This window comes from Volucribacter amazonae (genome assembly GCF_029783845.1).
Taxonomy (GTDB): Bacteria; Pseudomonadota; Gammaproteobacteria; order Enterobacterales; family Pasteurellaceae; genus Volucribacter; species Volucribacter amazonae.
The window spans coordinates 1,992,501-2,050,171 of the sequence record NZ_LWID01000001.1 but is presented as its reverse complement, the minus strand read 5'-3'; the positions used below and the strand labels follow the sequence as shown (position 1 = coordinate 2,050,171).

The window sequence follows — 57,671 nt, the reverse complement described above, 5'->3', positions numbered from 1 at the left end:
AGCTACTTCTCTCGTATCGCCATAAGTAATTAATTTAGCAATCATAGAATCATAATGAGGAGGGACGGTATAGCCTGCATAAATATGCGAATCCCAACGTACACCTAAACCACCGGGCGAATGCAAATGGGTTACTTTGCCTGGTGATGGTAAGAAATTTTTCGGATCTTCCGCATTAATACGACATTCTAACGCATGCCCTTTTACCTTAATATCCTCTTGTTTAAAGGAAAGCGGTAAACCCGAAGCGATCAATAATTGTTCTTTGACTAAATCAACACCAGTAATCATTTCGGTAACAGGGTGTTCCACCTGAATACGGGTATTCATTTCAATAAAATAAAATTGCCCATTTTCGTATAAAAACTCAAAAGTACCTGCACCACGATAACCGATTTCTCGACAAGCATTGGCACAACGTTCACCAATATCACGCCGTACTTCTTCACTAATTCCTGGAGCTGGTGCTTCTTCTACCACTTTTTGATGACGGCGTTGCATTGAGCAATCACGTTCAGCTAAATACACTGCATTGCCATGAGTATCAGCTAATACTTGGATTTCAATATGGCGTGGATTTTCTAAATATTTTTCCATATAGACCATATCATTATTAAACGCGGCTTTTGCCTCGGCTTTAGTCATGGCAATAGATTCCTCTAATGCTTCTTCATTGCGTACCACACGCATACCACGACCGCCACCGCCGCCAGAGGCTTTAATAATAATCGGATAACCAATTTGTTTTGCAATAGCTTTATTTTTCTTAATATCATTACTCAATGGACCATCTGATCCGGGTACACAAGGTACTCCCGCTTTTTTCATTGCCTCAATAGCAGAGACTTTATCACCCATAAGACGAATAACATCTGCGGTAGGTCCAATAAAAATAAAACCTGAGCGTTCAACTTGCTCAGCAAAATCTGCATTTTCAGAAAGAAAACCATAACCAGGGTGAATTGCATCAGCTCCCGTTACTTCCGCAGCGGCAATAAGTGCAGGCACATTTAAATAACTTTTAGTTGAAGGTGCAGGACCGATACAAATTGTTTCATCGGCTAATAAAACATGTTTTAATTCACGGTCGGCGGTGGAATGCACTGCAACCGTTTTAATGCCAAGCTCTTTGCAAGCGCGTAAGATACGCAAAGCGATTTCGCCACGATTGGCAATAACGACTTTTTCTAACATAATAATTCCACTGTACTGAACATAATCAATGAAATAGCAGGCTTGATTGCCTGCTATTAAATAATAAGATTATTCAATGATAATTAATGGCTCATCAAACTCTACTGGTGTGCCATCGTTAATTAAAATTGCTTTTACTACCCCAGCTTTATCAGCCTCAATGCGGTTCATCATTTTCATTGCCTCAACGATACATAAGGCATCACCGACTTTAACACTTTGTCCAACCTCAACAAAAGGAGCCGCTTCTGGACTTGGGCTACGATAGAATGTTCCTACCATTGGCGAACGGATAATATGTCCAAATAATTCATCACTGGCTGTAGGCGTATTTTCAACAACTGGAGCAGGAGCGGCTGGCGCAACTGCTGGTGCAGGGGCAGGCGTTGCTGGTAACTGATATTGAATATTATTTGCTACGGGAGCGGGTGAACCACGACTAATACGAACAGACTCTTCCCCTTCGGAAATTTCAATTTCCATAATGCCCGATTCTTCTACTAATTCGATAAGTTTTTTGATTTTACGAATATCCATACATAGTCCGTTTAAAATGTTGTTTTACTCAAATGGCAACATCATTTAACAATGCTTGCTCATCTAATATATTGCTAACTAAAATTAAACAAGGCATTTAGCAAGCTAATCTTTGCATTATTTGCCTTAAATAATCTCATACATAATAAGCTAATAGAAAATCCAGCCTAGAAGATTACCTGAAAATCCTAATTTTGGCGATAAAATTCTTTAAAATTTTGTGATTTTTTCGTTATTTTAGGCTAGTTAGCTTGATTTTCGAGGAAATTAACCGCAAATTGTACAGCAAATTCATACCCTTTTGCCCCTAAACCACAAATGACCCCCTGCGCCACATCACTAAAATAAGAATGATGACGAAAAGGCTCACGTTGATGAATATTTGACAAATGTACCTCAACAAAAGGAATATCTACCGCCAATAACGCATCACGCAATGCCACTGAAGTATGGGTAAATCCCGCTGGATTAATAATAATAAAATCCACAATACCAAAACTTTGGTGAATTTTATCAATTAATTTTTCCTCACTATTGCTTTGAAAAAAATCAAATTGTCCCCCTTGTTGAGCCACTAATTGTCGTAAATTTTGCTCAATATCGCTCAAGGATAAATGCCCATAATGGTTAGGCTCACGTTTACCTAACATATTGAGATTAGGGCCATTTAATACTAAAATTTTATGTTGCATGTTATTTCCTTTTATTGGGATTAACTGATCAATCTTTTATGTAATCCAAAATAATCCGAGCATTATAACCCGTTCTTTATTAAGGCTGGTCTTATCTGTTGGTTTCATCTGTCAACGGAATTTCTTGAATAAAATCAGAATCTAAACCTAACACAGGCAAGGGGCTATCAGGCCAACAGCGTATTAATTGATAATCCATCAAATCTAATGTATCTAATCCCGGCATCGTATTCGGAGTATATTGTTGAGCAATGCGTGCTAATTGAGTTAGTCCAAAACTTGATTCAATGGACGAACTAATTACCGCTTGCATACCTTGATGATGCGCCTGTTGAATTAGCTCCACGCATTTTTGCAAAGACCCTACTAAGGTTGGTTTAATAATAATTGCTGCCAAGTGCGGTTCTTTTTTTACCAAAAAATCGCTTTCTCTCACCGACTCGTCCCAAGCAATCGCAATGCCTGTCTGTTGAGCAAATTGGCGGCTTAACTCAGGGGTTTTGCAAGGTTCTTCAATAAACTGAATACGTTGACGATGTTCAGGTTTAACATATTTGGCAAACATTTCTGCTTTCGCCATTGTCCATTGACGATTGGCATCAAGGCGTAATTTTAAATCAGGGATTGCCTCTAATAACATATCCGCAATTAAACCATCGCGATTTGCCTCATACATTCCCACCTTAACCTTGGCAATTTTTTCCCCAGGCATTTGATCTAATTGTTCATACAATTCATCAGGATCACCATAACAAAGAGGAACCGTTTGATAATAGCCCTCTTTACCCAGTTGCTGGGTTAATTCCGCCAAAGCACAACTTAAACCAAATTGCACAGAGGGATACAATCCCGTTAATGCTAATTTATCTTCACAATCCTGATGCCATTGTGTTAGCCAAGCAATCGTTTGTTGCTTAGCTTGCTCAAGGCTTTCTTGACTAAACTCAGGCAAAGGGGCAATTTCTCCCCAACCTTCATTATCGCCACAACATAAACGCACCAATAATCCCTCACGTTTTTTCAAAAAACGCTGACGCAACACTAATTGAGCGTCCACAGGAATGCTATATTGATAAAGATTGATTTGTTTTGTCATAAAAGAACCTTTTTATCTCATTAAAATTCTTGTTTCGCACCCTATTTTATCCTTTTTTCAATTTGTAATAAGACAATGTAGCAAAGGGTGTCAATGCAATATTATTTCAATGTATAATCGTCTCACTTTAGAATAATATCCTATTGGCATACTTCGTGTACCATTTATACTGTCTCCCCTTGTCTCATTTTAAAGTGGAACGACTATTTTTAGAAAAACTAGAGTTTATTATATATAGCAGTAATTAATCAAATAAAAAAAGTGCGGTAAAATTCACTGCACTTTTTTCTCATAACCAAATAAATTCTACTTCCATTTCAACTTATTCCACACTTTATCTTCCTGCCCTCGCCATAAACGCTGGATATTATCATGGTGGCGGTAAATGAGTAGGCAACAAACAAGCGCCACGGGGAAAGTAAATTCGGGTTTTACCCACCAAACAACAAAAGGAATAATTAAGGCGGTAATCACTGCACTTAGTGAAGAATAACCACTGACTAAGAAAACAAGTAACCAACAAGCCACCATAGCCCCAGCCACAGACCAATCTATGGGGGCGATTGCGCCAAAAGCAGTTGCCACCCCTTTTCCGCCTTTAAATTTAAAGAAAATAGGAAAAATATGACCTAAACAAGCCGCCAATGCCACCATACCTAATTCAAATTGGGTTAAACCTAAATAATAACCTAACCAAACAGGTAGCATACCTTTTAATATATCGCACAATAATACCGCTAAAGCCAACCACTTTCCGCCTATGCGCAATACATTGGTTGCCCCGGGGTTTTGTGAACCTTGTGTGCGGGGATCGGGCAATCTGGCAAGGTGGCAAAATAAAATGGCACTGGAAATTGAGCCTAATAAATAGGCACATAACATATAAAAGATCGCAAATAGGTTCATTCCTTTTTCTCCCGCCAAAATTTTGTTCGTCTATTGTAGCGAAAATTGATAGCATACGCCTAACGGAATTTTAAAATATCATTATTTTTATGAGGTATATCAATGCAAGATCGTATTTTTATTGAAGGCTTAACCGTCTTTGCCCAAATTGGGATTTATGATTGGGAACAACAAATTAAACAAACATTAATTTTTGATCTTGAAATGGCATGGGATAGCCGTAAAGCAGGGGAAAGCGATGATGTGAATCATTGTTTAAATTATGCGGAAGTAAGCCAATTTATTATTGATTATGTTGAAAGCAAACCTTTTTTATTGCTTGAACGGGTTGCCAATGAAGTAGCACAGCAATTACAACAACAATTTCAAATCCCTTGGTTACGTTTGAAATTAAGCAAACCTAAAGCCGTAGCACAAGCCCGCAATGTGGGGATTATTATTGAACGAGGGAATTGCGCCTAATTCTCTGCTGAATTTAATCTAGCAATGCCAATAATTGGCTAAGTTGGCTAATTTCTAAGGTTGGCAATAACCTCGCTTGAGGTTGTTGTATTAATGGGGTATTTTCATTATTTAGCCATACGGCTTGGCAACCTGCTTGAATTGCCCCTTGTATATCCGTTAAGAGATTATCACCAATATGCAAGAGTTGTTGTGGGGCAATATGAAAATTATCGCAGGCTTGCTGAAATAAATCTTGATGAGGTTTGGCTCGCCCATGCTCGCCACCACGCAATACTAAATCAAATTGGTTTAAACCAATCTTGCTCGGCTCAACATTGCCATTGGTTAAGGCTACAAGTGGGTATTTTTGTGCTAATTGATTAAGTACCTCAATGCTTTGCTTGGGAAGTTGAATTTGATGTCGCCACTGCACGAATTCCTGCAAACAATCGGCAATAATTTTTTCAATATCCACCGCACTTCGTTGATGTGCAAGCAATAATTGGCGTAAGATTTCACGCCGCCATTGCACCACATTTTCACATAATAAGGGATTTTGTTGTGCTATTTGTTGTTTCCAATATTGCCAATAGCTTAAATTCACTTGAGCAATACCGCTACGTTGAGCAAGATAATCCACAAAAGCCTGTTCTGCCTGAATGATGACAGGGCGGTTATCATATAAGGTATCATCAAGATCAAAGCTGATTAATTTAAACTCACTTAATCTCCGATAAAAACGCATTGCTTTCTCCTTATTTCTTTTTCGCCCTTGGGTGTGCTGAATCATACACCGCCGCCAAATGCTGAAAGTTTAAATGGGTATAAATTTGGGTGGTAGATAAATTGGCGTGTCCTAATAATTCTTGTACTGCACGCAAATCGGCACTTGCCTCAAGCATATGCGTAGCAAAAGAATGGCGTAATTTATGGGGATTTAAATGGCTATTTAATCCTTGTTTCATTCCCCATTTTTCCAAGCGTTTTTGAATACTCCGATGAGAAATCCGCTTGCCCACTTGGCTCACAAATAAGGCATTATCCTGCGGATTAAATAAGGGACGTACCTTTAGCCATTGTTGGATCGCATAGCTGGCGTATCGCCCAAAGGGCAAAATGCGTTCTTTATTACCTTTTCCAATTACTCGCACTTCACGCACTCTGGTATTAATACTTTGCAGATCCAAGCCTTGCAATTCCGATAAACGTAACCCCGCACTATACATTAATTCCATTATTGCACGATCACGTAAATCAATGGGTTCGTTGCTTTGATCATCAAGTAACTGTTGTATCTGCTCCGCCTCAAGATTTTTGGGTAAATGTTTTGCAGGCTTGGGCGGGGAAATGCCTGTGGCTGGATTAACGGATAATTCCCCTTGCCATACTAAATAACTTAAAAATTGGCGTAATGCCGATAAACGCAATGCCAAACTCTTTGGCTTTAACCCCGCTTGGTGGCTTTGTGTTAAAATAAAACGCACCACACTCGGCGTCACTTGTTGCCATTGCTCAATGCCTTGCTGTTGCAATAAAGCCACGATCCAAGTAAGCTGACGCTGATAGTTTGCCAAAGTATGAGGGCTAACTTGGCGTTCAATCCGCAGGTAATCCCAATATTTTTGTAACCACTGTTGCATAAATTTCACATTGATTATTGCTGATAATCCGCTAGCCAACGCTGTAAATGTGTTTCTAACATTTCACATAATTTCTGTAAAAAGAAGGTATCCTGTTTAAGATGAAAATGTTTTTCATCATGGGAACTAAACAATAATACCGCATTCGCTTGATTTATTCCTTGTCCTAATAAACAACAAGCCACCGATCCTACGGGCAACTCTTCTGGCAGGAAAATTAAGGTTTTTTCTTTGTGGCTAAGCTGTCCTAAATAAAAACGGCGTAATCCTAAGCGTTCAAGTCTAATCACTTCAAAGGCTTTACGATCTAACCAATATTGTTCAGGTAAATCTGTAATAGGCAACCAACTATCACGCAATAACAAGATTTTAGCCTGTTGTAGCCCTAATGTATCCGCCCAATTATTCAATACTCTTACCCCTTGCTCTAGCGTCTGGCTTTGGCTTAACGTCTGTTGCAACGGCATTAAGCTGAAAAAAATATTGGCATTATATTCTGCCAACTGCGTTAATTCAGCTAATTTTGCCTCTAACAAGGCAATCTGATCTCGTTGCCGTTGTAATTGCATTTCTACCAATGACAAAGTGCCTTTTTTATGATGAACAACGGATAATTCATCTAATAAATCTTGATGTCGCTGAAAAAAATCAGGATTGGCACGCAAATATTGTACAGTGGCTAATTCAGGGTCTTGTTGTGTCATCATACTATCCTTATTGCAACTAGAGTTTTATCACACCATCATAAATATGGGTGGCAGAACCAGTCATATATAAATGATGTCCTTCCCCTTGCCATTCAATGTGTAATCGTCCACCGAGTAAATCCACTTGGACTTTATTATCTAGCAAGCCTTGCATTATCCCAACTGCCGCCGCCGCACAAGCACCGCTACCACAGGCTTGGGTTTCGCCTGCCCCTCGTTCATAGACCCTAAGTTTAATCTGTTGCCGATTTATCACTTGCATAAAGCCCACATTCACACGCTCAGGAAAACGCTCGTGCTGTTCCAATAAAGGCCCTAATTGCTCAACATTCGCTTGATTAATATCATCAACTTGTACAACGCAATGAGGATTACCCATAGATACCGCACCACATAACACCGTCTGAATATCGGTGCGAATAATATAATTTTTTTCAAAGCGATTAGCGATAAACGGAATTTTATTGGGTTCCCAAATTGGCTCGCCCATATCAACCCGCACAGTGTCATCATCATTTAAGATCAACCGCATTTTGCCACTTTGCGTACTCACCGCAATATTTTTCTTATTGGTTAATCCTTTCAAATAAACAAAACGAGCAAAACACCTTGCCCCATTGCCACATTGTGCCACTTCACTGCCGTCCGCATTAAAAATACGATAATGAAAATCTAATTCAGGATCATAAGGCGGCTCAACCAGCAACAGTTGATCAAAACCAATACCACGATGACGATCAGCTAAACGCCGAATAGTTTCTTCCGCAAAATACACATTTTGCGTTACCCCATCAACCACCACAAAATCATTGCCTAAACCATGCATTTTGGAAAATTGCATTTCCTATCCTTCTCACTATACAATAATCATCTTGTGGTTATTATAATAAGATAATGGGCGAGAGTTAAAGCATTTTCATCAACGTCAATAAAAGGAAAAAACTTTCGCCAAACTGACCGCACTTTTTTAACGTTAAAGAAACAAAATCAGTAAATCATTATGGCAAAACTTTATTTTTATTATTCAACAATGAACGCAGGGAAATCCACCACCCTACTTCAATCAGATTATAACTATCGTGAACGTGGTATGAATACCTTACTTTATACCGCCGCAATTGATGACCGTTTTGGGGTAGGACAAATTACCTCAAGAATAGGTATCAGTCAGCAAGCAAGATTATTCCAAGCAGATACCAATTTATTTGACGAAATAAGCCAACATTTAAAACAAGAAAACCTACATTGTATTTTAATTGACGAGGCTCAATTTCTTACCAAACAACAAGTTTATCAACTCAGCAATGTGGTGGATAAATTACATATTCCTGTACTTTGTTATGGCTTACGCACTGACTTCCAAGCGGAATTATTTGAAGGCAGCCGCTACTTACTCGCTTGGGCAGATCAATTAGAGGAACTAAAAACCATTTGTTATTGCGGACGCAAAGCCAATTTTGTGCTACGCCTTAATGCAGAGGGAGAAATTGTCAAAGACGGCGAGCAAATCCAAATTGGTGGAAATGATCGTTATTTGTCGGTTTGTCGTCGGCATTATAAAGAAAAGATAGAATGATATTTACTTTAAAATACAATTTATATGGATTTATTACATAAAGGGTATATAATACAAAAGGAATGAAAATCATATCATAAGGATCAAATTATGAAAATAAATCAGTGTACTAAATTTATCTTAACATTAACAACTTTAGTAATTCTAACAGCTTGTAGTAGTGGCGGTAATAACAGTGATGACAATAATACCCCACAAACTATAACAATTGACAAACCTGTTACAGGCTACTTGATTAGCGAAACAAATGGAACTTTACAAACTCAAAATATCTCTTCTCAAGATCTTACTTCAATTACTATTAATGATATTAATATTCCATTAACACTAGAGAATGGAGCTTGTTGTGAAGAATTTGAGAATGTAAAAATAGGTATTTATGAGCCATTAAATTATGTATATCAAGTCGGTATTCCTACCACAAATGAAATACCAAGTACTGGAGAAGTAGAATATCAAGGTAAATCTATTTACCGAGAAGAATCTAACAATAACACCCCTATTATTATTGCAGGAGAAGTATACCTCGTAGCAGACTTTGGAAATAAAAATATAAGAGGGGAAATCTATCATTTCAAAAATGGAGAAGAAATCCCATATAACATAATTAATTTTAAGGATGTTAAAATAGAACAAAGTGGTTTCAAAGGTGAAATTATTTCTATAAATATGGGGGAGAATCAGGAACCTATTGAAACAACAGGTAATACAGAAGGTAAATTCTACGGACCTAATGCGGGAGAATTAGGTGGTATTGCGAGATTTAATGATAAATCATCAGTAGTTTATGCTGCAAAAGAAGTACCAGAAAATAACTAATTTTTAATCCTATATATGAGGCAGAAGCTATCCCTACAGGGGTAGCTTTATTTTATGATGAAGTACGCTTTTCAAAAAATTTTTCTATTTTGCACCGCACTTTATACAGCCAATTCTTTGGCTCAAGAGTATGCTATTAAACAACAAGATCCAAATGAACAATTTTCTACTTCGGTGCCTAAGATCCTTGATAAACCTGTTTATCAAAACCCTTCCCTTGAACAAAAAACACCACAAAACATTGAACTTACCGAACAACAACTTGCTCAACAGCCTGAATTAATCAAACGTGGTTTTATTCCAGCGTTATTAGAAAACAATGTGCCTGCGGTAAAAATTTTATATCCCTTATATCGTGAAGTTGCTGCCCCTGATCCTTATTTACTTGATTGGGGACAAGCTATACTTGATAAAGAAAAAGGAAATTATCCTCAAGCCATTAAACTATATCGTAAATTATTTGCCATTAACCCTGATATTCTTCCTTTACGTTATCAATTAGCCCAAACCTTATGGCTAAATAACGATAATATTGCCGCCAAAGATCAATTTGAAAAATTGCGTGCTGAAAATATTTCTCCACAATTTAACCAATTAATGGATCAATATATTGATAGCTTGAATAAACGTGATCAATGGGAAGTCAGCTTTGGGCTTAATTATATTAGTGAGTCTAATATTAATAATGCCCCAAAAACACCTTATATTGGACAATGGAAAGCATGGCAAAAAGAAAGTGCAAAGGGGGTGGGTTATCATTTGAACCTTAATAAAAAATGGTCATTGCCTTTTCAATTCTTTGGCAAGTTTGAAAGCCAAGTTTACGGTAAATATTATTGGGATAATCAAAAATATAATGAATTTAATCTCCGTTTAGGCTTAGGACTAGGTTATCAAAATGCGCAACAACAAATTAGTTTAACCCCATTTGTGGAAAAGCGCTGGTATGCAGGCGGTAATCAGGGTAGCAATAGTCTAAAGCGATACGCCAATAACGCAGGAATGCGAGTGTATTTTAGCCAATGGCTAAGCTCAAATTGGCAAGCTATAAGCTGGCTAGAATATGCCGAACAACGTTATCAAACTCGCCGTCATCTCAATGGCAATCATTATTTCTGGTCAAACAGTCTTATTTATTTACCTAATAGTGAGCAATATTGGTTGATAGGTGCTGATTATCAACGCGAAAATACTAGAGATAAAGATAACGCTTTTCATCGTAAATCTTTGCGACTTGGCTGGGGGCAAGAATGGAAATGGGGAATTTCTAGCTTTGCATCTTTTAATTATGCTAGACGAAAATATAAAGCCGTTGATTTTTTTAATATTCAACAAAAAAATAATGAATATGCGGTGCAAATTAGCCTTTGGCATCGTAATATTCATTTCTTTGGGGTAACGCCAAGGCTCACTTGGCAATACCAAAAATACAAGAGTAACCACCCACTTTATCAATATGATAAAAATCGGCTTTATCTTGAGCTAAGCAAAAAGTTTTAAAGCCCCAAAGCATAGCGCAACACTTGTTTTTTAACTGGAGTTATTTTATCTACGGCAAGTAAGGCAGTGTTGCGTAATAATTTGAGCGGAAGTAATTCTTGTTTAAAACCTTTGTAGAACATATCCATACCCGTTTGCATCAATAAATTATCCCTTTTACGTTGCCGTTGATACCGTTGCCAAATGGCTTCGCTGGTTAAAGGTTGTTCATTGGCTAGGGCTTGTTTTATTAAGGCTAATAATAATTTTACGTCTTTAAAGCCTAAGTTTACCCCTTGTCCCGCCAACGGATTAATGGTGTGTGCCGCATCGCCCACCAAAACGATCCCATCAGCAAAGTATTGTTGAGCGTGGCGGCGAGTTAAGGAAAAACTGGCAAAATCTTGTACTTTTACCTTGCCTAAACGTGCTGGAAAATGCTGTTGAATTTGTTCTACTAATTTAGCTTTGCTTAAGGATTTTAATTGATGAATACGCTGTGGGCTGTCATACCACGCTAAACAAGCCTGTTGTCCTACAAGGGGCAAAAACGCTCTTGGGCCGCTTGGAAAAAATTGTTGCCAAGTGATATCCTGTTGTTCAAGTTCGGTATCCACAATAATCAGCATACAATCTTGTGCGTATTGCCAACCTGTAAGACCAATACCGGCGATTTGGCGTAATTGGGAATTTGCCCCATCAGCAGCGATAACTAAGGGGGCAGAATATTGTTCGCCATTATCTAAAAAAAATTGCCAATTCTGACCGCACTTTTCTGCCTTTTGAATAGAAGCAATGCTGGTTTTTACTTGCGAATCAAAGGCTTGCCATAAACCATATTGAATGAGGTTATTTTCTACCATAAAACCTAATTCACTAAGCTCTAAATCCTGTGCATTAAATTGGGTAGCAACCCCTTCAACTTCCCAAGTTTGCAAATGACGATAAGGGCAAATGCGTTGCGTTTCAATATATTGCCAAGCCTGTAATTGTTTTAATAGTGCTACCGACGCAACACTAATGGCTGAAATACGAATATCATAGGAGGAATTTGCCTGATATTGTGGCAAATGTTGCTCAATCAACCTCACTTGTAAACCTAGCTGTGCTAAACCTAAAGCACAAGCCGCTCCCACCATACCGCCACCGACTACTATGACTTGTTGTTGCATATTTTCGCCCTTATTTAATAACAATGGAGTAGGTTATTTTACTCTAAAGTATGAAATTACAAAAGAACAACAGTTTTAACTAGTCATCAAGGCGACAAGGTTGTAAAATACGCAGTCAATTTTTTATTAACCAATAATATTAGAGCTATGACGCAAAAATTACATATTAAAACTTGGGGTTGCCAGATGAACGAATATGATTCATCAAAAATGGCAGATTTATTACTTAATACCCATGGTTTAGAATTAACAGAGGAAGCGGAAGAAGCGGACGTATTGCTGTTAAACACCTGCTCTATCCGCGAAAAAGCACAAGAAAAAGTGTTCCATCAATTAGGACGCTGGAAAGATCTGAAAAAACAAAATCCAAATTTAGTTATCGGTGTAGGGGGCTGTGTTGCCTCACAAGAGGGAGCACATATTCGTGAACGTGCCCCTTATGTTGATATTATTTTTGGTCCACAAACACTGCACCGCCTACCTGAAATGATCAACCAAATTCGGGGCGGGCAAAGTTCAGTGGTGGATGTCAGTTTCCCTGAAATTGAGAAATTTGACCGCTTGCCTGAACCTCGTGCAGAAGGTCCTACTGCTTTTGTATCCATTATGGAGGGTTGTAACAAATATTGTTCATTCTGTGTCGTGCCTTACACTCGTGGTGAAGAAGTGTCACGCCCTGTTGATGATATTTTATTTGAAATCGCACAGCTTGCGGAACAAGGGGTACGCGAAGTCAATTTATTAGGGCAAAATGTCAATGCGTATCGTGGCCCAACCCATGACGGCGAAATTTGTACCTTTGCGGAATTATTACGTTTAGTGGCAAGTATTGACGGCATCGATCGCCTACGTTTTACTACCTCACACCCTATTGAATTTACTGATGATATTATTGATGTTTATCGTGATACACCTGAGTTAGTGAGCTTTTTACATTTGCCGGTACAAAGTGGCTCTGACCGCGTATTGACTATGATGAAACGCAATCATACCGCATTAGAATATAAATCCATTATCCGCAAATTGCGCAAGGTGCGTCCTGAAATCCAAATCAGTTCTGATTTTATTGTAGGTTTCCCGGGCGAAACCCAACAGGATTTTGAAGATACCATGAATTTAATCGCGCAAGTCAATTTTGATATGAGCTTTAGCTTTATTTACTCCGCACGCCCCGGCACGCCAGCGGCTGATATGCCTGATGATGTGAGTGAAGAAGAGAAAAAACAACGCTTATATATCCTACAAGAACGGATTAACCAACAAGCAGCACAATTTAGTCGCCGTATGCTGGGAACCGAACAACGTGTCTTAGTGGAAGGGCCGTCTAAACGAGACATTATGGAACTTACTGGACGCACCGAAACAAACCGTATCGTGAATTTTAAAGGCACGCCTGATATGATCGGTAAATTTGTGGACATTAAAATTACCGATGTTTGGACAAATTCATTACGTGGCGAAGTGATACGCACCGAAGATGAAATGGGATTACGCGTATTGCAATCCCCTCAAGTTGTGATCAACCGTACACGCAAAGAAGATGAATTAGGGGTTGGGCAATATCGAGGATAACCTCTCAATAACTTCTCAATCAAAGCTCAAATTATAACGATTTGAGCTTTTTTATTGAGCAGACAAAATCCAAATAAATAACCCTACTAGTCTTTATATCAAGGATAAAAAATACAGATACTATAAATTAAAATAGAATGACTGCATAAAGTATCTTATAAACAATAGAAGTGCATAATAAAATTAGTACTAAAAAATATCTAGTAGACTTACAATCAATAAATGGTGGGTCGTGAAGGATTCGAACCTTCGACCAACGGATTAAAAGTCCGCTGCTCTACCGACTGAGCTAACGACCCAATAGGGATTTGCTTAAATGGTGGGTCGTGAAGGATTCGAACCTTCGACCAACGGATTAAAAGTCCGCTGCTCTACCGACTGAGCTAACGACCCAATAGGAATTTGTTTAAATGGTGGGTCGTGAAGGATTCGAACCTTCGACCAACGGATTAAAAGTCCGCTGCTCTACCGACTGAGCTAACGACCCATTTAAACGGTTACCGCTTGGTAACGAGGCACTATAATACTGATTTTAATTTAATAATCAATCAAATTTTTTATTTTTTTATTTATTTGTCTGAATACTCGTCAAAATTCAGTGATTTTCTATACAATGATATGTTCAGTAAAAATAAGAGGATATTTATTTTGAAAGGACATAATCGGAATATATCAATTTTTAGGAAAAATTATTTTAAAACCTACCGCACTTTTATTCAACTAACGCCATATCATTTTAACGTGGGACGACTATACAAAAAAACCGAATGAAAAATCATTCGGTTTCTTAGATAAAGTCAGTACTAAAATTAGTATGCTAACACTGCACGACGGTTTTTCGCATAAGCGGCTTCGTCATGACCTAATACTGCTGGTTTTTCTTCACCAAAAGAAATTGTTGAAGTTTGTGCACCTACACCTTTCGCTGATAAGTAAGATTGTACAGCATCTGCACGACGTTGACCTAAAGCGATATTGTATTCAGGTGTACCGCGCTCATCAGTGTAACCCTCAATTAGCACTTTAGTCGCTGGGTTAGCTGATAAATAAGCAGCGTGAGCATCTAATAATAATGCACCTTCATTGTTTACATCATATTTATCAAATGCGAAGTAAACAGTGTTATAACGTTGTTGCAAGTCTTGCACAGTATAACCACCAAATGTTTGAGCAGCGTTCGCATTAGCATCAGAGTCGTTAGAAGAACTACATGCTGCTAATAAAAGTGCTGGTGCAACGAATAATACTTTAGCAAATTTTTTCATTTACATTTCCTTAATTTTGATTGAGATACGGCGACCAAGCTGGGAATTTGACTTGCCCATCATTACCCGGTAACCGCGCTTTAAAACGCCCATCGGCGGACACTAATTGTAGCACCTTGCCTAGACCTTGGGTAGAACTATAAATAACCATAATTCCATTTGGTGAGAAACTTGGGCTTTCATCAAGGAAAGTAGAGCTTAATACCTCAGTTACCCCAGTATTAAGGTCTTTTTTCACAATATTATCACCTGAAATCATAATTAGGGTTTTCCCATCATCGGCAATTTTGCCACTAAAACTGCGACCACCCGAGCTTAATAACGAGGCGTTACCACCTGCTGCACTCATCTGATAAACTTGTGGTGAACCGCTTCTATCTGAAGTAAACACAATAGTTTGGCTATCTGGCGACCAGCTAGGTTCTGTGTTGTTACCCGCTCCGCTTGTCAGCTGACTAATTTGTCCACTTGCAAGATCCATTACATAAAGATTTAATACGCCATCTTTGCTTGAAGCAAAAGCAAGACGTGTGCCATCTGGCGAAAAAGCTGGCGATCCATTATGGCGAGGGAATGATGCCACTACTTTACGACTACCTGAATTTAAATCTTGTATCACTAATTGCGATTTTTTATTTTCAAAGGTGGTATAAGCTAGACGTTTGCCATCTGGCGACCAAGCTGGCGACATTAATGGTTGGGCGCTACGATTAACCACAAATTGGTTAAAACCATCATAATCTGCCACCCTTAATTCATAGGGCTGTGCCCCTGAATTTTTTTGTACAATATAAGCAATGCGGGTTCTAAATGCCCCTTTTATGCCCGTTAATTTTTCAAAGACATCATCACTAATGGTGTGAGCGCCATAACGTAGCCATTTTTGACTTACGGTATATTGATTTTGCGACAATATTGCACCTGCTGTTCCTGTTGCACCAATAGTATCAATAAGCTGATAAGCGATATTAAATCCCTCGCCTGCTGGGCTAATTTGCCCAACAACAATGGCATCAATACCTAAAGCAGACCAAGCTTCGGGGTTTACTTCCGCTGCAGAAGTTGGTAATTGTGGCATACGACTTACTGCTAATGGATTAAATTTTCCACTATTACGCAAATCCGCAGAAATAATTTCAGCAATATTTGCTGGTGCATTCCCTGGTCCATTCCATTTAAAAGGAACGACTGCAATAGGTCTCGCACTATCAACCCCTTCATCAATCACAATTCGCACCTCTGCCCTTGCGATTGAGCTTATCGTAAACATCAATAAGATGAAAAAGCTCCATACTTTAATCAATAACTTCATTCCTACCACCTAAATTGGTTTTATTTACCACAATATAACAAATAATTATTTAAGATCAAAATCAATAATCGGCGATTTATAACGGCTATAAATCTCATCAGAAGGTGCAGCTGGCACTTTCTTCATTCTCGCCACCGCACTCATTGCTGCAGCACAAATATCATCTGGACCAGAAATTCGCTGATAATTGCTAATTGTGCCATCACGTTCTAAATACAACCTGATACTGCATACTTTTCCGGCAAAACTTGGATCTTTTAGAAATCTACGCTGGATCTCGCGTTTAATCACACCAGCATATTGATCCCCTGTTTTACCACCATTACCACTGCCTAAACCTGCTCCAGAACCAGAAGAACCTTGTCGATTGCTACTACCCCCCACATTAGCACTACCACCACCAATTTCGCCCCCAGTTAAGAAATCATCTAAAGCAGCTTGTTGTGCTTTACGCTGTGCTTGTGCTTTAGCTTTTGCCTCTGCCTGAGCTTTTGCTTTCGCCTCTGCTTGGGCTTTCGCTTTCGCCTCAGCCTCCGCTTTGGCTTTCGCCTCTGCCTGAGCTTTTGCTTTCGCCTCAGCCTCCGCTTTGGCTTTTGCCTCTGCTTGTGCCTTAGCTTTCGCCTCAGCCTCCGCTTTAGCTTTTTCCTCTGCTTGGGCTTTTGCTTTCGCCTCGGCATCCGCTTTAGCTTTAGCTTCTGCTTGTGCCTTAGCTTTTGCTTCAGCCTCCGCTTTTAACCTTGCCTGTTCAGCTAATTGTTGCTGTTGTAATTTTTCTTGCTGAGCTTTTTCTTGTTGTATTCTTTGTTGTTCTGCTAATTGTTGTTGACGTTCTCGCTCTTGCTGTTTTTGCAATTCCACTTTTTGTTGTTGCAAGCGTTGCTCTGCTAAACGTTGTTGCTCTGCTTTTTGTTGTTCTTGCAAACGTTGTTGTTCAAGTGCTTGTTGCTTTTGTTCTTGAGTAATATCCACCACATTTTCGGTCATAGCTTGTTGCTGTTGACCTTTTTTTTGTTGCTGGATTCGTCCCCATTCTTGTGCCGCTGAACCAGTATCCACCATAACAGCCCCTATTACTTCATCATCACCTTCACCACCGCCCATTATGGCGACTTTAGTTGCTAATGAGCCTAAAATCAGCAATCCAAACAACACAAGATGCAAAATAACGGAAATAAACACCGCACTTTTAAATTTATTTTGTTGCTTACTTTGCACAGTTAATCCTATTATTGGCTTGTTTTAAATGGGGTTAGTCATTAAACCTACTTGTTTTATTCCTGCTAAGTGAAATAAATTAATTGCTTTAATCACTTCTTCATAAGCAATATCTTTTGCCCCGCCTACTAGGAATGTAGTACCGTTATCTTTGTCAAAGACTTCTTTTGCCATTTGCACCACATTTTCTTCAGTTAAATTTTCGTTACGTTCTCCGCCAATCAATAACGTATATTGCCCCGCACCTGCAACCTCTAAAATAACAGGTGTTTTATCTTCATTAGACACTGTTTTACTGTCCACTGAATCAGGTAATTCAACTTCAACACTTTGGCTGATAACGGGCGCTGTTGCCATAAAAATAAGTAATAAAACCAATAATACATCAAGAAAAGGAACAATATTAATTTCAGATTTTATCTCTCGACGCTGACGACGTTGCGACATTTTTTACCTTCTTAAAACTTGTTAAAAAACCACCGCACTTTATGCTAAAAGGCTATTTTTAGCGAAAAGTGCGGTCAAAAATTTAATTATTTTTCTGAATGTTGACGAGTCGTAAACACTTGACGATGCAAGATAGTGGTAAACTCATCAATAAAGTTTTCATAATGTTGTTCAAGTTTATTCACTCGTAAACTTAAACGATTATATGCCATTACCGCAGGAATTGCGGCAAATAAGCCTATCGCCGTAGCAATAAGTGCTTCAGCAATCCCGGGAGCGACCATTTGTAAAGTAGCTTGTTTTGCACCACTTAATGCCATAAAGGCGTGCATAATTCCCCAAACTGTTCCAAATAAACCAATGTAAGGACTAATAGAAGCCACCGTAGCAAGAAACGGAATATTGCTTTCCACATTTTCTATTTCTCGGTTCATGGCTAAATTCATTGCTCTTGAACTCCCTTGAATAATGGCTTCTGGGTTTTGTGTATTGGCTTGTTTTAAGCGAGAAAACTCTTTGAATCCTACATAGAATATTTGTTCACTACCTGTTAAAACTTCACGGCGATTAGATAAGCCGTCATATAAACGATTGAGGTCTTCCCCTGACCAGAAACGATCTTCAAACTGCTGTGATTCTTTTAGGGCTTTACTTAAAATACGCCCACGCTGAATAATAATCGCCCAAGAAATTACCGAGAAAAGAATTAAAATAACAATAACAATTTGTACAACAATACTTGCTGCCAAAAATAATTCTAAAAAATTTAACTCTGTCGCCATTAACTGCTCCATAATGTGTAATTAAAAATCTAAAGATATTGAATTAATTTTGCCTTAATTTCCATGGGTATGGCGATTGGCTTCATTTTGATTAAATCAACATAAGCTATTTTACTGGTTGCGGCACAAAGTTTCACTTGATCACGCAACAGTTGTTGTTCAAACAATATACTACTTCCCTTTACCGCAACAATTTTAGTCTGAACCTTAAGTTGTTCATCTAACTTTGCTGGAAAATAAAAGTCAATTTCCATTTTGCGTACGACAAATGCCTGTTTTTGTTCCGCCAATAAGGGCTGTTGTGTAAACCCCAACGCCCTTAAATATTCGGTTCTTGCTCGCTCAAAAAAGTGCAAATAGCGAGCGTGATACACCACGCCACCAGCATCAGTATCTTCATAATAAATACGTAGAGGAAATTCAAACATCAGCTTACCACTTAACTCTTTACCTTTTGCCAACCAATATTCCTTGGCTAATTTCGGCGTATTGTAATGAGAGTATGATTAATAAACAAGTCCCTAATAGGGCAAACCATAAAAAAATTTGCGACTATACAGGACTTAGTCGCAAAATAGTCGTTTCAATTTATCGTCATTCCAACTTATAGTCATTTCAATTTAAAGCACGCCATTTAAAGTGGAACGGCTATAAAACCACGACAATCAAAATAGACCATAAACTAAAGCCAGAGTTCCAACAATTAACCCTATTATTGGTAAAAAAACCACTCGCCATAAGGCTAAACAAATTTCAAAACCAATACCATGAATCCAATTTATGACCACTGACCATAAAATCACTAACACGATGATGGGGTTTACTGTGCGTAATTGACTGGCAAACTGCTGGATATTAAAAAAGAAACAAAGCGTTAAAGCGATGGCTAATAGAAAAGAAAGGGTTCGCCATGAACCCTTATTCGTTAATTGATAAAGAAAATTAATCATTGTCATGCTCATCAAAGCGACCTGTTTTTTCAATACTGAGATTGATCACAACAGATAACATAATCGCAAGTAAAACACCCAATACCCAAATCACATAAAACATAAGTTATTCTCCTTAGTATAATGAATGTTTATTTTCTTCAATGAACTCTTTATCAAGACGTCCAAACATTTTGTAGTATGCCCAAATAGTATAAGACAAGAGAATGACCACAAAAACTAAAGCAAAACCTAACATTAAGGTTAGCGTTAATTTACTTGAAGTCGCATCCCACATCAATAAACTCATACTTGGGTGGGTAATTGACGGCATCACAAATGGGAACATCGCTACTCCCGCAGTGAAAATTACCCCTAACATGGTTAATGCAGAGAAGAAGAAAGCAAAACCAGAACGATCTGCTTTAGATGCCCAGATATTCAATAACGCACCAACTGCCACTAAAACAGGGAAGATCCACAATACTGGCGCAGCTTTATAGTTATTAAACCAAGCACCTGTTTCGATCACTACCTCTTTGTTTAAAATACTTGAAGGTCCATTGGTATCAATCACACTGGTTACCACAAAACCATCTTTGAAGAATAACCATACCCCTGCTAAAGCAAAAGTAATTAAGGTTACTAAAGCCCCCACTTGCGTGATCGCTCTTGCTCTATCGTGTAATTCCGCTTTGGTTTTCATTTGTAACCAAGCAGCACCATGGGTTGTCAACATCGCGGCACTAACCAAACCACATAATAAAGCGAATGGATTTAATAAGGCAAAGAAACTACCAGTGTATTTCACTTGTAACAATTCATTAAATTCAAAAGGTACACCTTGTAATAAATTACCAAATGCCACACCAAAGACTAATGAAGGCACAAAACCACCGATAAATAAGCCCCAATCCCAAGCCTTACGCCATAATGGATTATCAATTTTAGCACGATATTCAAACCCTACTGGGCGAAAGAATAACGCCGCTAACACTAAAATCATGGCAATATAAAAACCAGAGAATGATGCAGCATACACAGTTGGCCAAGCGGCAAACATTGCACCACCTGCTGTCAGTAACCATACTTGGTTACCGTCCCAATGTGGGGCGATTGAGTTGATCATAATGCGTCTTTCTACTTCTTTTTTACCTGCAAATGGTAATAAGTTTAATACGCCCATGTCAAATCCGTCTGTTACGGCAAAACCAAGTAACAACACACCAACAAGCACCCACCAAATAAAACGTAAAATTTCGTAGTCAATCATGATTAGGCTCCTGCTTATTTCGCTGATTGTTCAAAATGATAGCGACCTGTTTTCAATGAACTCGGTCCCAATCTACCGTATTTGAACATTAAATACATTTCAACTACTAAGAACAAGGTATAAAGTCCACATAGCAAGCCAATAGAGAACCATAAGTCGCCCTCAGTTAAGGCTGAGTTTGCTACGCCGACAGGTAAAACTTCATAAATCGCCCAAGGTTGACGACCATATTCTGCTAAGAACCACCCACTCTCAATAGCAATCCATGGTAATGGTAAAGACCACAATAATGCTTTTAAGAATAATGGGTGCTTACTTACGGTATTACGTAAGTTTTTCACACAAGCAACAATAATAACTAGAAGTAATAAACCACCCGCTGCCATCATCACTCGGAATGACCAGAAAGTTGGGCCGACATTTGGAATCGTATCTGCCGCTGCTTGTTTAATTTGCGTTTCAGTGGCATCAACCACATTATCGGTATAACGTTTTAACAATAAACCAAAACCAAGATCTTTAGAAACTGCACTAAATTGTGCTTTGGTTTGTTCATCAGTTTGACCTGCACGTAATTTTTCTAATAGATCATAAGCAACAATACCATTACGTACACGTTGTTCATTTTGTTGGCGTAATTCCGCTAACCCTGTAATTTCTTTATCTAAAGAACGTGTCGCAATGATCCCTGCCATATAAGGAATTTGCAACTCAAAAGTGTTACGCATTTCTGCCTGATCTGGCACGATAATCATATTCCAATTAGCTGGGGCTGGTTGAGTATGAAATTCCCCTTCCATTGCCGCTAATTTCACTGGTTGCGCTTTACCAATATCATAACCCGATTCATCACCCATAATTAATACGGAAAAAATTGAGATAATACCAAAGGTTGCAGCCACCGAAAATGAACGTTTAGCAAAGCCAAGATCACGTCCTTTTAAAATATAATATGCACTAATGGCTAACACAAAAATAGACGCTGAAACATAACCCGCTGATAAGGTATGCAAGAATTTTGCTTGTGCTGTATGGTTTAACCAAAGATCCATAAAGCTAGTCATTTCCATTCGCATGGTTTCAAAATTAAATTCTGATGCCACTGGGTGTTGCATCCAACCATTTGCCACCAAAATCCACATCGCTGATAAATTAGAACCGAATGCCACACAATAAGTAGCTAATAAGTGTTGGCGTTTGGATAAACGATCCCAGCCGAATAAGAAAAGACCGAAGAAAGTAGATTCCAAGAAAAAAGCTAATAGAGCTTCAACCGCCAGTGGTGCACCAAAAATATCACCCACATAGTGAGAATAATATGACCAGTTAGTACCAAACTGGAATTCCATCGTTACCCCAGTGGTTACCCCTAAAGCAAAGTTAATCGCAAATAACTTGCCCCAGAATTTGGTCATGTCTTTATATACCACTTTATTTGTAACAACATATAGGGTTTCCATAATAACAAGAATAAAAGATAGCCCTAATGTTAATGGTACAAATAAGAAGTGATATAGTGCAGTTAATGCAAACTGCAATCTCGAGAGTTCAACTACGTCTAACATCTCTCAACCCCTTTTGTACATGCTATAAGCTGATAATTATGATTACAATGTAATCACCCCATAGGATATTTAACTTTAAAACACGTTAAAGTTAATTTGAAACTTCTGCATAATGCTCAAAGTTATTAATCATTATGCAAATAAATTCAACGGTGCCTATTTTACTACTAAAAGTAGGGATAAAAAACAGCAAAAATATTATATTGATCACATTTTTTAACATAAATCAAAAATAACTCTAAATAATTAGTGAATTCCTTATTGATTCATATCAATTTCATCCATTTTGTTACATTTGATTAACAATACACCTCAATTTATTTAATGCAAAGTGCGGTAAAAAAGCGGTAAATTTTCCGCTTAAATTTGACTTGTGTAACGTTTTCATAGAATATGCACCCTGAATAAAACATTATCTTGTATATTATTTATACTGAATTAACCCTTATGGAAATGAATCAAACAAGTGAAAATCTGATAGAAGTAAAAAATTTAACCTTTAAACGAGGTGAAAGAACCATTTATCAGAACCTAAACCTCAATGTCCCCAAAGGCAAAATTACTGCCATCATGGGGCCTTCTGGTATTGGTAAAACCACTTTATTAAAGTTAATTGGCGGACAGCTCAGCCCACAAGCGGGGCAAATATTCTTTGATGGGGTAAATATTTGTCAGTTATCCAATCATGCTTTATATGAATTAAGAAAACGTATGGGGATGCTATTTCAATCAGGCGCATTATTTACCGATATATCAACCTTTGATAATGTGGCTTTTCCTTTGCGTGAACATACCCAATTACCCGAATCATTGATTCGCAAAATCGTGTTAATGAAATTACAAGCGGTAGGATTGCGTGGTGCAAAGGATTTAATGCCCGCTGAATTATCTGGCGGTATGGCGCGACGAGTTGCCCTTGCGCGCGCCATTGCACTCGATCCTGATTTAATGATGTTTGATGAACCTTTTACTGGGCAAGATCCTATTAGTATGGGGGTGATTGTCAGCTTAATTAAGCGATTAAATCAAGCCTTACAGCTTACTTCTATTGTGGTATCTCACGATGTCAATGAAGTGCTGAGTATCGCTGATTACGCTTATATTGTGGCAAATAAACAAATTATTGCCGAAGGCACAGCAGAACAATTACGCCAAAGCCAAGATCCTCAGGTTTTACAATTCCTACGAGGCGAAGCCGATGGGCCAGTACAATTTAATTACCCTGCCCCCGACTATATAGAGGAATTATTTGTATGATTATCGATCTTATTAGCCAATTAGGACGAGGGGCAATTAATTTTTGTCGATCTTTAGGGCGTGCAGGATTTATGTTGGTAGGTGCTTTAATTGGTAAACCACAATTTAAGAAGCATTTCCCCCTTATCATTAAACAGCTCTATGTTTTAGGTGTGCAATCCCTGCTGATTATTTTACTTTCAGGTTTATTTATCGGTATGGTATTGGGATTACAAGGCTATGTAGTGTTAGTGGATTTTTCTGCCGAAACTAGCTTAGGACAATTAGTGGCACTTTCGTTATTACGAGAATTAGGCCCTGTGGTTACCGCGCTTTTATTTGCAGGACGTGCAGGTTCAGCATTGACTGCCGAAATCGGCTTAATGAAAGCCACAGAACAACTTTCTAGCTTAGAAATGATGGCAGTTGATCCCTTACGCCGTATCATTTCTCCTCGCTTTTGGGCAGGCTTAATCAGTATGCCAATCTTATCTATTATTTTTATTGCCGTTGGTATTTGGGGCGGTTCGTTAGTGGGGGTTGATTGGAAAGGAGTTGATGCTGGAAGTTTTTGGTCTGTTATGCAAAATTCTGTCAGTTGGAGTACCGATATATTCAATGGCTTAATCAAAAGTTTTTGTTTTGCCATTGTGGTGGTTTGGATTGCCTTATTTAACGGTTATGATTGCATACCTACTTCAGAGGGGATTAGTAAAGCAACTACTAATACGGTAGTAAAAGCGTCATTAGCTGTATTAGGACTAGATTTCGTATTAACTGCAATAATGTTTGGTGGATAATATAGTCGCTCCATTTTAAAATAATACTGTATTGACACGCCTCGCCGTACTATCAGTACTGTATTCTGCGTGTAACCTTGTTTTATTTTAAATTGAAACGACTATACCTCAGGTTAGACAATAAATAGGAAAAAAGATGAAACAAACAATAAAATCTGAATTTTGGGTAGGTTTATTTCTGTTATTAGGTATTGCTTGCCTCGTATTCTTAGGTTTGAAAGTTGCCAACGTACAAGGATTTAGCGAAACAAAATCTTACAAAGTTACCGCAAACTTTGATAATATTGGCGGTTTAAAAGTCAGATCGCCGCTAAAATTAGGTGGCGTGGTAATTGGGCGTGTTACGGATATTCAGCTCGATGAAAATGATTACTTACCCAAGGTAACCATTGCCATTAACCAAGAATACAATAAAATTCCCGAAACAAGCTCTTTATCCATTAGAACATCAGGCTTACTAGGCGAACAATATATTGCTCTCAATATGGGATTTGATGATGGCGAAGTCGCTATGTTAAAAGAGGGCGATAAAATTTTGGATACAAAATCAGCTATGGTCTTAGAAGATTTGATTGGTCAATTCTTATATGGCGATCGTAACAATAATCACAACGATACAAACAGCAATACGCCTTAATTGCAAAGTTTGTTCAAAAACTCAAAATGGAGAAAGTTATGTTAAAACAACAAATGACTCAATGGATAACAAAAATAATGGTGATTTTGACCGCACTTTTTAGCCTAAATGTCATGGCGGCAGATAATCCTTATGTCTTAATGCAAAAAGCCTCAGAAAAATTGTTTGCTGATATTCAAGCAAATCAAGCAAAAATTAAACAAGACCCTAATTATTTACGCACTATTGTACGTCAAGATCTATTACCTTATGTGCATATTAATTATGCTGGTTCATTAGTATTAGGATCTTACTTTAAATCTACTACACCAGAACAACGGGAAAAATTTTTCCAAGCCTTTGGTAATTTTATTGAGCAAACCTATGCTCAAGTATTAACCATGTATAGCGATCAAAAAATTGAAATTGAGAAAGAAAAACCAGTGGGCGATAAAACCATTGTTAGTATTCGTGTGAATATTATCCAATCTGGCAATCAACCACCTATTAAACTTGATTTCAAATGGCGTAAAAATAGCCGCACGGGAGAATGGCAAGCCTATGATATGGCAGCCGAAGGTGTGAGTATGGTGGTAACCAAACAAAATGAATGGAGTGGTATTTTACGTCAACAGGGTATTGAAGCGTTAACTGCTCAAATTCAACAATCTGCCAACGCCCCGATTACATTGAGTAAATAGCAGTGAAAAACGAAATTACTCCCACCGCATTACAATGGGAAGTTATTGAACAAGATGATATAATCCATATTCATCTGATTGGCGAGCTAACACGTGATCATTTACGACCACTTTATGATCAACAGCAACCCTTACGCAATAAATGGGTGATGGCTCGCCAAATTTATTGGGATTTAACGCAAATTACCCGCATTGATTCTGCAGGATTTGCCTTGTTATGCGATTTGCTACATCAATCCCAAATGAATATTGAAAATAACAACACCCTAAATCAAGCAACCAAACAAGTTGTGATGAACAATGCCCCTTCGCAATTATTAACGCTAAGTGATTTATTCGGGTTATCCCCTTGGGTGCGACAATTTTTACTTTAATCTTACGAAAATGGAAAACAAAATATGGAAACTCAAGAAATTGAAAAAATCTTGAAACAAGCCTTAAATCTTGATGAAGTCTATGTACAAGGAGAGAACGCCCATTATGGCGTTATTGCAGTTAGCGATGAATTTGCAGGTTTATCTAAAGTGAAACAACAACAAATGATCTATGCACCACTAATGGAGCATATTTCACGCAATGAAATTCACGCCTTAACCATTAAAACCTTTACGGTTGAAAAGTGGAAACGTGAACGCTTATTTAATTTACCAAGCTAATCAAGTAGGATCATCGTTATGGAAAAATTTCGCGTACAAGGGCCAACTTGTTTAAAGGGGACTATTAATATTTCTGGAGCAAAAAATGCCGCATTACCCATTTTATTTGCGGCAATTCTTGCTGAAGAACCTGTTATCTTATCCAATGTGCCTCATTTAAAGGATATTGATACCACCTTAAAAATTTTACGTCAATTAGGGGTTATTGCTGAACGTGATGAACAAGGGCGAGTACATCTCAATAGTGCTAATATCGATCATTTCGTTGCCCCTTATGAATTGGTAAAGACCATGCGAGCCTCTATTTGGGCATTAGCCCCTTTAGTCGCACGTTTTAATCAAGGTCAAGTATCGCTACCCGGTGGTTGCTCTATTGGGGCAAGACCGGTAGATTTACATATTAGTGGCTTAGAAAAATTAGGTGCAACCATTCAATTAGAAGATGGCTATGTCAAAGCCTTTGTACAAGGGCGTTTAAAAGGAACGCGTATCGTTATGGAAAAAGTGAGTGTAGGGGCAACCTTATCCATTATGATCGCCGCAACCTTAGCCAAAGGTACAACCATTATTGAAAATGCGGCGCGCGAACCTGAAATTACCGATACCGCTTTATTCTTAAATAAACTAGGGGCAAAAATTTCTGGTGCTGGCTCTGATATGATTACTATTGAAGGCGTTGAACGTTTAGGCGGTTGTGAACATCATATTGTACCTGATCGTATTGAAACAGGTACATTTTTAGTCGCTGCTGCCATTTCAGGAGGGCGAGTAACCTGCAAAGGCACTAAAGCAGATACCCTTGATGCGGTCATTGATAAACTGAAAGAAGCTGGGGCACAAATTGATATTGAAGAAGACAGCATTACCCTAGATATGCTCGGCTATCGCCCTAAAGCGGTAAATATCCGTACTGCCCCTTATCCGGGTTTTCCAACAGATATGCAAGCACAATTTACTCTGTTAAATATGGTTGCAGAAGGAACCAGCATTATTACCGAAACCATTTTTGAAAATCGCTTTATGCACATTCCTGAGCTTATTCGTATGGGTGCTAAAGCAGAAATCGAGGGAAATACAGCCATTTGTCATGGGGTACAACGCCTATCAGGAGCAGAAGTCATGGCAACGGATTTACGTGCTTCCGCTAGCTTAGTCTTGGCAGGTTGTATTGCCAGTGGCGAAACGCTCGTCGATCGTATTTATCATATCGATCGAGGTTATGAACATATTGAAGAAAAACTGCGTGCATTAGGCGGACGTATAGAACGTTTTGTCGCAACAGAACATAATGAAATCTAACATCCAAGAAGGCTAGTCAGACACTAGCCTTTTTAAAGAGAATAATTTAAGCCAACTATGAATAACATAATTCAGCAAAACCTTAGCCAAATTCAACACAATATCGCTACATATTGCCAACAAGCTAATAGACAACCAAATGCCGTAACACTTTTAGCCGTCAGCAAAACCAAACCCGTACAAGCCATTTTAACCGCTTATCAAAGTGGACAACATGCTTTTGGCGAAAACTATGTACAAGAAGGGGTAGAAAAAATCCAATATTGCCAACAACAAGGCATCAAACTTGAATGGCATTTTATTGGTCCATTACAATCCAACAAAACCAAATTAGTTGCAGAACATTTTGATTGGATACAAACCCTATCAAGAAACAAAATTGCCGATCGTCTTAATGCACAACGTCCAAGCCATTTACCGCCACTCAATGTATTAATTCAAATTAATATCAGTGATGAACAAAGTAAATCAGGTATCCAACCTAATGAATTAATGGCATTAGCAAAACATATTGAAAAACTACCGCACTTACGTTTACGGGGCATTATGGCGATACCAGAAAATACCACTGATCAAACGGAACAAATCAGCGTATTTAACCAAATGCAAACGCTATTCCAACAATTACAACAACAATGCCCTAATCAACAAATTGATACTCTCTCAATGGGAATGTCTGCGGATATGGAAAGTGCGATTAAATGTGGCTCAACGATGGTAAGAATCGGCACTGCGATTTTTGGTCAACGTTAAATGTGAACTACCTCACAAATCCACAAATAATCACATAAAATAACAAAATTATGTAGAAAAAATCTATTTAACATATAGACATAATCTATAAATTTTGTTATTTTTTGTGGGTTTTCGCTGTTGTTATAAATACTTATTTTATCGCCATTCCCTATTGAAACAAGACGGAGAAAATCAACACCATATTATTTCAAAATAGAATGGCTCTATCAAACAGCAAATTGGTTTCAGTTTATTAATCTCCAAACTTAACGGAATAAAAAATGATAAAAAAAATCCTCTCAAGTTTCATTATTTTTACAGGTGCATTAGCCAGTTTTTCCGTACTTGCAAATGAAAGCACAAACAACCTCCTTTCATTAAGTAAAGAAGTAACAACGATTCCTCAGCAATGCCAACAACTTTTTCAAAAAGCGGAAGAATTAATTGCTGATGCAGAAAAACAACCCGGTACTCACACTCAAATTCATAAAATGAAAAACCGTCTAAACCAAAGTAAAAAGCAAATTTTAGAAATGGAATTAGCAACTCAAACAAAAAGTTGCGATCATGGTTTAGCAAAACTTAACGCTTTACAACAAGAAAGCGAATAGTGCTTTACGTTTTCATAAGTGGTTACGCATAATGCGTAACCCTCATTGTATCTTTTATCCACTCTAATCTTCTTTCTTTAATTTAACCCTAATGTTGAAAGACGCAAATCATAGGCGTGCCAGCACTGTTATTATTCTAAAGTGGGGCGACTATATCTCGCCCGCCTCAAAGTGCGGTGTGTTTTTGCATCATTTTTTACTAACATTTTCCCATTTCTATAGTCATTTCCATTTACAATAAAACAAAGCAGTATGTCGAAGACAGTACAAAAATAGTACAACAAAGAAAGTAATCAAAAAATACCTAGAAAAATCTTTTCTCTATGTTTTAACTTAACCTCTGACAATACATTTTTCTGAACTTGCCTTGCTTCACAAGGTTACGGGCAACAGAAGTATGTCTATGGTGCTAAATTTCACACAAGGAGTTTTTAAAGGGAAAAAATCGGAATACATCTATATTTTTGAAAAAAATTAAAAAATTGACCGCACTTTAACTCAAAATCAACCTCATCTTATTTAAATTGACCACATAAAAAACACTGGTAATGTAAAGAAATAACAGTTTATCAAAAGCTATCAAAAGGCAAATAAAAACCCTGTTTAGATCAAATTATTCTTCAAACAAATAAGCTATATTTACTTCATAAGATATTTATTTTTATATATTAATTTAATTGGAGTGAATAATGTCTAACATTCAATATCCTAATCAAGTGAAATTTATCCCCTTGATAGGTATTTTCGCCCTTGCCTGTTGCGTATGGTTCTTTATCCAGCCACCTGAGGGACTTACTGAACCAGCTTGGCATACCTTAATTATCTTTGTCAGCTGTATTTTTGCTATTGTAGCTAATGTGCTTCCTATTGGGGCAATTGGTATTATTGGTATTACTCTTTATGCCTTAACCTCTGCTGGTGGTGATAGTACCGCCGCCGCTTCAATTAAAACCGCATTAAGTGAATTTAATAGCAGCCTTATTTGGCTAATCGTTTGTGCCTTTTTAATCGCAAGAGGTTTTGTTAAAACGGGATTAGGTAAACGTATCGCATTATTAATGATCCGTTTTTTTGGTAAACATTCCCTTGGCTTGGCCTATGGTTTAGCTCTTGCCGATCTTATTTTAGCGCCTGCCATGCCAAGTAATACTGCTCGTTGCGGTGGCGTGATTTATCCTATCGCTCGTTCCCTTGCCAGCAGTTATCACTCCAATCCAGATAAAGAAACAAGAGGAAAACTTGGCACATTCCTAATTACCTGTATTGGTAATGTCAATGATATCACTTCAACCATTTTTATGACCGCTTTTACTGGTAATTTACTGGCAGCTAAACTGGCTAAAGATGCTGGAGTAGAAATGAGCTGGGGTGGTTGGTTAGCTATTGCCATTGTGCCTTGTTTGGTTGCTTTAATCCTCGTTCCACTGTTAGTATACTTTCTTACTAAACCTGAAGTAAAAAGCACACCAGAAGCCCCTGCATTAGCAAAACAACAACTCGCCGAAATGGGTAAAATGAATTATGGCGAATGGGTTATGCTATTTACCGTAATATTACTGCTTATTCTCTGGGTATTTGGCTCCTCGTTAAATATTGATGCTACTGTTGCTGCATTAATTGGGCTTTCTGTTATGTTACTTACAAGTACCTTAACTTGGGAAGAGATCAAAGCAGAAAAAGGGGCTTGGGATACATTAATTTGGTTCTCAGCCTTATTAATGATGGCAAGCCAGCTCAAAAAACTCGGTTTTACCGACTGGTTTGGACAAGTGATAGGCTATGAGCTTTCTCATATTATGGGGGGAATGAATTGGATTGTTATCTTGCTAATCTTAAATGCTATTTATATGTACACCCACTACTTTTTTGCTAGTGGTAATGCTCAAATTGCCGCCCTTTACACCGTATTCCTTGGTGTGACAATTACGCTAAATATTCCTGTCGCCATAGCAGCCTTTATGTTTGCCTTTACTAGCAATCTCTATTCATCACTAACACAGTATACCCATGCCAGAGGGCCTATTCTCTATGGGTCAGGCTATGTGAGTACAGCCACTTGGTGGAAAACAGGCTTTATTGTTACCTTATTGAACCAACTTATCTTCTTTACCGTTGGACTTGCTTGGTGGAAAATGTTAGGACTATATTAACACTGTTCAAAAAATGCCAGCAAATGCTGGCATTTTGGTTTGTCCTAGCGCCTTAACTGAAATTTACTCTTGTTCAGCTAGATCTTCCTTAGCCCATTCTAAGGAACGTTTTACCGCTTTTCGCCAACCTTTATAACGTCTCGCACGTTTTTGCTCATCACCATCGGGCATAAAGGTTTTCTCAATTTCAGCTTTATTACACAGCTCATCAAGATTTTGCCAAAACCCTGTGGCAAGACCTGCTAAATAAGCTGCACCAAGTGCTGTAACTTCCTTAACAACAGGGCGCTCAACTGGTGTAGCTAAAATATCCGCTTGGAATTGCATTAAAAAATTATTTGCGGTTGCACCACCATCTACACGTAATGACTTCAATTTTTGCCCTGAATCAGATTGCATCGCTTCTAACACATCACGAGTTTGATAAGCAATAGACTCCAATGTAGCTCGTACAATATGATTACGATTAGCACCTCTTGTTAACCCCAAAATTGCCCCTCTTGCATAAGGATCCCAATATGGTGCTCCTAATCCAGCAAAAGCAGGTACCACATAAATACCATTACAATCCTTAACTTTTTGTGCGAAATATTCTGAATCAGAACTATCATGTACAATTTTCATCTCATCACGTAACCACTGGATCGAAGCACCGCCAATAAATACAGCGCCTTCTAACGCATAGGCTGGTTCGCCTTTGGCATTACAAGCAATTGTGGTCAATAAACCATTTTCTGATTGAATTGCTTTATCGCCTGTATGCATTAACATAAAGCAACCTGTACCATAGGTATTTTTAGCTTGCCCTGCGTTAACACATAAATGTCCATAAAGTGCAGCCTGCTGATCACCTGCTATACCTGCCACCGGAATTCGTACTCCTCCTTTCCCTCCAATATTGGTTTTACCATAAATTTCCGATGAATTACGGACTTCAGGTAGCATTTGTTTTGGAATATCCAAAATTTCTAACATTTTTTCATCCCATTGCAAAGTATGAATATTGAACAACATAGTACGGGAAGCATTCGTATAATCTGTAACATGTACACGCCCTTGGGTTAATTTCCAAACCAACCAAGTATCTACTGTTCCAAATAATAATTCGCCTTTTTTCGCCCTTTCTCTAGCTCCCTCCACATGATCTAATATCCATTTAATTTTTGTACCAGAAAAATAAGGATCAACCACTAATCCTGTAGTTTTACGAATATAGTCTTCATATCCATCGGCTTTAAGTTGATCAGTAATATCAGAAGTGCGTCTGCATTGCCAAACAATCGCATTATAAACGGGCTTGCCTGTTGTTTTATCCCATACAATGGTCGTTTCTCGTTGGTTAGTTATCCCTATGGCGGCAATTTGATCTGAACTGATCCCTGCTTTCGCCACTACCTCATTTAATGTTGAACTTTGACTTGCCCAAATTTCCATAGGATTATGTTCTACCCAACCTGCTTGCGGATAAATTTGAGTAAACTCTCGTTGAGCAATTTCTACAACATTTGCATCATGATCTAATAAAACTGCGCGTGAGCTAGTCGTTCCTTGATCTAAAGCAATGATGTACTTTTTCTGTGTCATAAACTTCCCCCTAAGAAAGTATGGTTGATAAAATACTCCAAATTACTCAAACAATATATTTATTGAGCATAAACGAACAAATCACCCATATAACATAATTAAAATCGCTCAAAACAACAAATAGATTTTTTCAATTTTTTGACAGACTTCAAAAAATACCCCTATTTTTTATGTGATTATTTGAACTAGCTCACAAAGTGAAATATTTATTTTGATCCTACATTGCATTTTTATAACTTACACATAATAATGTTAAACAGCATATTCCTACTCCAAGCAAAAAATAATTTATTGCAATGTTAACGAACTCATCACAAGTTATAGTTGCTTCTATTTAAAATAACAAATAATACAGCGTGCCAACACAGTATTATTTCAAAGTAGAACGATTATAAATTACCGCTAAGATTATGCTTACAACATAATCCTGCACTAAATTACTTTACATTGGAGAACCACATGAACGCTTATATCGCAGAGTTTTTAGGTACAGCTCTATTAGTACTAATGGGAAACGGAGTAGTTGCTAATGTATGCTTAAAACAAACTAAAGGTCATAATTCTGGTTGGATCGTGATTACTGCCGCTTGGGGCTTTGCCGTTTATGTAGCTGTCGTGGCAACAAGTCCATACAGCGGTGCACATTTAAATCCCGCTGTAACCTTAGGTCTAGCACTCAATGGCACATTTGATTGGGCATTTGTACTTGGCTATGTAATAGCTCAATTCGTTGGTGGAACACTAGGTGGTTTCATTGTTTATCTATTTTATCGTGATCATTTTCAAATTACCGAAGAAGCAGGAGCAAAACGTGCTTGTTTTTGTACCGAACCCGCTATTCGGCGTTATTCAAGCAATTTAATCTGTGAAATTATCGGAACAACTGTATTAGTTTCCGTCATTTTCTATATTACTGCTGGCGAAATTATTCTTCCCGGCACAACTGGCGTTACACCCATTGGATTAGGCTCAATAGGGGCATTACCTGTTGCATTACTTGTCTGGGCAATCGGTTTAAGCCTCGGTGGCACAACAGGCTATGCCATTAACCCTGCTCGTGATTTAGGGCCTCGTATCGCCTTAGCTTTACTCAGTAAAAAACTTAATACATCACCAGATTGGTCATATGCTTGGATCCCTGTATTAGGTCCAGTTTTAGGGGCTATGTTAGCTGTCATTGGCTATAATATTGTTATGTAATTAAAAATAAGGCTAAGAATTTCTCTTAGCCTTAAAAAACTTAAATATCCACCGCTCTTACAATCTCACTTGGATAGCACCCTAGCACTTTTAAGAATGCACTATATTGTTGCAATTCTGCTAACATTTTTTGCGTATCAGGGTGATGAGTATTGGCTTCAATTTCTAAATAGAACATTTCTTCCCAAGGTTTACCATAAATGGGGCGAGATTCTAATTTCGTCATTTTTACCTTATGTTGTTTAAACACCATTAAAGCGTCCACCAATGCACCAGCTTGTTGTGAAGTCGTCATTAATAATAAGGTTTTTGTCGGTATTTGTGGTGAAACTGCCAAGGCTTTTTTCGCCACAATAATAAATCTTGTAATATTATTTCGCTGATTAGCAATATCACTTTTTAATACTTGTAAACCATATAAATTTCCGCCATCTTCATTCCCTAATGCGGCAATATGAGGTTTATTTAAACTTGCCACTAATTGCATTGCGTGGGAGCTGCTCTCGCAATATTTAATATGCACACGATCTAAGGTTTGGATAAACTGGCTACATTGTTGGATAACCTGAGGGTGGCTATATAACGTATCAATTTCACTTAACTCTGCTTGGGTTGTGGCTAACACACAATGTTTAATCGGATAAGCTAGCTCGCCGACAATAAATAAATCTGTATGTTGTAATAAATCATAAACTTCATTAATTGAACCAGAAGTGGTATTTTCTAATGGCAAAATACCATAATCCGCTTCTCCCTGTTGCACTCGCTCAAATACTTGCTGAAAAGACTCACAACTTAACTCAATTAGTTCTTCTTGATACCTTGTGGCATAGTTACGCGCCGCCAAATGGGAATAAGAACCACGCTTGCCTAGGAAAGCAATATGAATATGTTGCTCACGTTGCTGATTAAGTTTTTTTTGTAAGTAAACCTGCTGAGTTAATACCGAATCTTCAATAATTTTTTGAAAAATTTGTGTGATATATTGTGGTTCTAGTTGATAATTTTGACTTTGTGCAAACTGCACCAACTCTTGCAATAATTGCTGTTCACGTTCTTCATCACGCAAGGGTTTTTGAGTAATTTCTTTACTACGCACCACATCAAAAGCTAACCGATGACGTTCTGATAATAATTCTAATAGACGGCGATCAATTTGTGTAATCTGTTGGCGAATTTCGGTAAGATCCAATGACATATTCAATTCCATTAACTAAAGACATAATCACATTGTAGAAAGATCAACTGAGCAAATCAATAAATTTTAATCCGAATCTGACCGCACTTTAAATCTCAGCTCAAATTCCCCGACCAACTGACAAAAAAATGCCCGCTTAAGCGGGCAAAGATCTTTGCTTAATAAATCATTATTCAACGAAAGAATCTTTTAAACGTTCATTGGCACGACGTGCTTCACCTTTATGTTGTAATTTATTTAATTGTCGTTCCAATTTTTCTTCTACATCATTAATGGCTTTATACATATCATCGCCTTCAGCACTGGCAAATAAATCACCAATCGGCGTGCCAATAGAGGCTTCAACAGCAAAACCTTTAGGGATCTTATTTAAGATAAAATGAGGATTAATTAACTGAGTTTGCCATTTTTCTAGTTTAGTAAGACGTTCTTCAATATGAGCACGAATCGCAGGGGTAATATCCATTTGTTTACTTGTGATATTAACAGTCATAATATTTACCTCTTTTTAGTAGTTGAACAACAATTTTTATTAATTGTTAGATACAACATAATCCCTAGCACAAGAGTTTTCAAGTATTATTTAGTAAAAAATATAACAAAATATGTAAAATATGATCTGGCTCGAAGATTTATATTAATCTGCTTTTTTTTCTGCACAAAGATGCTATAGTTAGCAGGATAATAAAAATTTAGGCAACAAGGGCAATCGCTGTCGCCCTTATTGTTTATTACAGCGCAATTAATTTTCCATTTGTTCATCTTGATCAAATTGATGATATTTCAAACGATAAAAATAATCTTTCGTTTCTTCAATAATCACTTTACGCAACCCTACCAACGCAATTAAGTTAGGAAACGCCATAAGTCCATTAACAATATCCGCTAAAATCCAGATTAAATCTAAATGAATAAATGCACCACAACCGACTAAAATAATAAAAACACTACGATAGATCTTAATGCCTTTTATGCCAACAAGATAAACAAAACAACGTTCGCCGTAATAACACCAACCTAAAATTGTTGTAAAGGCGAAAAATAATAGTCCAAGTGTAACAATTGTTGCCCCAATATTGCTCCCTAGTCCTTGTGAAAAAGCATAATTGGTTACCACTGCTCCAGCTAAATCAGGAGATTGCCATACACCCGTAATAACCAACACTAACCCTGTCATTGAGCAAACAATAATCGTATCTAAAAACGTCCCCGTCATAGAAATTAATCCCTGGCGAGCAGGTTCTTTCGTTTGTGCAGCAGCGGCGGCAATAGGGGCACTCCCTAAACCTGATTCATTGGAAAATATCCCCCTTGCCACTCCTGATTGAATAGCTTGCATCACAGTATAACCCAATGCCCCCCCTAAAGCGGCAGTAGGATCAAATGCACTGCGAACAATTAAAGACAAAGCCGCTGGGACTTTATCTAGGTTCATTAATAAAATAATAATGGAAGTTGCCACATAAAAAATCGCCATAAATGGCACAATATAGGAAGACACTGAAGAAATTCGTTTCACGCCACCTAAAATAATCAATGCAACCAAAGCTGTTATCACTGCGGCAGTAAAAGGAATTGGTACACTGAAAGTATCTTGCATTGCCGAAGTAATAGCATTAATTTGTGGGAAAGTTCCAATCCCAAAAAAGGCGACTAATACCCCAAAAATAGCGAATAATTTCGCTAGCCATTTAAGCCCTAGTCCCCGTTCAATATAATACATTGGTCCACCAGCCATAAACCCTTGTTTATCACGCACTCGATACTTCACCGCTAATAAACATTCCGCATATTTGGTTGCCATACCTAATAAGGCGACTAGCCACATCCAAAACATCGCTCCGGGTCCGCCCGTTTGAATTGCTGTGGCAACCCCCACAATGTTGCCCGTTCCAATGGTTGCGGAAAGAGCGGTACAAAGTGCCGCAAAAGAAGATACATCGCCTTTCACGCCTTTTCCTTGCTCTTTTTTAAACAGATAGCTTAATGCTCTTGGTAATTGAAAAATTTGGATAAATCCTAAACGAAAAGTGAGATATAACCCTGTTCCTGATAATAAAATCAGTAAAGGAGCTCCCCATACTAGATTATTAATTGATGTTAATATTGTCTGTAATGACATATTGTTCCTCGTAAATATTACTTATACAAGGAGATGAAAAGCATACTGTGAAAAGAAAATATGAAAACTCAAGCCATTGAGCTAGAAATAAAACAGCCAAACTTTCCTCCCCTGTCCTTTTGCCTGAGCGTTTGAAAATTCTGGCGAATTCTTTGCGCCTTCGGCGTCCATTTTGTGTTGATTAACACATTGGCTCTCTCCAAGGGTTCGTCCAGTAACAGTCCTCGCTTTATTTGTATAATCACAAATTAAGCACCTGAAAGATTTTACTTCTTCGGTGCAGAGTAAACTCCCTGCTCTCCAGCTACCTTCAACCGAACAGATCCATAAAAGATAATGGAATGGGCAATTCTAACAATCTCAAAAAATATTGCAACAAAACTAAAAATTTTTAGATTTTTGACCGCACTTTCTGTTCAATATAAGCACAACTGGTTCTCAATGTTAATTGCTTTTGTTGCACAAAATCCATTAACGCCAAAAATAACTGATGTGCCACCCCTTGCCCTCGTAAGCATTCGTCAACAAAAGTACGATCAGCGTTAATACAATCAGATCGCAAATATTGATAGGTAAGATAGGCTATTTTCTGCCCTGTTTCATCACAAATAAAAAATTCCCCTTGTTGCTGGTTATCTTGATGTTGAATTTGCATTATTTTTTCGTCCAATCTTGATTATCTTCGGTTAAACTCATCGCAAAGTCCGCCGTATCACTAGGAATCGCATTTTCCTCTGCTGCCCACCCTCCTAAATCAATAATTTGACAGCGTTTACTACAAAATGGACGATATATATTTTGCGCCGTCCAAGCAACTGATTTATGACAAGTGGGACAAGCCACTTCAAAAGTTTCATGATTATTTTGCATTACTTTCCTCTTTTTGTTTTGCAAGTGTTAAATATAATTGATGTAACTGTTGCACTTGTTGCCACATATTCTCTGAATTTTCACTCAAATTAGCTTCATTAAAAATCACATCATCAGCCTGTACTAAACGCGCTTCACGACTGACTTGCGATGACATAATATTTTTAATTAATGCCATATCATTATTATCTCGCTGGCTGGCTCGCTGTAACTGAGTTTGAGGTTCAACGTCCACCACCAACAGGCGATCACAATATCCCGTTAAATTATTTTCAATTAACAAAGGGACAACCCAAAGCACATAAGGATATTGTTGTTGCTCAAGTTGGGCTAGCATCGCTTGCCGAATAGCGGGGTGTAATAATTGATTTAACCAATGTTTATCTTGTTCACACGCAAAAATACGCTCTCGTAATAAAGAACGATTTAACGCCCCATTGTCTAATAAAATCTCTTCGCCAAAATAATCAACAATATCGGCTAATAAAGGCGAACCCACCTCTACCACTTCTCGAGCCACAATATCAGCGTCCACCACAGGCACACCTAATTGACTAAATAAGGCAGCAACGGTGGATTTACCACTCCCTATCCCGCCGGTTAAACCTACAATATATCCCATAAAATTCTCGCAAAACGCACCGCACTTTTTCTCTATATGATCATTTTCATTTAAACCTGCCAACACAGTATTATTTTAAAATGGAATGCTATAGAATGACTATAACCTAGATTTTAGCATAAAGTATTCCCCAAAATCCCCTGTTCATAATACGAGGATAACTTGAACCTGCTCTCTTTTTCCCTTAGGATAAGCATTCTTTTCATACTTTTATTACAATGGGAAACAATATGGCACATAAAATCTTACCTTTACACGCTGATACCGTAGGAAGTTATTTGCGTACTGAGCAATTAAAACAAGCTCGCCTTGAGTTTGCACAAGGAAAAATTTCACAAGCCCAACTCAGCGAAATTGAAGATCAAGAAATCAGCAAATTAGTCCAAGCTCAACTTGATGCAGGTTTACAAGTAATTACCGATGGCGAATATCGCCGTTCTTTTTGGCATATTGATTTTTTAGAACATTTAATTGGCATTGAGGGCTATGAGCCTGAACATGGTTACAAATTTAATGGCGTAGAAACCCGCGCTTATAATACCCGTTGTTGTGGTAAAGTGGCTTGGAATCCTGAACACCCTTTTATTGAACATTTCAAAAAATTAGACCAAATCGTAGCAGGACGAGGCATTGTAAAATACACAATCCCAAGCCCCAACCAATTAATGTACCCAATACAATGGGATACGGGCGTTTATGCCACCAGAGCAGAATTTGCCAAAGATGTACAACAAGCCTACATTGACGCTATCCATGCCTTTTATCAAGCAGGCTGTCGTTACTTACAATTTGATGACGTTTATTGGGGATCATTATGTAATAATTATCAAAAACCAGAATTCGCCGCAGACAAAGCCCAAGCCTTAGAAAATATTCAAGTCATATTGGCAGCAAAACCCCAAGATATGATTATCACGACCCACGTTTGCCGCGGTAATTTCCGCTCAACTTATTTGCTCAGTGGTGCTTATGATCCTATTGCTGATGCCCTATTTGCTCAAACTAACTATGACGGTTATTTCCTTGAATATGATGATGAACGTTCAGGCGGATTTGAACCATTAAAACACTTTGCAGGCAATAAAGGACGAGTTGTATTAGGCTTAATCAGCTCTAAATTCCCACAACTTGAAGATCCACAACAAATTAAAGCTCGTATCCAAGAAGCGGCACAATATGTCCCTTTGGCACAACTTTGCCTTAGCCCACAATGCGGTTTCGCCTCTACCGAGGAAGGTAATATTATGACCGAAACGGAACAATGGCAAAAAGTCAAACTGGTTGAACAAATTGCCAAAGAGGTATGGGGCGAGGATTAATCCCCATTCTTTCCTTATTTGTTATCCCCTTTATCATCATTTATAGTCGTTTTAATTTGAAATAAAACAACGTAGCAAAACCTACCAACGCAGTATTATTTCAACATAGAACAACGATAACAATAAAAGGGGATCTTTATATTATATTACCTTATCTTCTCCCCTCCCCCTATTTCTTGCTCAAGAACTGAAAAGCGCTTTTATTGACAAAACTTGATAAACCACTAAAAAAGCACTAAACTTATTTTTCATTAAAAAAATAAGATGGTAAATTTATATCACAAAAAGAAAGGATCATTATGCAACGCAAACTATTATGGACATTAATCCCATTCTCACTCAGCCATATCACTTATGCTACCCAAAACACATATATTGAGAAATTAGATACAATTCAAGTAATTGCCAATCAGGCTGCTAGCGGTGAATATCGTATTAATCAACAACAAATTGAACAAACACCAATAGGCAATAACACCATTACCGAGGCAATATAGTAAAACCCATTAAAAATCGCCACATAACCACATAAAATAAAAGAATAGACGATCGATGCAATTTAACCGCCATTCTTTACGTTTTTGCTTTATCCAAGCCCAAGTACGTTCAATTGGATTAAGGTCAGGACTGTAAGGTGGGAGCCAGAGAATGGTGTGCCCCGCGGCTTCTATCAATGCTTTTGTGTCTGAACCTTTATGAAAAGCGGCATTATCCATCACAATAACACTGTTATCAGGAAGTTGCGGAAGTAATAACTGCTCGACCCAATCATGAAAAACATCGCTATTAATATTGCAATCATACAGCCCCACAGCAAACAGCTGTTGATTAAGCACAGCACCGATGGCATTGCTCTGGTTTTTAAGTTGCCAGTTGGATTGGCTAAAACAAGGCTTACCTCTTTGAGCATACCCGTGCGGCCTGTTGTCATGCATTTTAAAACCGCTTTCATCTAAATCCCTCGCCAATATAAACTTTCTTTCAATCTAACCATATTAAATGTTCTTAATCGTGTCGCCAAAGCAGAACGGCTCAGTGAAGATTTTGGTATAAGTTATTACCAGAGTTATCAGTCTGGTCGCCAATTTTGGTTGGGAATAAAATATGACTGGTAAATAAAATAAATCCCCTTGAACAAGGGGATTAAAAGTGCGGTATATTTTTAAAAAATTTTTTGCATTTAAATCTACATTGAGTTTAATCAATTCTTGTTGTTTTTCATGATCTTTTTTCTAACAACTTAACTGCGTTACTTCCAAGCGTACCTCAACCCAAATTGCACCGAGCGGGTACTATCAATGTTTTTGCCTTTGCCATAGTTGATTTGTAGGTGGGTTTGCCAGTTTTGGGTTTTTAGGCGGATACCTGTGCCTATGTTGGTGTAGTCGCTGAAGGTTTGGGTAAAGTGGTGCTGGTTGACGCTGAGTTGGCTGTTTTTGTGATATTTGATGTGGTCGGCGCTTAGGTATGGGGTAAGCGTCATTGGGGAGAGGGTGAGCGGTTTTTCTAGGGTGAGTTGGGCGTGGTAGCTGACTAGGTTTTCGCTTGAGGTTTTGATGTCTGCGCCTGCAAGTGGGTATTGGCTGGCGCTTAGGTGGTTGTGGTTGATGCCAAGTGCAGCTGTGGCGTTGAGCCATGAGGTGGTGATTTGTTTGCCAATGCTGATGCCGATGGTGTGGGCGCGGTGTTTGATGGGGTGTTGCCCTTCTAGTTGTATGTTGCTGCGGCTGTGGGTTTGTCCTGCGTTAATGGCGATGTGGAGTTGGTTGGTGAGGGTTTGTTTGGCATAGAGGGTGAGTTGATGGGTTTGGTTTTTGCCGTTGATGTGGTCGTCAAAGTTGTGGGTGGCTTTGGCGTAGGTGTAGATGATGCCTGTACTTAGCTTGCCCCATGGGTTGGTAAGGCTGTGGCTGGCGCCTGTTTGGATTTGATGTTGGTTTTTACGGTAGTGGCGATGTTCGTTGGATTGGTGGTGGCTTTGTTGGTAATGATTGGTGATAAAGAAGTTGTCGTTGTCTTGGTTGATTTGCATAAATACACTGTGATTTAGGCGTCCAAGGGTATGGACGTAAGAGGTTTGTTCAGATAGCGCTGTGTTGGTGTAACGGCTGATCGTTTGAGCTTGTTGGAGTGCTTGTTCTTCTTGGCGTTGGCGTTCCGCTTCGGCTTGTTGGCGCGCTTGTTCTTCTGCTTGGCGTTGGCGTTCGGCTTCGGCTTGCTGGCGTGCTTGTTCTTCCGCTTGGCGTTGGCGTTCCGCTTCAGCTTGTTGGCGCGCTTGTTCTGCTTGGCGTTGACGTTCGACTTCGGCTTGCTGGTGCGCTTGTTCTTCTGCTTGGCGTTGGCGTTCGGCTTCGGCTTGTTGGCGTGCTTGTTCTTCTGCTTGGCGTCTGGCTTCTTCCGCCTGCTTGCGTTTTTCTTCTTCTAAACGCTGTCTTTCGGCTTCTGCCTTTTTACGGGCTTCTTCCGCTTGTTGGCGTTCTTGTTCTTGGATTTGGGCTTCTACGATGGGGTTGTAGAGGCGGTAGGCGTTTGTTTCGTTTATCAGTTGGTAGCGGTAGGCGCCAATGTCTATGTGTTCGTTTGGGTTGGCGAGGCGGATATTGAGGGTTTTGCCGTTTTGTTGTTCGGGGGTGATGGTGAGGAGGGTGAGGCGGTCTTTGCTTTTTTGTGGTTCTTTGCCGCTGTTGTTGATCATGAGGGTGAAGTTGCCTTCGCTGCTGCCTGATATGTGTATGCTGTCGCTTTGCATGTTGCCTAAGTCGGTGCGATAGTTGATTTGTCCGTTGCCTGATAGGTTGCCTTGTATGTGTAGGGTGTGAAAGTTGTTGTTTGTTTGGCTTAGGGTGAGTTGTGCGCCGTTTTGCATGTTGAGGTGTCCGATGGTGCTGTTTTGCGTTAATGTCCAGTGGCTTTCGCTACCGAGTGTGATTTGGCTGTTTGTGTCGCCTTGTATGGCGCTATGTAGGTCGGTTTTGCCGATGTATAGTTGAGCGTTGTCGTTTAGGTTGATGTTGCCTTGATATTGGAGGCGAGCGATGTGGTTGGTGATGTCGCTGTGGTAGTTGGGGGTGGTGCAGTTGATGTTGCCTGTGTAGTCGGAGCGGTGGCAAACGGGGCTGTGGTTGTTAGTGTAGCCAAGTTCAATGCGTGCGTGGTCGCGAGCGGTGATGTTGCTGTTGAGTTGGCTGATGTTGCGTCCGATGTGGATTTGACTGTGGTCGTTGGCGATGATGTGTTTGGCTCTGATTTGGCGCGTAATCCAGTCGTGGTCTTTGATAACTTCTTTTTTGTTTAAGTGGTCGTAGGCGTGTGGGGTGGGGCGTCCTGATAGGTAGAGGGTACTGTTACCGTTGGTGGTGAGATTGCCGTTGAGGTGGATATTGCCTGTGAGGAGTAGGCTACTTCCGTTTAGGTTGGGGGTGTAGGTAAGGTGGAGTTCGCCGTTGAGGGCTGGATTGTTTTCGCCGAGTGTGCCGTTAAGTGCGGTGTGTTTTCGCGCTAAATTTTTGCGTGTGATGATTTCGGCGATGGCTTGGTTTTTGCCTTGTTCGCCGCTACCTAAGAATTCCCAGTTGCTGTCGCTGTTTTGTTCGGTGGGAAACCATGCGTTGGCGTTGCCTTTGAGGATAAAGTAGTCTTTACGGTTGCCTTTGTGGTTATTGATGTATTCGTAGAGGTCGGCGCCTGCTATTCCCCATTGTCCCCATTGTATGTGGGCTTCGGTAAATTCAGGCTGCCCTGTGAGGGTGAGGCTGGCGCTTTGGTTGAGGTTGTGGTTGACGATGTGTGCGCCGTCGTCTACGTGTTTGATGCGTTGCATATGTATATGGTTGCCGTTGAGGTCTAGGCGTCCGCCACGGAAGCCAAAGTAGAGGTTGTTCCAGTCCATTTGGTCGGCGCTTGTTAGTCTAACGGTGGGGCGTCCGCTGACGATGCCTAAGCGGTTAAAGGCTTGTTTTTCGCCGTTGCTGTCTGCTTGTTGGTCTAGGATAACAATGCCGTCGCCAATGCTGATGTCGCCTTCGTTTTTGCCTGTGCCGTTAATGTGTAAAGTGCCTGCGCCAATTTTGGAGAGGCGGTCGCCTTTGGGGTTGGCGATTTGCCATATTAGGGTTTTGTCTTGGGCTATGCTGATGCCCGCGCCTTGCCAAGTGATGCCGTTTTCACCTGTTACTTTGTAATCGGTGTCAAAAAATAATGCGCCTGCACCTTGATTGACGTTACCTGCAAAGTGCAAGCGCCCTGCTTCGCCTGTAAAGATGACGGTTTTGCCGTGGTTGAGTTGGGGGTTGGTTTGCCTGTTGCGTCCTGTGAGGTTGGGGTTAAATACAGCTATGTCATGGCTGTGGCTGCCTGAAGAGACTTGGTGTGTGCCTACGGTGGCGGTGTGTCGCCATGTCCATTGAGTGTCAGATAGAGAGTTATTAATGATGGTACCAATATTCGCATCTTTTATACGTTTATTATAGGTCGAACGTACCACCCAATAAATGTTCCCTGTTGCACCTGATAAAGAAGCAAAAGTAACAGCCATGAGTTTCCATTTTTGTTCTTGTGCATCATAGACAAATACGCCTGAACCACTGTCCCCAGCTAAAGCAATATTGACCATTGGACCATAGTGATTTCCCATCACTGAACCATGAGTTCCAAATCCTGCATAACTGGTCGTATAAGGAACAGTAACAGCACTACCTGTTAAGAAATGATAGGCTCCTGCGACCCATTTATTTTGATTATTTTCGCGTACTTGTTGCGTTCCTGAACCTGCACGTACCACCAATGGATAACGATGAGAATTGTTATAACTTGCACCATGTACATTGGTTACTGTTTCCACAGGCATGACTTCGGTAACTAATTTATGTAATCTTGGGGTATGATAATCTTTGTGATACGGATTATTCTGATCTTGAACGTAATTATTATGATGTACCAGCTGATAAGTAAATGTATGGCTATCTGGGTGATTTTCTATTGAACCAAATTGTACTTTATTATAACCATTATGCGAAACACTCACAAGATATTGCGGATCAATTAAAGTCGTAAAGCCACCATCACTATTAATAACACTAAAATCCACCATTGGAACGTTACGTAACATTGTGCCAATATTCTGCCCCGATTTGTTATAAATCGGTACGTTCATCGCCCCTACTGTAAATTGTCCTTTATTTTCAGCAAAATCACGGAAATATTGGTAATCAATGTCACCACGAACAATGGAGGCATGGGATTTTACACTTAGTGTAGAAAATAAAACAGGTAACAATAATTGATTAAGTTTAGATAAAACAAAACCTTTTTTAACAAGATAAGAAGACAAATCGATCATAATATTAATAGTATTAAAATTGCTGAAAATCATTAATTAGAGTAAATTTTTGCAAAGTATAGACAGCAATAAACATGAACACAATAAAATTTTATTTAATCATGCCTATCTTTCTAATTGATATTAATAAATGAACGAAAAAATTATGCCACTCAAAACAAGTGGCATTTAATACTAACGGGTCGATAATTGAAAAATCATACTTTCCGCTTGGCAGGAAAATAAGAAATGTGCGGTTAATTGATAACCATTTTCTACTTGTTTGATTTCACTGTGGATTTCACAAGGATCAGTTTCCGCTTGTTTTGCTTTGTCGGTTAAATAAGCTAATGCTTGCTCTGCTTGTTGCTGGGTTTCATATACTTGGCTAAAATCAACACCGCAATCTTCGTTATCAATTACTGTACCAACATCAACACAACAACAGGCTTTCGCTTCTTCTGCTTTACATCTTAAATCAGTCATACAATGTCCTTTACACACAAATAAATAATCTTGAGTGTAGCAAAACTTAGAGAAATTTTGCCAATTTTTATTATTAATCCTTGATCTATATCAAGGTAAATCTGAAAGAATAAATCATTTATGATGACAATCCTCACTGGTCGGAACAGCATAGAAAACCGCAAAATAAATTTGCACCAAACTAACAGCTTATTTACAATCCGAGCCTTATTTATAAAGTATTCATTAATTAATAAAATTTATCGTTGTTATACATTGATTATTTTTAAGGTCAAAAGACATGAAGAAAACTCGTATTTTTAGCAAAACCTTATTAACTACCGCATTGCTTGCTAGCTCAAATGGTGCATTTTCTGCGGCTTTCCAATTAGCTGAAGTTTCTACTGAAGGATTAGGTCGTGCATACGCTGGGGAAGCGGCTATTGCAGAAAGTGCTAGTGTGGTTGCTACTAATCCTGCTTTAATGACAAAATTTAAGCAAAATGCCTTTTCAATTGGTGGGATTTATATTGATTCAAGTATTCATTTAAATGGGCAAATTAACGCTCAAGCCAATATCGCTGGTAATTCAATAACCCTCGCCAGTGCTGATGCTAGCCAAACCAATGTAGTGCCTGGGGCATTAGTGCCTAATTTATATTTTGTTAGCCCAATTAACGAGCGTTTTAGTGTGGGCGGCGGTATGAATGTTAATTTTGGACTGAAAAGTGAATATGCTGATGACTATGATGCTGGAATTTTCGGTGGAACAACCGACTTAACGGCGATTAATCTAAATTTAAGTGGGGCTTATAAAATCTCGCAAGGCTGGAGCGCCGGTTTAGGCTTAAATGTGATTTATGCAAAAGCAAAAATTGAGCGTAATGCAGGTATCGTTGATACTGCTCTCAACAATGCGATGATCGTTGCCGCACAAAATCCTGCCCTAATACAGAATATGAGTAGTCAAACACTTGCGACTTTAAGCTCTCTCAACACACAAGTTACTTCTGAATCTTCATTAGTTAATTTACAAGGTGATGCTTGGGGATTAGGCTGGAATGTGGGGTTATTATATGAATTTAATGAAAATAACCGCATTGGCTTTGCTTATCATTCAGCTTATGATCTTGATTTTAAAGATAAATCAGCACAAAGCGTTCAATTAACTAATACAGGAATTGATATTAATTATACAGGTGTTGGTCGCTTAAAACTCAAATTACCAGCTTATTGGGAAATTTCGGGTTACCACAAATTAACGGATAAATTCGCCGTCCATTATAGTTGGAAGTATACAGAATGGAGCCGTTTTAAAGAACTCAAAGGCGTTTATACTGACGGTAAACAAGCTTTCCACAAAACTGAGAATTATCAAAATAATAATCGTGTTTCACTTGGGGCAAGCTATGATATTAATGAAAAATTAACCGTTCGTGCTGGGATTGCCTATGACGAAGCCGCTGCACCTCGTACACACGCTAGTGCTTCTATTCCTGATACGGATCGGACTTGGTATAGTGCGGGCTTTACCTATCGCTTTACCCCAACCCTTTCAATGGATTTCGGCTATGCTCATTTACGCGGTAAAAAAGTCCAATTTACCGAGCAAACAACTATTGCCAATGTCCTTACTGTACAAGCGGATTATACTTCTAAAGCCAGTGCTAACTTATATGGCTTAAATATCAATTATCTTTTCTAATTTCATCATTAATATAAGATAATAAGCGTATTCCTAAGAATACGCTTTTATTTTACGAGATTATTATGATTTATTACCGTTATTATTCTTCCCCTGTTGGCAATTTATTGATGCTGGCACAGCATAATCAACTCACTAATTTGGACTTCCAACTTGAACAAAGCCAACCTAATCCCAAATGGCAAGAAAATACTCAATTACCAGTCTTTATTCAAGTTCAACAACGATTAGATCATTATTTTGCGGGCGAAAAAGTCAACTTTCACGATCTTCCTCTTGCCCCACAAGGAACGCCATTCCAACAACAGGTTTGGCATGTACTAAAACATATACCCTATGGTAAAACCATCAGTTATGCAGAGATTGCCAATAAAATTCACAACCCAAAAGCAATCAGAGCTGTGGGCGGTGCAGTAGGCAGTAATCCAATCAGTATCCTTATCCCTTGTCATCGCGTGTTGGGTAAAAATGGTACACTAACAGGTTTTGGTGGCGGACTTCCCGTCAAACGGCAACTGCTCGCTCTTGAACAAATTGATTATATTGATAAGGGCGTAGAGTTTGTGAAACCTAAATTGTTGAAAAAATATTATGAATAAAAGAAAAAATCCTAAAACTCACCGCACTTAGTAGCCGACAACAACAAAATTCGCTAGAATAGCCCGCTTTGTAAATTGCCTTAGGGGTATGGGATTTATGCTATTTAAACTTGGACAACGCTGGATTAGCGAAACAGAAAATAATTTAGGCTTAGGGATCATTGTAGAATGTAATTACCGTACGGTTACCATTTTATTTCCCATTGCCGATGAACAACGTATTTATGCTGTGGATTCTGCCCCTTTAGTGCGTATTTTATTTAACGTAGGCGATATTATCCAACATCATACAGGCTGGCAAGGAAAAGTGCTATCCGTTGAATACAGCGAAGATCTTGCTGTTTATCAAGTGGAAAATCTAGCAGATCACGATATTTGCTTAATTAAAGAAATTGACTTAGCACATCAAATTCGCTTTGGTAAACCACAAGACCGTTTATTTTCCGCTCAAATTGATCGCAATGATCATTTCGTTTTACGTTATCAATCCTTATTACATCAACAAGCTCAATATCAATCGCCGTTACGTGGATTACGTGGAATTCGTGCGTCATTAATGGCTCATCAGTTACATATTGCCAAAGAAGTGGGGCAACGGATTTATCCTCGTGTATTGCTGGCTGATGAAGTAGGATTAGGAAAAACCATTGAGGCTGGAATGATTTTGCAACAACAATTATTTCAAAGCAAAGTTACTCGAGCTTTGATTATTGTGCCTGAAAATCTGCAACATCAGTGGTTGGTGGAAATGCTACGCCGTTTTAACTTAAACTTTGCTTTATTTGATGAAGAACGTTGTGCGGATTTTGATCGTCCTGAATATGATGAAAAAGTTAATCCTTTTGCCAGTGAAAATCTAATCATTTGTGCCTTAGATTGGTTAATCCAATATCCACAGCGAGTTGAACAATTAAAACAAGCTGAATTTGATATGCTGATTGTGGATGAAGCCCATCATCTTGCTTGGTCAGAACAAGAGGTTAGCCCTGAATATCAGTTAATAGAGCAACTTACTCAACAAATCCCAGCGGTATTATTACTGACCGCAACCCCTGAACAATTAGGTTTAGCTAGTCATTTTGCCCGTTTGCGATTATTAGACCCTAATCGCTTTTATGATTTCCAAGCATTTTGTACAGAACAAGCACAATATCAACCCGTTTCACAAGCGGTAGAGAGTTTATTAAGTGGACAAAAACTCACAGATGAACAAAAACAACATATCGCTTCCTTATTAACAGAGCAAGACTGTTCTGCTTTATTTACTCAACTGGAACAACAAAACGAACAACATCAACAGACTCGCCAACGCTTGATTGATGATTTAATTGATCGGCATGGCACAAGTCGTGTTTTGTTCCGCAATAGTCGGCAAAGTGTACAAGGATTTCCACAGCGTATTTATCACCCTATTAACTTTCCGCAACCTAAGCAATATGAAAATGCCATTAAGGTAATGGGCTTACTACAACCAAACCAGCAAGATAATTTATTTTATCCTGAGCAAATTTTTCAACAGCTTAATCCAGAAGCCGCTTGGTGGGCATTTGATCCCCGTATTGATTGGTTAACAGATTTTGTTAAAAATCATCGTGAAAATAAAATTCTGGTGATTTGTCAACAAGCAAACACCGCCATTCAATTAGAACAGGCATTACGCCAAAAAGAGGGAATTCGTTGTGCGGTATTCCATGAAAATATGTCCATTATTGAACGTGATCGTGCCAGTGCTTATTTTGCTCAGCAAGAAGAGGGAGCACAAGTCTTATTAAGTTCGCATATTGGCTCAGAAGGGCGAAATTTCCAATTTGCTCATCATCTTATTTTATTTAATTTACCGACTCACCCTGATCGCTTAGAACAATGTATTGGACGCCTTGATCGTATTGGACAACAACAAGATATTCATATTTATACCCTATGTTTTGCTGAGACCGCTCAACAGCATTTAGCTCAATGGTATCATCAAGGATTAAATGCTTTTGAACAAACTTGCCCAACAGGATCAACGCTTTTTGCTAAGTGCGGTGAAAAATTACAATATTTTTTACAAAATGAACAAGCTCATCAACCACAAGCGTTTCAACAATTTTTACAATCTACCCAACAACAGCGTCAAGAATTACAACAACAATTAGAACAAGGACGTGATCGTTTATTAGAAATTCATTCTTATGGTGGAATAAAAGGACAACAATTAGCAGAACAAATTGCTCAGCAAGAACATAATCAAGAATTAGCCGAATTTGCCAACACACTTTTTGATATTATTGGCTTAGAACAAGAAGATTTAGATGAAAACAGCTTTACACTTTCTACCACAGGTAATATGCTCATACCTGATTTTCCGGGAATAAAAACAGAAACCACAGGCCTAACATTGCAACGCAGTTTAGCCCTAGCACGAGAAGACCTTGAATTTTTAACTTGGGATCACCCCATTATTTGCCATGGAATTGATTTATTAACCAGTGGTGATATTGGCAAAGCTAGCACCGCCTTATTAATTAATAAAAATATTCCAACGGGAACACTACTATTAGAACTCATTTTTATCGTTGAAGTACAAGCACCTAAGGCATTACAACTAGAACGCTTTTTACCCCCAACGCCAATCCGTTTATTAGTAGATAAAAATGGCAATAATTTAGCTGAAAAAGTGAGTTTTACACAACTTAATAAACAACTTAAACCTCTGAAAAAACAACTTGCACACAAAATAATAAAAACCATTCGTGCTGATATAGAACAAGGCTTAGATAAAGCCAAACAACTTATTCAGCCTTATGCCAAACAGCTTATTCAACAAGCGAAACAACAAAGTGAGCAAGTACTTAGTCAAGAATTAGATCGTCTTGTCGCATTACAACGGGTAAATAAGAATATCCGAACAGAAGAAATTGAAAAATTACAGCAAATTCGCTTACAATCATCGCAGGCATTAAACCAAGCAGACTGGCGTTTAGATAGTCTGCGTGTAATTATTAGTAATAAAGAATAAAATGGCATTACTGGAATATAATCCCCCCATTGAACCTTGGCTTGACGTGGTTTACCACGATAATCATATTATCGTGGTAAATAAACCAAGTGGCTTACTTTCTGTCCCGGGTAACCAACCACAATTTTTTGACAGTGCAATGATGCGAGTAAAACAAAAATATGGTTTTTGTGAACCTGCACATCGGCTAGATATGTCAACTAGTGGGTTACTTTTATTTGCTCTGAGTAAACAGGCTGATCGGGAATTAAAACGACAGTTTCGTGAACGTGAACCGAAAAAACAATACCAAGCTTTAGTATGGGGACATATCAAACCTGAACAAGGGCGTATTGAATTACCCCTTATTTGTGATTGGGAAAATCGCCCTCGCCAAATGATTTGTTTTGAGCGAGGTAAAAAGGCAATTACTGAGTTTCGCGTCTTAGCACGCCTTGCCAATAATACCACAAGGGTACAGCTTAACCCCATTACAGGACGTTCTCATCAATTACGCTTACATCTCGTCGCCCTTGGACACCCCATTTTAGGCGATAAATTCTACGCCCCACCACAAGCAAAATCCCTCTCCCCCCGTTTATGCTTACACGCCGAAACATTACAAATTAAACACCCAATTAGTGGAGAAATCCTGTATTTTCAAGCGAAAACGGAGTTTTAAAAAATAAATAATCTAACAAAATGATTTTTTGCTTATTATAACCTGCTTTAATTTAAAACAACCTAACACAATGGTCGTTCCAAATAGAACAAATTTTAAAAGCAAGTTTATTAATAGGTTAAGACCCGATAACTTATATCGGGTCTTAATGTGTGTTGGATTAAGCATAATATCTTAGAATTCTAATTTACATTAGGATTCTTCCTTTACAGGTTTTAAACCCGCATTAGTCAAAGAAATATTAAGAACTGATAAAGCCTGCTTTCTTTCATTCTTTGTTAATAATGAAACATGTTTATTTTTTAATGCTGCAATAAACAACCAAAAAATGTTAATATTTACCGTAAAACCAGCTTTTTTCAATCTAACATAGCTATTTTGCGGCCCTACTGCAAGAAATTCTTTTACATTATGAATTTCAACTTTTGCCAATAACCTTTCATGTTTAATTGTTAGATTAGCCATCTCTTTAATACGTTGTTTTTTATCTAATTCATCAGCAAGTTTTTGTAGCTTAACTTGCTGAATTGATGCAATAACAACTTTTCTATACAATTGTAGATCATTCATAATACTATTTGGCAAACGATAATATTTAGAAATAGCTAATCCTGGTGAATCATTAATCCATTTGACTGCTCCAAGAGATTCTAAATATATAGCTAACTCATTCTCGGCTCTAAGATAAAATACACCACTTTTACAAATACTAAACATAATAGTTTTATCATAAAACACACCATATCCTGTAAATAATCTTCTTACAGTAATATTGCCAATTAGCTTATTTAATAACTCTACAAATTTCAAAGTATTTTTAGCGATAGGATCCATATACGTTTCCTTATTTTGCTGTTAAAGTTATGTATACTTAACACCAACAGCATTTTTATAACATATAAAAACAAATAAATACAAAACAATTACAATTAATTCTATTAAATTTGTGATCTCTATCCCAAAATAGAAAAAATATCTTATATTTTTTACATAAAAAGAGGGATTATAAGGTTATTTAGTGATGAATCCTCGTCTTTTCATTAAATTAGCAAGCAAATATAACAGTAGCTGAACTCGTAAATATCAATAAAAATACAGCTGTATTTTATTTTACCACTTACACTTATTAGTGATTTACCAAGTTTGAGGTAAAATTTAAAGCTGATAAAAACGATTTTGGTGGATCTCGTAAAGGCAAACGAGGACTCTCACGCTGGATAAAGCCACTGTATTCGGACTTTTAAAGTGTAATGGTAAATTATATACCCAATACAATATCAGCAAATTACTTCCTATTATTCAAGAAAAAATAATACTTGATAATATTGTTTACATAGATACTTATCACAGTTATGATGCACTTGATGTAAGTGAGCTTAATCCTATTGAATGCACTTGGGCAAATATTAAGAGATATATGCGTGCTGTATACTGCCTTACTCGGGTAACTTGGTGGATATGCTTGTGTATCATTCTTATTTCGATTAACTATAAATGGTGTAATGGACAAAATAGTTGCTAAAAAGTGGATTGAAGCCTTATAGTACCGGTATTATGTAGCAGTTGCACAAAGACCGATTAGCTCAATTCTACTATCATTCTCGTGAGTTTTTTCAACCACGAGAATTTTTATTTATGGCAAAGGTAAATGGTGCAACCGCTATTCAGCAGAAAATTGCAGAGCTTAATCAGCAAATCATACATTTTGAACAATGTATTCGTCTAACGAAACTCAATATTGATACATTACGGAATGCTTTAATGGTGCTAGAGTTCGATCCGATTTCATTATTAATACAGAAACAAAATAGCAAAATGAAATCTAAAGCCGCCAAAAATAACAAGGTAGCTACCACAAAATCCCCTTATTATCCCAGCCAATTTATTGTGAAAGTGTTCAAAGATTTTCCCAATGAATGGCTATCTGCAAAAGACATCACATATAAAGCGATTAAAATTACAAAATATACGCTTGCTGAAACAGATATTCAGACGATGACAAGGGGAATTAGCCAGAGATTAAGACGATTGCAGGAGCGTGGGATTGTGGAAAGAAAAACGATGCTAGACGAGAAAACAAAACGCTCCGTTATTCAATGGCGATTAAACTCCATTGAGCAAATTGAAGAATTATCGAATCACGATGACTTATTGTGATGTGCTTTCCATTGCCATTGGATAATTTTATGCTTTTTCACCACAATACGGTTGACAACGCCTTTATTGACTAAGCGTATCATCGCACTGCTGATATTCTTTAAATGATATTCTGATACAGGAGTATGCGGTTGTTTATCGGCAATCAGCACCGCTTCTGCCAGCTCTAAGGCTCGCCAATGGCGTTCAGGCTCTGTTTTCATTACTTGCTGAATCAGTTGGCTTATTTTGCCGTTAAATTGCTTGCGATAAACACGATATTGGTAATTTTCGGTATCATATTGTTGAATATCGTTAGGCTCAAGATTCATCACCTCTAAAGCCTGTTGAAGTAACAAAATACGGCGTTCCACTAAAGCAAGGTGGGCTAAAACTTGCTCTTTTTCTCGTTCAAGTTGCGTGATTTTCTGTTGAATTTGCATTTGATAAATAGGGTCTGCCATTACATTATTAGCCTTTCAGTTTGTCTGTGATAGCCTTGCCAGTAACCTTTCCAATCATTATCGCTAGAAGTCGCAAGACATTTCATAACCACATCATCAAAGATATGTTGGTTATCCAGTTTTCGGGTATCTTCACGATAGGCAATTTCATTGTCATAGTTATCAAGATAGATATTATTCATTTTATGCACTTGTCCGTAATACATACGCTTGAAACGTGAGAAGTAACTTTCAGCGAGGTTGTTAATAATACCCTCATCGCTACAGTATTCACGTTGATGATTCACTCTTTTAAAGTCGTGATTAATAATAAGGTCATCGTAAGCTGAATTTTCATCGGCATGAATACGGCTGTTTGGTGCAATATATGTCGTTGCTAAGGTGTTTATGGTGGCCGTATTTTCTGACAGAATAGGGAAAGTCAGCGTTTTCTTTGCACCCACTAATAACGGATTAGAAAGAGTTTCCTGTGTGGTATAACGCTCACGCATGACGAATATGGCTCGTTTATTCGGATTGGCATTGGCTTTTAAACGTCTATCCACTCGGTCAGCTTTTTTGTTTTTAGGACGAGGGGCAAAATGTATAGTAAAACTCATTAAAAATCGCCACACAACCACATAAAATAAAAGAATAGATGGTCGATGCAATTTAACCGACATTCTTTACGTTTTTGCTTTATCCAAGCCCAAGTATGTTCAATTGGATTAAGGTCAGGACTGTAAGGTGGGAGCCAGAGAATGGTATGCCCCGCGGCTTCTATCAATGCTTTTGTGTCTGAACCTTTATGAAAAGCGGCATTATCCATCACAATAACACTGTTATCAGGAAGTTGCGGAAGTAATCACTGCTTGACCCAACCATGAAAAACATCGCTATTAATACTGCAATTATACAGCCCCACAGCAAACAGCTGTTGATTAAGCACAGCACCGATAGCATTGCTCTGGTTTTTAAGTTGCCAGTTGGATTGGCTAAAACAAGGCTTACCTCTTTGAGCATACCCATACGGTCTGTTGTCATGCATTTTAAAGCCGCTCTCATCTCAATAAATGATTTTTCTTCCCGCTTTTTTAAATGCTTTTAGCGCATTAAGAAAAAACTTTCGTTTTTCAGTATCTGCTTGAGAATGTGCTAACGTCTTTTTTACGCGTTATTCCTAGCCTTTTCAAAGCTGTACAAATGGCGTTTTGGCTACAACCTAAACGCTGTGCTCGCTGCCATTGATAATCATCGGGATAAGCTTCAACATCGGCTTTGAGGAGGTCATTATCAATCTTATCAGGTTTAACAATACGTTTCTTTCGCTCAGGATTTTTCTTCCATCTCTGGATGGTGTTAGTACTGAGCTGAAACTCTTGTGCCAATTCTCGAAAGCTTGCGCCACCTTTGAGTTTGGCTAATATCATTTGTCGGTAGTCTTTTGAGTATGCCATGTGAATATTGTAGCGTATTTAATTAGATTTTACTATAGATAAATTCACACTAAAATTTTTTAAAGAGGAGGGAAAATGAGAATATCAATATTTATGAGAAAAATTATTCTAAAACTGACCGCACTTTGGTGTAATAAAGTGCGGTCAGTTTTAAAATTTTTTTTTCTTAATTCTTAATAAACAAAAAACCCCGTTGCTTCACAACAGGGGTACTATTCATAACAACCTGGCGGTGACCTACTCTCACATGGGGATGCCCCACACTACCATCGGCGTTACGGCGTTTCACTTCTGAGTTCGGCATGGGGTCAGGTGGGACCACCGCACTATCGCCGCCAAGATAATTCCTTTGATGATTTACTTCAATTTTATCCTTTCTTTATTCTTCTTCTCTTTAACTTCAAAAACAAGCTGCCTACTTTAACTCTCTATTCTCTCTCGTCTGATACTTTCTTCTTTCTACCTCGCAAAAACACTACAGCGTTGTATAGTTAAGCCTCTCGGGCAATTAGTACTGGTTAGCTCAATGTATCACTACACTTACACACCCAGCCTATCTACGTCTTCGTCTCAAACAACCCTTACAATCCTTAGATTGGGATAACTCATCTCAAGGCAAGTTTCGTGCTTATATGCTTTCAGCACTTATCTCTTCCGCATTTAGCTACCCAGCAATGCCTCTGGCGAAACAACTGGAACACCAGTGATGCGTCCACTCCGGTCCTCTCGTACTAGGAGCAGCCCCTCTCAATTATCCTACGCCCACGGCAGATAGGGACCGAACTGTCTCACGACGTTCTAAACCCAGCTCGCGTACCACTTTAAATGGCGAACAGCCATACCCTTGGGACCTACTTCAGCCCCAGGATGTGATGAGCCGACATCGAGGTGCCAAACACCGCCGTCGATATGAACTCTTGGGCGGTATCAGCCTGTTATCCCCGGAGTACCTTTTATCCGTTGAGCGATGGCCCTTCCATTCAGAACCACCGGATCACTATGACCTGCTTTCGCACCTGCTCGACTTGTCCGTCTCGCAGTTAAGCTTGCTTTTACCATTGCGCTATCCTCACGATGTCCGACCGTGATTAGCAAACCTTCGTGCTCCTCCGTTACCCTTTGGGAGGAGACCGCCCCAGTCAAACTACCCACCAGACACTGTCCGAAACCGCGTTTCGCAGTCTTCGTTAGAACATCAAACGTTAAAGGGTGGTATTTCAACATCGACTCCATGATAACTGGCGTTACCACTTCTTTGTCTCCCACCTATCCTACACATCAAAATTCAAGGTTCAGTGTCAAGCTATAGTAAAGGTTCACGGGGTCTTTCCGTCTAGCCGCGGGTACACCGCATCTTCACGGCGATTTCAATTTCACTGAGTCTCGGGTGGAGACAGCCTGGCCATCATTATGCCATTCGTGCAGGTCGGAACTTACCCGACAAGGAATTTCGCTACCTTAGGACCGTTATAGTTACGGCCGCCGTTTACTGGGGCTTCGATCAAGTGCTTCTCTTGCGATGACACCATCAATTAACCTTCCAGCA

The 57,671-nt window shown here is 38.6% G+C and carries 58 protein-coding genes, 3 tRNA genes, 2 rRNA genes, 1 pseudogene and 1 riboswitch (2 of these 65 cut by a window edge); of the genes and pseudogenes, 23 read left to right on the top strand and 41 right to left on the bottom strand.

Going from position 1 to position 57,671, the window contains the following annotated elements; all coding sequences use genetic code 11:
- The 5 genes from accC to plsY all read right to left on the bottom strand — a co-directional run.
- Positions 1-1,194: the 5' portion of an acetyl-CoA carboxylase biotin carboxylase subunit gene (accC, locus tag A6A20_RS09860; RefSeq protein ID WP_279573262.1), read on the bottom strand. 153 nt of this gene lie to the left of the window's left edge; the window shows 1,194 of its 1,347 coding nt (coding positions 1-1,194); it begins with the start codon at positions 1,192-1,194; the stop codon falls past the left edge of the window.
- Between the two features lie 69 nt (positions 1,195-1,263).
- A complete protein-coding gene (gene accB, locus A6A20_RS09855; protein ID WP_279573261.1) occupies positions 1,264-1,731 on the bottom strand; it encodes an acetyl-CoA carboxylase biotin carboxyl carrier protein in 468 nt (155 codons plus the stop codon).
- A gap of 242 nt (positions 1,732-1,973) precedes the next feature.
- Entirely contained in the window at positions 1,974-2,423 is a 450-nt protein-coding gene (gene aroQ / locus A6A20_RS09850) for a type II 3-dehydroquinate dehydratase (protein WP_279573260.1), read from the bottom strand.
- Between the two features lie 91 nt (positions 2,424-2,514).
- Positions 2,515-3,519, bottom strand: a complete 1,005-nt coding sequence (menC, locus tag A6A20_RS09845; protein ID WP_279573259.1) for an o-succinylbenzoate synthase — start codon at positions 3,517-3,519, stop codon at positions 2,515-2,517.
- Between the two features lie 306 nt (positions 3,520-3,825).
- Positions 3,826-4,425, bottom strand: a complete 600-nt coding sequence (gene plsY, locus A6A20_RS09840; RefSeq protein ID WP_279573258.1) for a glycerol-3-phosphate 1-O-acyltransferase PlsY — start codon at positions 4,423-4,425, stop codon at positions 3,826-3,828.
- Positions 4,426-4,527: 102 nt separating this feature from the next.
- On the opposite strand from plsY, the gene folB reads away from it, so the two are divergent.
- On the top strand, positions 4,528-4,887 hold the full coding sequence (gene folB, locus A6A20_RS09835; RefSeq protein ID WP_279573257.1) for a dihydroneopterin aldolase: 360 nt from the start codon (positions 4,528-4,530) through the stop codon (positions 4,885-4,887).
- Between the two features lie 13 nt (positions 4,888-4,900).
- Here the strand turns inward: folB and yigB are convergent, their stop codons facing one another.
- The 4 genes from yigB to dapF are packed head-to-tail and all read right to left on the bottom strand — an operon-like array spanning position 4,901 to position 8,057.
- A complete protein-coding gene (yigB, locus tag A6A20_RS09830) occupies positions 4,901-5,614 on the bottom strand; it encodes a 5-amino-6-(5-phospho-D-ribitylamino)uracil phosphatase YigB (protein ID WP_279573256.1) in 714 nt (237 codons plus the stop codon).
- A gap of 10 nt (positions 5,615-5,624) precedes the next feature.
- Complete coding sequence (xerC, locus tag A6A20_RS09825) at positions 5,625-6,509, bottom strand: tyrosine recombinase XerC (RefSeq protein WP_279573255.1); 885 nt, start codon at positions 6,507-6,509, stop codon at positions 5,625-5,627.
- A 14-nt stretch (positions 6,510-6,523) separates the two neighbouring features.
- Entirely contained in the window at positions 6,524-7,213 is a 690-nt protein-coding gene (locus A6A20_RS09820) for a DUF484 family protein (protein WP_279573254.1), read from the bottom strand.
- A gap of 19 nt (positions 7,214-7,232) precedes the next feature.
- On the bottom strand, positions 7,233-8,057 hold the full coding sequence (gene dapF / locus A6A20_RS09815) for a diaminopimelate epimerase (protein ID WP_279573253.1): 825 nt from the start codon (positions 8,055-8,057) through the stop codon (positions 7,233-7,235).
- 159 nt (positions 8,058-8,216) lie between these two features.
- Here dapF and A6A20_RS09810 point away from each other — a divergent pair, with 159 nt between their 5' ends.
- The 3 genes from A6A20_RS09810 (at position 8,217) to A6A20_RS09800 (ending at position 11,111) form a co-directional block, all read left to right on the top strand.
- Positions 8,217-8,792 (top strand): thymidine kinase, encoded by a 576-nt coding sequence (locus tag A6A20_RS09810; RefSeq protein WP_279573252.1) that lies wholly within the window; start codon positions 8,217-8,219, stop codon positions 8,790-8,792.
- Positions 8,793-8,882: 90 nt separating this feature from the next.
- On the top strand, positions 8,883-9,611 hold the full coding sequence (locus tag A6A20_RS09805; protein ID WP_279573251.1) for a transferrin-binding protein-like solute binding protein: 729 nt from the start codon (positions 8,883-8,885) through the stop codon (positions 9,609-9,611).
- A gap of 57 nt (positions 9,612-9,668) precedes the next feature.
- Positions 9,669-11,111, top strand: coding sequence for a surface lipoprotein assembly modifier (locus tag A6A20_RS09800; protein ID WP_424585448.1), 1,443 nt, complete (start codon positions 9,669-9,671; stop codon positions 11,109-11,111).
- Here the strand turns inward: A6A20_RS09800 and A6A20_RS09795 are convergent.
- Complete coding sequence (locus A6A20_RS09795; protein WP_279573249.1) at positions 11,108-12,262, bottom strand: FAD-dependent oxidoreductase; 1,155 nt, start codon at positions 12,260-12,262, stop codon at positions 11,108-11,110. The genes A6A20_RS09800 and A6A20_RS09795 overlap by 4 nt on opposite strands.
- Positions 12,263-12,409: 147 nt before the next feature.
- On the opposite strand from A6A20_RS09795, the gene miaB reads away from it, so the two are divergent.
- Positions 12,410-13,834 (top strand): tRNA (N6-isopentenyl adenosine(37)-C2)-methylthiotransferase MiaB, encoded by a 1,425-nt coding sequence (gene miaB, locus A6A20_RS09790; protein ID WP_279573248.1) that lies wholly within the window; start codon positions 12,410-12,412, stop codon positions 13,832-13,834.
- A 223-nt stretch (positions 13,835-14,057) separates the two neighbouring features.
- Here miaB and A6A20_RS09785 read toward each other — a convergent pair.
- From A6A20_RS09785 to A6A20_RS09725, 13 genes are all read right to left on the bottom strand, one after another.
- Positions 14,058-14,133, bottom strand: a tRNA-Lys gene (locus tag A6A20_RS09785).
- A gap of 18 nt (positions 14,134-14,151) precedes the next feature.
- A tRNA-Lys gene (locus A6A20_RS09780) sits at positions 14,152-14,227 on the bottom strand.
- Between the two features lie 18 nt (positions 14,228-14,245).
- Positions 14,246-14,321: transfer RNA gene (locus A6A20_RS09775), tRNA-Lys, on the bottom strand.
- Between the two features lie 322 nt (positions 14,322-14,643).
- Entirely contained in the window at positions 14,644-15,099 is a 456-nt protein-coding gene (pal, locus tag A6A20_RS09770) for a peptidoglycan-associated lipoprotein Pal (RefSeq protein WP_279573247.1), read from the bottom strand.
- Positions 15,100-15,109: 10 nt separating this feature from the next.
- Positions 15,110-16,411 (bottom strand): Tol-Pal system beta propeller repeat protein TolB, encoded by a 1,302-nt coding sequence (gene tolB, locus A6A20_RS09765; protein ID WP_279573246.1) that lies wholly within the window; start codon positions 16,409-16,411, stop codon positions 15,110-15,112.
- 45 nt (positions 16,412-16,456) lie between these two features.
- Complete coding sequence (gene tolA / locus A6A20_RS09760; RefSeq protein WP_279573245.1) at positions 16,457-17,626, bottom strand: cell envelope integrity protein TolA; 1,170 nt, start codon at positions 17,624-17,626, stop codon at positions 16,457-16,459.
- A gap of 24 nt (positions 17,627-17,650) precedes the next feature.
- Positions 17,651-18,073 (bottom strand): colicin uptake protein TolR, encoded by a 423-nt coding sequence (gene tolR, locus A6A20_RS09755; RefSeq protein WP_279573244.1) that lies wholly within the window; start codon positions 18,071-18,073, stop codon positions 17,651-17,653.
- An 86-nt stretch (positions 18,074-18,159) separates the two neighbouring features.
- Positions 18,160-18,855: a protein TolQ gene (tolQ, locus tag A6A20_RS09750; RefSeq protein WP_279573243.1), complete on the bottom strand. Its 696-nt coding sequence runs from the start codon at positions 18,853-18,855 to the stop codon at positions 18,160-18,162.
- A 29-nt stretch (positions 18,856-18,884) separates the two neighbouring features.
- A complete protein-coding gene (ybgC, locus tag A6A20_RS09745) occupies positions 18,885-19,283 on the bottom strand; it encodes a tol-pal system-associated acyl-CoA thioesterase (RefSeq protein ID WP_279573784.1) in 399 nt (132 codons plus the stop codon).
- A 237-nt stretch (positions 19,284-19,520) separates the two neighbouring features.
- Positions 19,521-19,805 carry a cyd operon protein YbgE gene (gene ybgE / locus A6A20_RS09740; protein WP_279573242.1) on the bottom strand — a complete coding sequence of 95 codons (285 nt, stop codon included), beginning with the start codon at positions 19,803-19,805 and terminating at the stop codon, positions 19,521-19,523.
- Positions 19,798-19,908 carry a CydX/CbdX family cytochrome bd oxidase small subunit gene (locus A6A20_RS09735; RefSeq protein WP_279573241.1) on the bottom strand — a complete coding sequence of 37 codons (111 nt, stop codon included), beginning with the start codon at positions 19,906-19,908 and terminating at the stop codon, positions 19,798-19,800. Before A6A20_RS09735 ends, ybgE begins: the two co-directional genes overlap by 8 nt.
- Before the next feature lie 12 nt (positions 19,909-19,920).
- Positions 19,921-21,057 carry a cytochrome d ubiquinol oxidase subunit II gene (gene cydB / locus A6A20_RS09730; RefSeq protein ID WP_279573240.1) on the bottom strand — a complete coding sequence of 379 codons (1,137 nt, stop codon included), beginning with the start codon at positions 21,055-21,057 and terminating at the stop codon, positions 19,921-19,923.
- Between the two features lie 14 nt (positions 21,058-21,071).
- Complete coding sequence (locus A6A20_RS09725) at positions 21,072-22,622, bottom strand: cytochrome ubiquinol oxidase subunit I (protein WP_279573239.1); 1,551 nt, start codon at positions 22,620-22,622, stop codon at positions 21,072-21,074.
- 453 nt (positions 22,623-23,075) lie between these two features.
- On the opposite strand from A6A20_RS09725, the gene mlaF reads away from it, so the two are divergent.
- The 10 genes from mlaF to A6A20_RS09675 all read left to right on the top strand — a co-directional run bounded on the left by mlaF (position 23,076) and on the right by A6A20_RS09675 (position 31,426).
- On the top strand, positions 23,076-23,879 hold the full coding sequence (mlaF, locus tag A6A20_RS09720; protein WP_279573238.1) for a phospholipid ABC transporter ATP-binding protein MlaF: 804 nt from the start codon (positions 23,076-23,078) through the stop codon (positions 23,877-23,879).
- Positions 23,876-24,658 carry a lipid asymmetry maintenance ABC transporter permease subunit MlaE gene (gene mlaE, locus A6A20_RS09715; RefSeq protein ID WP_279573237.1) on the top strand — a complete coding sequence of 261 codons (783 nt, stop codon included), beginning with the start codon at positions 23,876-23,878 and terminating at the stop codon, positions 24,656-24,658. Before mlaF ends, mlaE begins: the two co-directional genes overlap by 4 nt.
- A 136-nt stretch (positions 24,659-24,794) precedes the next feature.
- A complete protein-coding gene (mlaD, locus tag A6A20_RS09710) occupies positions 24,795-25,295 on the top strand; it encodes an outer membrane lipid asymmetry maintenance protein MlaD (protein WP_279573236.1) in 501 nt (166 codons plus the stop codon).
- 53 nt (positions 25,296-25,348) lie between these two features.
- Entirely contained in the window at positions 25,349-25,975 is a 627-nt protein-coding gene (gene mlaC / locus A6A20_RS09705) for a phospholipid-binding protein MlaC (protein WP_424585447.1), read from the top strand.
- Between the two features lie 2 nt (positions 25,976-25,977).
- The gene (locus A6A20_RS09700; RefSeq protein WP_279573235.1) at positions 25,978-26,349 is read left to right on the top strand and encodes an STAS domain-containing protein; all 372 of its coding nucleotides are present in this window, start codon (positions 25,978-25,980) and stop codon (positions 26,347-26,349) included.
- A 24-nt stretch (positions 26,350-26,373) separates the two neighbouring features.
- The gene (locus tag A6A20_RS09695) at positions 26,374-26,631 is read left to right on the top strand and encodes a BolA family protein (RefSeq protein WP_279573234.1); all 258 of its coding nucleotides are present in this window, start codon (positions 26,374-26,376) and stop codon (positions 26,629-26,631) included.
- An 18-nt stretch (positions 26,632-26,649) separates the two neighbouring features.
- Entirely contained in the window at positions 26,650-27,930 is a 1,281-nt protein-coding gene (murA, locus tag A6A20_RS09690; RefSeq protein ID WP_279573233.1) for a UDP-N-acetylglucosamine 1-carboxyvinyltransferase, read from the top strand.
- A gap of 57 nt (positions 27,931-27,987) precedes the next feature.
- Positions 27,988-28,683, top strand: coding sequence for a YggS family pyridoxal phosphate-dependent enzyme (locus A6A20_RS09685; protein WP_279573232.1), 696 nt, complete (start codon positions 27,988-27,990; stop codon positions 28,681-28,683).
- Positions 28,684-28,946: 263 nt separating this feature from the next.
- Positions 28,947-29,276 (top strand): DUF5339 domain-containing protein, encoded by a 330-nt coding sequence (locus A6A20_RS09680; protein ID WP_279573231.1) that lies wholly within the window; start codon positions 28,947-28,949, stop codon positions 29,274-29,276.
- Positions 29,277-29,965: 689 nt separating this feature from the next.
- Positions 29,966-31,426, top strand: a complete 1,461-nt coding sequence (locus tag A6A20_RS09675; RefSeq protein WP_279573230.1) for a DASS family sodium-coupled anion symporter — start codon at positions 29,966-29,968, stop codon at positions 31,424-31,426.
- A 63-nt stretch (positions 31,427-31,489) separates the two neighbouring features.
- Here the strand turns inward: A6A20_RS09675 and glpK are convergent, their stop codons facing one another.
- Positions 31,490-33,010: a glycerol kinase GlpK gene (gene glpK / locus A6A20_RS09670; RefSeq protein WP_279573229.1), complete on the bottom strand. Its 1,521-nt coding sequence runs from the start codon at positions 33,008-33,010 to the stop codon at positions 31,490-31,492.
- 459 nt (positions 33,011-33,469) lie between these two features.
- Here glpK and A6A20_RS09665 point away from each other — a divergent pair, with 459 nt between their 5' ends.
- A complete protein-coding gene (locus A6A20_RS09665; RefSeq protein ID WP_279573228.1) occupies positions 33,470-34,210 on the top strand; it encodes an MIP/aquaporin family protein in 741 nt (246 codons plus the stop codon).
- Positions 34,211-34,250: 40 nt separating this feature from the next.
- On the opposite strand, the gene A6A20_RS09660 is transcribed toward A6A20_RS09665, so the two are convergent.
- The 6 genes from A6A20_RS09660 to coaE all read right to left on the bottom strand — a co-directional run bounded on the left by A6A20_RS09660 (position 34,251) and on the right by coaE (position 39,022).
- Complete coding sequence (locus tag A6A20_RS09660; RefSeq protein ID WP_279573227.1) at positions 34,251-35,408, bottom strand: chorismate mutase; 1,158 nt, start codon at positions 35,406-35,408, stop codon at positions 34,251-34,253.
- 169 nt (positions 35,409-35,577) lie between these two features.
- Positions 35,578-35,901, bottom strand: a complete 324-nt coding sequence (gene raiA, locus A6A20_RS09655) for a ribosome-associated translation inhibitor RaiA (RefSeq protein ID WP_279573226.1) — start codon at positions 35,899-35,901, stop codon at positions 35,578-35,580.
- A gap of 249 nt (positions 35,902-36,150) precedes the next feature.
- Positions 36,151-37,530, bottom strand: a complete 1,380-nt coding sequence (locus A6A20_RS09650; RefSeq protein ID WP_279573225.1) for an alanine/glycine:cation symporter family protein — start codon at positions 37,528-37,530, stop codon at positions 36,151-36,153.
- A gap of 101 nt (positions 37,531-37,631) precedes the next feature.
- A riboswitch (glycine riboswitch) is annotated at positions 37,632-37,743 on the bottom strand.
- 178 nt (positions 37,744-37,921) lie between these two features.
- Positions 37,922-38,185 carry a GNAT family N-acetyltransferase gene (locus A6A20_RS09645; protein WP_279573224.1) on the bottom strand — a complete coding sequence of 88 codons (264 nt, stop codon included), beginning with the start codon at positions 38,183-38,185 and terminating at the stop codon, positions 37,922-37,924.
- On the bottom strand, positions 38,185-38,400 hold the full coding sequence (yacG, locus tag A6A20_RS09640; protein WP_279573223.1) for a DNA gyrase inhibitor YacG: 216 nt from the start codon (positions 38,398-38,400) through the stop codon (positions 38,185-38,187). Before yacG ends, A6A20_RS09645 begins: the two co-directional genes overlap by 1 nt.
- Entirely contained in the window at positions 38,390-39,022 is a 633-nt protein-coding gene (gene coaE, locus A6A20_RS09635; protein ID WP_279573222.1) for a dephospho-CoA kinase, read from the bottom strand. The genes yacG and coaE overlap by 11 nt, the downstream gene beginning before the upstream one ends.
- Positions 39,023-39,252: 230 nt before the next feature.
- Here coaE and A6A20_RS09630 point away from each other — a divergent pair, with 230 nt between their 5' ends.
- Together A6A20_RS09630 and A6A20_RS09625 are read left to right on the top strand one after the other, a co-directional pair.
- Positions 39,253-40,341 (top strand): 5-methyltetrahydropteroyltriglutamate--homocysteine S-methyltransferase, encoded by a 1,089-nt coding sequence (locus tag A6A20_RS09630; protein ID WP_279573221.1) that lies wholly within the window; start codon positions 39,253-39,255, stop codon positions 40,339-40,341.
- Positions 40,342-40,640: 299 nt separating this feature from the next.
- Positions 40,641-40,838 (top strand): hypothetical protein, encoded by a 198-nt coding sequence (locus A6A20_RS09625; RefSeq protein ID WP_279573220.1) that lies wholly within the window; start codon positions 40,641-40,643, stop codon positions 40,836-40,838.
- A 9-nt stretch (positions 40,839-40,847) separates the two neighbouring features.
- On the opposite strand, the gene A6A20_RS09620 is transcribed toward A6A20_RS09625, so the two are convergent.
- The 3 genes from A6A20_RS09620 to A6A20_RS09610 all read right to left on the bottom strand — a co-directional run bounded on the left by A6A20_RS09620 (position 40,848) and on the right by A6A20_RS09610 (position 46,144).
- The gene (locus A6A20_RS09620; RefSeq protein ID WP_279573219.1) at positions 40,848-41,309 is read right to left on the bottom strand and encodes an IS630 family transposase; all 462 of its coding nucleotides are present in this window, start codon (positions 41,307-41,309) and stop codon (positions 40,848-40,850) included.
- A 281-nt stretch (positions 41,310-41,590) separates the two neighbouring features.
- A complete protein-coding gene (locus A6A20_RS09615; RefSeq protein WP_279573218.1) occupies positions 41,591-45,679 on the bottom strand; it encodes a S6 family peptidase in 4,089 nt (1,362 codons plus the stop codon).
- A gap of 174 nt (positions 45,680-45,853) precedes the next feature.
- A complete protein-coding gene (locus tag A6A20_RS09610; RefSeq protein WP_279573217.1) occupies positions 45,854-46,144 on the bottom strand; it encodes a YfcZ/YiiS family protein in 291 nt (96 codons plus the stop codon).
- 280 nt (positions 46,145-46,424) lie between these two features.
- Between A6A20_RS09610 and A6A20_RS09605 the strand changes: the two genes are divergently transcribed.
- From A6A20_RS09605 to rluA, 4 genes are all read left to right on the top strand, one after another.
- Complete coding sequence (locus A6A20_RS09605) at positions 46,425-47,828, top strand: outer membrane protein transport protein (RefSeq protein WP_279573216.1); 1,404 nt, start codon at positions 46,425-46,427, stop codon at positions 47,826-47,828.
- A gap of 65 nt (positions 47,829-47,893) precedes the next feature.
- On the top strand, positions 47,894-48,427 hold the full coding sequence (locus tag A6A20_RS09600) for a methylated-DNA--[protein]-cysteine S-methyltransferase (RefSeq protein ID WP_424585427.1): 534 nt from the start codon (positions 47,894-47,896) through the stop codon (positions 48,425-48,427).
- A gap of 97 nt (positions 48,428-48,524) precedes the next feature.
- On the top strand, positions 48,525-51,428 hold the full coding sequence (rapA, locus tag A6A20_RS09595) for an RNA polymerase-associated protein RapA (protein WP_279573215.1): 2,904 nt from the start codon (positions 48,525-48,527) through the stop codon (positions 51,426-51,428).
- Between the two features lies 1 nt (position 51,429).
- Complete coding sequence (rluA, locus tag A6A20_RS09590) at positions 51,430-52,089, top strand: bifunctional tRNA pseudouridine(32) synthase/23S rRNA pseudouridine(746) synthase RluA (RefSeq protein WP_279573214.1); 660 nt, start codon at positions 51,430-51,432, stop codon at positions 52,087-52,089.
- 192 nt (positions 52,090-52,281) lie between these two features.
- Here rluA and A6A20_RS09585 read toward each other — a convergent pair whose 3' ends face one another.
- Positions 52,282-52,923 (bottom strand): TfoX/Sxy family DNA transformation protein, encoded by a 642-nt coding sequence (locus A6A20_RS09585; RefSeq protein WP_279573213.1) that lies wholly within the window; start codon positions 52,921-52,923, stop codon positions 52,282-52,284.
- Between the two features lie 801 nt (positions 52,924-53,724).
- Between A6A20_RS09585 and A6A20_RS09575 the strand changes: the two genes are divergently transcribed.
- On the top strand, positions 53,725-54,246 hold the full coding sequence (locus A6A20_RS09575) for a hypothetical protein (protein WP_279573212.1): 522 nt from the start codon (positions 53,725-53,727) through the stop codon (positions 54,244-54,246).
- Here the strand turns inward: A6A20_RS09575 and A6A20_RS09570 are convergent.
- The 7 genes and pseudogenes from A6A20_RS09570 to A6A20_RS09540 form a co-directional block, all read right to left on the bottom strand.
- Positions 54,228-54,689 carry a hypothetical protein gene (locus A6A20_RS09570; protein ID WP_279573211.1) on the bottom strand — a complete coding sequence of 154 codons (462 nt, stop codon included), beginning with the start codon at positions 54,687-54,689 and terminating at the stop codon, positions 54,228-54,230. The two genes, A6A20_RS09575 and A6A20_RS09570, sit on opposite strands and share 19 nt — an antisense overlap.
- Positions 54,689-55,276, bottom strand: a pseudogene (locus tag A6A20_RS09565) (transposase); the annotation flags it as partial. The pseudogene A6A20_RS09565 and the gene A6A20_RS09570, both read right to left, overlap by 1 nt.
- Positions 55,277-55,287: 11 nt before the next feature.
- Entirely contained in the window at positions 55,288-55,500 is a 213-nt protein-coding gene (locus A6A20_RS09560) for a transposase (RefSeq protein WP_279573210.1), read from the bottom strand.
- A gap of 33 nt (positions 55,501-55,533) precedes the next feature.
- Entirely contained in the window at positions 55,534-55,716 is a 183-nt protein-coding gene (locus A6A20_RS09555; RefSeq protein ID WP_279573209.1) for a hypothetical protein, read from the bottom strand.
- 85 nt (positions 55,717-55,801) lie between these two features.
- Entirely contained in the window at positions 55,802-56,125 is a 324-nt protein-coding gene (locus tag A6A20_RS09550; protein ID WP_279573208.1) for an IS630 transposase-related protein, read from the bottom strand.
- A gap of 224 nt (positions 56,126-56,349) precedes the next feature.
- Positions 56,350-56,465: ribosomal RNA gene (gene rrf / locus A6A20_RS09545) — 5S ribosomal RNA — on the bottom strand.
- A gap of 147 nt (positions 56,466-56,612) precedes the next feature.
- Positions 56,613-57,671: ribosomal RNA gene (locus A6A20_RS09540) — 23S ribosomal RNA — on the bottom strand; it runs 1,952 nt beyond the window's last position.

Bases quoted from the DNA above. Each gene is read 5' to 3' on its own strand.
- yacG (WP_279573223.1), bottom strand. From the start codon at position 38,400: ATGCAAAATAATCATGAAACTTTTGAAGTGGCTTGTCCCACTTGTCAT.
- plsY (WP_279573258.1), bottom strand. From the start codon at position 4,425: ATGAACCTATTTGCGATCTTTTATATGTTATGTGCCTATTTATTAGGC.
- A6A20_RS09795 (WP_279573249.1), bottom strand. From the start codon at position 12,262: ATGCAACAACAAGTCATAGTAGTCGGTGGCGGTATGGTGGGAGCGGCT.
- mlaC (WP_424585447.1), top strand. From the start codon at position 25,349: ATGACTCAATGGATAACAAAAATAATGGTGATTTTGACCGCACTTTTT.
- dapF (WP_279573253.1), bottom strand. From the start codon at position 8,057: ATGCAATTTTCCAAAATGCATGGTTTAGGCAATGATTTTGTGGTGGTT.
- A6A20_RS09820 (WP_279573254.1), bottom strand. From the start codon at position 7,213: ATGACACAACAAGACCCTGAATTAGCCACTGTACAATATTTGCGTGCC.
- A6A20_RS09695 (WP_279573234.1), top strand. From the start codon at position 26,374: ATGGAAACTCAAGAAATTGAAAAAATCTTGAAACAAGCCTTAAATCTT.
- A6A20_RS09625 (WP_279573220.1), top strand. From the start codon at position 40,641: ATGCAACGCAAACTATTATGGACATTAATCCCATTCTCACTCAGCCAT.
- mlaD (WP_279573236.1), top strand. From the start codon at position 24,795: ATGAAACAAACAATAAAATCTGAATTTTGGGTAGGTTTATTTCTGTTA.
- miaB (WP_279573248.1), top strand. From the start codon at position 12,410: ATGACGCAAAAATTACATATTAAAACTTGGGGTTGCCAGATGAACGAA.
- murA (WP_279573233.1), top strand. From the start codon at position 26,650: ATGGAAAAATTTCGCGTACAAGGGCCAACTTGTTTAAAGGGGACTATT.
- A6A20_RS09675 (WP_279573230.1), top strand. From the start codon at position 29,966: ATGTCTAACATTCAATATCCTAATCAAGTGAAATTTATCCCCTTGATA.
- A6A20_RS09555 (WP_279573209.1), bottom strand. From the start codon at position 55,716: ATGCATGACAACAGACCGTATGGGTATGCTCAAAGAGGTAAGCCTTGT.
- A6A20_RS09725 (WP_279573239.1), bottom strand. From the start codon at position 22,622: ATGTTAGACGTAGTTGAACTCTCGAGATTGCAGTTTGCATTAACTGCA.
- rluA (WP_279573214.1), top strand. From the start codon at position 51,430: ATGGCATTACTGGAATATAATCCCCCCATTGAACCTTGGCTTGACGTG.
- menC (WP_279573259.1), bottom strand. From the start codon at position 3,519: ATGACAAAACAAATCAATCTTTATCAATATAGCATTCCTGTGGACGCT.
- A6A20_RS09630 (WP_279573221.1), top strand. From the start codon at position 39,253: ATGGCACATAAAATCTTACCTTTACACGCTGATACCGTAGGAAGTTAT.
- ybgC (WP_279573784.1), bottom strand. From the start codon at position 19,283: ATGTTTGAATTTCCTCTACGTATTTATTATGAAGATACTGATGCTGGT.
- A6A20_RS09800 (WP_424585448.1), top strand. From the start codon at position 9,669: ATGAAGTACGCTTTTCAAAAAATTTTTCTATTTTGCACCGCACTTTAT.
- coaE (WP_279573222.1), bottom strand. From the start codon at position 39,022: ATGGGATATATTGTAGGTTTAACCGGCGGGATAGGGAGTGGTAAATCC.
- A6A20_RS09575 (WP_279573212.1), top strand. From the start codon at position 53,725: ATGGCAAAGGTAAATGGTGCAACCGCTATTCAGCAGAAAATTGCAGAG.
- A6A20_RS09680 (WP_279573231.1), top strand. From the start codon at position 28,947: ATGATAAAAAAAATCCTCTCAAGTTTCATTATTTTTACAGGTGCATTA.
- yigB (WP_279573256.1), bottom strand. From the start codon at position 5,614: ATGCGTTTTTATCGGAGATTAAGTGAGTTTAAATTAATCAGCTTTGAT.
- folB (WP_279573257.1), top strand. From the start codon at position 4,528: ATGCAAGATCGTATTTTTATTGAAGGCTTAACCGTCTTTGCCCAAATT.
- A6A20_RS09660 (WP_279573227.1), bottom strand. From the start codon at position 35,408: ATGTCATTGGATCTTACCGAAATTCGCCAACAGATTACACAAATTGAT.
- A6A20_RS09810 (WP_279573252.1), top strand. From the start codon at position 8,217: ATGGCAAAACTTTATTTTTATTATTCAACAATGAACGCAGGGAAATCC.
- xerC (WP_279573255.1), bottom strand. From the start codon at position 6,509: ATGCAACAGTGGTTACAAAAATATTGGGATTACCTGCGGATTGAACGC.
- tolQ (WP_279573243.1), bottom strand. From the start codon at position 18,855: ATGGCGACAGAGTTAAATTTTTTAGAATTATTTTTGGCAGCAAGTATT.
- A6A20_RS09735 (WP_279573241.1), bottom strand. From the start codon at position 19,908: ATGTTTTATGTGATTTGGGTATTGGGTGTTTTACTTGCGATTATGTTA.
- tolB (WP_279573246.1), bottom strand. From the start codon at position 16,411: ATGAAGTTATTGATTAAAGTATGGAGCTTTTTCATCTTATTGATGTTT.
- A6A20_RS09650 (WP_279573225.1), bottom strand. From the start codon at position 37,530: ATGTCATTACAGACAATATTAACATCAATTAATAATCTAGTATGGGGA.
- A6A20_RS09605 (WP_279573216.1), top strand. From the start codon at position 46,425: ATGAAGAAAACTCGTATTTTTAGCAAAACCTTATTAACTACCGCATTG.
- A6A20_RS09615 (WP_279573218.1), bottom strand. From the start codon at position 45,679: ATGATCGATTTGTCTTCTTATCTTGTTAAAAAAGGTTTTGTTTTATCT.
- mlaF (WP_279573238.1), top strand. From the start codon at position 23,076: ATGAATCAAACAAGTGAAAATCTGATAGAAGTAAAAAATTTAACCTTT.
- cydB (WP_279573240.1), bottom strand. From the start codon at position 21,057: ATGATTGACTACGAAATTTTACGTTTTATTTGGTGGGTGCTTGTTGGT.
- A6A20_RS09645 (WP_279573224.1), bottom strand. From the start codon at position 38,185: ATGCAAATTCAACATCAAGATAACCAGCAACAAGGGGAATTTTTTATT.
- A6A20_RS09665 (WP_279573228.1), top strand. From the start codon at position 33,470: ATGAACGCTTATATCGCAGAGTTTTTAGGTACAGCTCTATTAGTACTA.
- pal (WP_279573247.1), bottom strand. From the start codon at position 15,099: ATGAAAAAATTTGCTAAAGTATTATTCGTTGCACCAGCACTTTTATTA.
- accB (WP_279573261.1), bottom strand. From the start codon at position 1,731: ATGGATATTCGTAAAATCAAAAAACTTATCGAATTAGTAGAAGAATCG.
- tolR (WP_279573244.1), bottom strand. From the start codon at position 18,073: ATGTCGCAACGTCGTCAGCGTCGAGAGATAAAATCTGAAATTAATATT.
- A6A20_RS09585 (WP_279573213.1), bottom strand. From the start codon at position 52,923: ATGGATCCTATCGCTAAAAATACTTTGAAATTTGTAGAGTTATTAAAT.
- A6A20_RS09685 (WP_279573232.1), top strand. From the start codon at position 27,988: ATGAATAACATAATTCAGCAAAACCTTAGCCAAATTCAACACAATATC.
- mlaE (WP_279573237.1), top strand. From the start codon at position 23,876: ATGATTATCGATCTTATTAGCCAATTAGGACGAGGGGCAATTAATTTT.
- A6A20_RS09550 (WP_279573208.1), bottom strand. From the start codon at position 56,125: ATGGCATACTCAAAAGACTACCGACAAATGATATTAGCCAAACTCAAA.
- A6A20_RS09600 (WP_424585427.1), top strand. From the start codon at position 47,894: ATGATTTATTACCGTTATTATTCTTCCCCTGTTGGCAATTTATTGATG.
- aroQ (WP_279573260.1), bottom strand. From the start codon at position 2,423: ATGCAACATAAAATTTTAGTATTAAATGGCCCTAATCTCAATATGTTA.
- raiA (WP_279573226.1), bottom strand. From the start codon at position 35,901: ATGACTGTTAATATCACAAGTAAACAAATGGATATTACCCCTGCGATT.
- glpK (WP_279573229.1), bottom strand. From the start codon at position 33,010: ATGACACAGAAAAAGTACATCATTGCTTTAGATCAAGGAACGACTAGC.
- A6A20_RS09610 (WP_279573217.1), bottom strand. From the start codon at position 46,144: ATGACTGATTTAAGATGTAAAGCAGAAGAAGCGAAAGCCTGTTGTTGT.
- A6A20_RS09805 (WP_279573251.1), top strand. From the start codon at position 8,883: ATGAAAATAAATCAGTGTACTAAATTTATCTTAACATTAACAACTTTA.
- A6A20_RS09570 (WP_279573211.1), bottom strand. From the start codon at position 54,689: ATGGCAGACCCTATTTATCAAATGCAAATTCAACAGAAAATCACGCAA.
- ybgE (WP_279573242.1), bottom strand. From the start codon at position 19,805: ATGATTAATTTTCTTTATCAATTAACGAATAAGGGTTCATGGCGAACC.
- rapA (WP_279573215.1), top strand. From the start codon at position 48,525: ATGCTATTTAAACTTGGACAACGCTGGATTAGCGAAACAGAAAATAAT.